This is a genomic window from Sphingomonas sp. dw_22 (genome assembly GCF_018449795.1).
In the GTDB taxonomy this organism is placed as follows: Bacteria; Pseudomonadota; Alphaproteobacteria; order Sphingomonadales; family Sphingomonadaceae; genus Sphingomonas.
This window is the reverse complement of sequence record NZ_JAAVVE010000009.1, coordinates 1-56514: the sequence shown is the minus strand read 5'-3', so window position 1 is coordinate 56514 and position 56514 is coordinate 1. Positions and strand designations below refer to the sequence as shown.

Below are 56514 nucleotides of genomic sequence, written 5' to 3'. Positions count from 1 at the left end.
GCGTGCATTATGCGATCGAGGCGGTGGGGCGGCCGAACACCGCCGAGCTGGCGTGGAACATCCTGCGGCGCGGCGGCACCGCCACGATCCTGGGGATGATCGCGCCGGGGAACAGCGTGAGCCTGCCCGGGCCGACCTTCCTGACCGGCAGGAAGATCCAGGGATCGCTGCTCGGCTCCACGCGCTTCCCGATCGATATGCCGCGGCTGGTGCGCATGTATCTCGACGGGCTGCTCGATCTCGATACGATGGTGGCCGAGCGGATCCGGCTGGGGGATGTCAACGATGCGCTGGAGAAGCTCCGTCAGGGGCATAGCGTGCGTTCGGTGATCGAATTCGCATGAGCGACCTGGACGAAGCGAAGCTGGGCGCGTGGCTGACGGCGCATGTCGCCGGGTTCGAGGGGCCGTTCGCGGTGGACAAATTCCCTGGCGGCCAGAGCAATCCCACCTATCGGATCGACGCAGCGAGCGGCGCCTATGTGCTGCGGCGCAAGCCGTTCGGGCCGATCCTGCCCTCGGCGCATGCGGTAGAGCGCGAATACCAGCTTATCGCGGCGCTGCATCCCACCGGCTTTCCGGTGGCGCGGCCCTATGGGCTTTGCGAGGATGCCGGGGTGCTCGGCGCGCCCTTCTACATCATGGAGATGGTCGAGGGGCGGACGCTGTGGGACGGATCGCTGCCGGCGATGACCGCGGCGCAGCGGACCGCGCATTACGAGGCGATCATCGATACGCTCGCAGCGCTGCATTCGATCGATTACGCGGCCGTGGGGCTGGGCGATTACGGCAAGCCCGGCAATTATTTCGAGCGGCAGGTGGCGCGCTGGTCGAAGCAATATCGGATGAGTCAGACCGACGACCTGCCCGAGATGGAGCGGCTGATCGAATGGCTGCCGCGCACCGTGCCCGAGCAGACGCGCACCAGTATCGTCCATGGCGATTTTCGCATCGACAACATGATCTTCGCGTCCTCCGAGCCGCGCATCCTGGCGGTGCTCGACTGGGAGCTGTCGACGCTCGGCGATCCGCTGGCCGACTTCTCCTATTTCCTGATGAGCTGGGTGACGCAGCCCGAGGGGCGATCGGGAGTGAAGGGGCTGACCGGGCAGCACACCGGCATTCCGACGATCGAGGACGTGGTGGTGCGCTATTGCGCGGCGACGAAGCGGGACGGGGTGCCCGATCTCAACTGGTATTTCGCCTACAACCTGTTCCGGCTGGCGGGGATCGTCCAGGGGATCAAGAAGCGGATGATCGATGGCAACGCATCGAGCGCGCAGGCGGCGGCGACGGTGGCGCGGATGCCGGGGCTGGTGGAATCGGCATGGCATTTCGCGCAGGAGGCAGGGGCGTGACGGGTCTGTTCGACCTGACCGGCAAGGTCGCCATCGTCACCGGATCGACGCGCGGGATCGGGCGTGCCGCCGCCGAGGCGCTGGCGGCGCAGGGCGCGAAGGTCGCGATCTCCAGCCGCAAGCAGGATGCCTGTGACGCAGTGGCGGGCGAGATCGACGCGCGGCACGGCGCGGGCACGGCGATCGCGGTGGCGGCGAGCATCTCCGACAAGGCGGCGCTCCGGCATCTGGTGGAGGAGACGCGACGCGCATTCGGACGGATCGACGTGCTGGTCTGCAACGCGGCGTCCAATCCCTATTACGGGCCGCTGGAGGACATCGCCGACGCGCAGTTCCGCAAGATCCTCGACAATAATATCCTCTCCAACCACTGGCTGATCCAGATGGTGGCGCCCGAGATGCGGGCGCGGCGCGAAGGTTCGATCGTCATCGTCTCGTCGATCGGCGGGCTGCGCGGATCGCCGGTGATCGGGGCGTACAACGTCTCCAAGGCGGCGGACTTCCAGCTCGCGCGCAACTATGCGGTGGAGTTCGGGCCGGACAATGTGCGGGTGAACTGCATCGCGCCGGGGCTCGTCAGGACCGATTTCGCCCGCGCCTTGTGGGAGGATCCCGATCGGATCAAGGCGAGCAATGCGATGACGCCCTTGCGCTGGATCGGCGAGCCGGAGGAGATTGCCGGCGCGGTCGTCTATCTGGCGAGCGGGGCGAGCGCGTTCATGACGGGGCAGGCGATGGTGATCGACGGGGGAGTGACGATCTGATGCGGTTTTTGGGAAAGGTCGCGATCGTCACCGGCGCGGGTTCGGGGATCGGCCGGGCGACGGCACGGGCATTCGCGGCGGAGGGCGCGATGGTGGTCGCGGCCGATCTGAGCGAGGCGGTGCGCGAGACGGTGGAGGATCTCGACAATGCCGTGGCGGTGCGAATGGACGCCGGCGACGAGAGCGAGGTCGAGCAACTGGTCGCGCTGGCGTGCGAGCGGTTCGGCGGGCTCGACATTTTCCATGCCAATGCGGGCATTTCGGGCGGGGCCGACGGCATCTTCGATTCCTCGGTGGAGCTTTGGACCGAAGTGCTGCGGGTGAACCTGATCGGGCCGTTCCTGGCGATCAAGCACGGCGCGCCGCGGATCGTGGAGCGCGGCGGCGGGGCGATCCTCTGCACGGCGAGCGTCGCGGGGCTGCGCTCGGGCGCGGGCGGGCCGGCCTATTCGGCGAGCAAGGCCGGCGTCATCAACCTGGTGCAGACCGCCGCGCAGCAGCTCTCGACCTCGAACGTGCGGGTCAACGCGATCTGCCCGGGGCTGATCGAGACCGGCATGACGCAGCGCGCGTTCGACTATGCGCGCGAGAAGGGGAAGGAGGACAAGCTGGGGCAGCTCAATCCGCTGCGGCGCGCGGGCGTGCCGGACGAGATCGCGCGGGTGGCGTTGTTCCTGGCCTCCGACGAGGCGAGCTATGTCAACGGGCAGGCATGGGTGGTGGATGGCGGGCTCTCGACCAGCCATCCGGTGACGCGGCAGGAGTTCGGCAAGACGGCCTTCTAGAGCGACTCGAGTCTCAGGTAATTTCCGAGTTCGTCCAAAGAACTGAGGTAGTTGAAAGCTGGTCTTGAACATGTCATCGAGCTGAGGCAGCTTGGACGGCATGAAGACACGCCTCGTTTTTTCTTGCGGCCGCATGTTGCTCCTTCGCTACCGCCGCCTGGGCGCAGGATCATGTGACCCAGCCGTCACCACCGGCCGTCGCGCAGATTCCGCCCGCGCCCACGCCGCCGGTCAGCCGGCTGTTCGAATATGTGCCGGGCAACATGGATTGCGCGGGCGTTACCGTGACAGCGCGGCAGGCGGAGCGCATCTTTCCAACGATCGGCTTTGCCGATGCGGGCGCGACTGCCGCGCCGATCAGCTTCACCTTCCGCATCGACGCGGAAGGCCGGCCGCTGGATATCGAGCGCGAGGTCGGGAAGTTCGCGCCGGGGACTTATGCCTATGTTCAGGGCGACGATGTTGCGCCTGCCTTCGCCACCTGGCGCTTTGCGCCTGGCGATCCGCGGGCGAAGTGCCGCATCACCTTCGAAGCACTGGGGAAGCCAGCGACCGAGGCACCGCTCTCGCTGCTTCGGCGATACATCGTGGCGCCGCACAACCGGTCGCCCCAGGAACGACAGCTCTTCAGGCGGATCCAGCCCGCCGATTCGGACTGTTTCGGCGCGAATAGCCCGGAGGTTCGCCTGCGCGCCTTTCCCGCATTCGAGGAAATCCCGCAGGCGCGGGGCACCTGGTCCTATGCGATGGCGGGCTTTGACATCGATGCGAGCGGCAAGCCGGTCAACGTGCGTATCGTGGATTCGGACGGAAACACGGCGCTCGATCGGGCGACCATCGATGCGGTCCAGCGCTCACGCTTCGCGCCGGCGGCGAAGCATGGCTGCACCTATCCCTATTATCGGCGGTCCAAGGAGCCGCTGGAGGCGCCTAAGGCGCCGGATGCAGCGGCATTCGCCCCTGCCGATGCGAAATGCCCCGCGGATCAGACGGCCTGGACGAGCATGCCGCCGCTCCGCTTTCCGCAGGGCTTTCAGCAGCGGTCCATCGAGGGCTGGGCTGTTATCGGCTATGACGTCGCGCCGTGGGGGGCGACCGGCAACGTCCGCGTGCTGGCGGCGGAGCCGGCCGCGATGTTCGGCGAGGAGGCGCGTTCGATCGTCAGCATGGCGCGGCAGGCGCCTTCGCAGGCCGGGCGCAGCGGATGCGTGGATATCGTCCGCTTCGTGATGCCGGACAAGGATCATCCCGAACCAACCGACGGCTTCTAGTCCTTCACCCGCACCAGCCCCTCCTGCGCGGCGCTGGCCACCAGCCGGCCGTCGCGCGTGTAGATGCGGCCGCGGTTGAAACCGCGCGCGTGGCCGGCCCAGGGGCTGTCGGTGGTGTAGAGCAGCCATTCGTCGAAGCGGAAGGGCTCGTGCAGCCACACGGCATGGTCGAGGCTCGCGGTCTGGGTGCCGGTCATCCAGCTTACGCCGTGCGGCAGCATGCAGGTGCCGAGCAGGGTCATGTCGGTGGCATAGGTGAGCATCGCGCGGTGGAGCGCCGGATCGTCGGGCAGGGGCGCGACGACCCGGAACCAGCTATGCTGGACGGGCTCGGCCGGCTCGGGGCGGAACCAGTTGCGCGGATTGACCGGGCGGACCTCGATCGGGCGGGCGCGCAGGAAGAAGCGGCGGAGCTTTTCCGGCACCTGCGCCTCGATCTCCTCGCGCAGATCGCGTTCGGAGCGCAGATCCTCCGGTGCAGGGACGTCGGGCATCGGCGCCTGGTGGTGCAGCCCCTCGGCGGGCAATTGGAACGAAGCCGCCATGTTGAGGATCGGCTGGCCCTTCTGCATCGCGATCACGCGCCGCGTGGCGAAGCTGCGCCCCTCGAAATCACGGACCACGCGATAGATGATGGGATGGTCCTCGTCGCCCGGCCGCATGAAATAGGCGTGGAGCGAATGAGCCGCCTTGCCGTCCTCCACCGAGCGCTGCGCGGCCTGGAGCGCCTGGGCGATCACCTGGCCGCCGAACACGCGGCCGACGCCGCCGGGATTGCGGGGGCCGCGATAGAGATCGGTGTCGAGCTCTTCCACGTCGAGCAGGGCGATGAGCTGGGCGACCAGGGCTTCGGCGGTGAGGGCGCGTTCGGAGGGGGTTTCAGACATGGGCATACTCCCGATCGTCATCCCGGCGAAGGCCGGGATCCAGGGCCACAAGCCGTGTTGCCCGCGACTCCTGGACCCCGGCCTTCGCCGGGGTGACGGGAAGGCGGGAAGGGCTGCTGCTTCCCATCAATAGCCCGCCGCCCGCGCCAGCGCGTCCGCATGAAAATTCGCGTCGCCGAACAGCTCGGCGAGGCCGCGGGCGCGCTTCATGAAGAAGCCGATGTCATATTCGTCGGTCATGCCGATGCCGCCGTGCATCTGGATGCCCTCCTGCACCGCGAGGGTGGTGGCGAGGCCGGTCATCGCCTTGGCGACCGACACCGCTTCCGTCGCGTCCTGGCCGGCGTCGAGCGACTGCTGGGCCTTGAGCACGGCGGCGCGGGCGACCTCCATTTCGGAATAGAGATGCGCGGCGCGGTGCTGGAGCGCCTGGAAGCTGCCGATCGCGACGCCGAACTGCTTGCGTTCGCGGAGATAGGAGACGGTCATGTCCATCGCGCCGCCGCCGACGCCGAGCAGTTCGGCCGAGGCACCGGCGCGGCCCGCGGCGAGCAGGCGGGCGAGGGGGGCGTCGCCGCGATCGACCTCGCCGATCACGGCATCGGCATCGACTTCGACGCCCTCGAATTGAAGGCGCGCGGCGATGCTGGCATCGGCGAGGCGCTCGGGCGTGGCAGTGAGGCCCTTTGCGTCGCGCGGGACGGCGAACAGGGTGGTGCCGGTTTCGGTTCGGGCGGCGACCAACAGCAGGTCGGCGACATGGCCGTGCGCCACGAACTGCTTGGCGCCGGTCAGGCGGAAGCCGTTGCCGGATCGTTCGGCCTGCATCGCGATCCGGCCGTCATGCTTGGGGCCTTCGTCGATGGCGAGCGCGGCGACGGTCTCGCCGGCAAGGATGCCAGGGAACCAGCGTGCGGCATGGGCGGTGCCCTTCAGCGCCTCGACCGCGGCGACGGCGGTAGCGAGGAAGGGGGAGGGCGAGAGGTTGCGGCCGATCTCCTCCAACACCACGCCCGCCTCGACATGGCCGAGGCCGAGGCCGCCGTCCCTCTCGGGGATCAGGATGCCGGTGAAGCCCATTTCGGCGAACTGCTTCCAGAGCGTGCGGGAGAAGCCGGCGGCGTCGTTCGCGTCGCGCAGGGAGCGCATGTGGCTGACGGGGGCGTGCTCGGCGACGAAGTCCTTCGCGGTGTCGCGGAGCATCGTCTGTTCGTCGGTGAGGTAAAGGGGCATTTCGTCTTTCCTTGTTCCCTCTACCTATCGGGGGAGAGGGCTGGGAGAGGGGCCTGTCGAGAGTGGGCTGCACTTGCCCCTCTCCCAACCTCTCCCCGGAGGGGAGAGGGCTTAAGAAGGGAGGTCGAGTATCCGCTTGGCGATGATGTTGAGCTGGATCTCGCTGGTGCCGCCTTCGATCGAATTGGCCTTGGTGCGGAGCCACGCGCGCGGGGCCGCGCCGCCCTGGGAACGCTCGCTTTCCCATTCGAGAGCATCGGAGCCGCCCGCGGCCATCAGCAGCTCGTGCCGGGCCTTGTTCAGCTCGGTGCCGTAGTACTTCATCATGCTCGGCTGGGCGGGGTGGGCGCGACCGGCCTTGAGTTTGTCGATGAAGCGCTCGGACATCGCCGCGAACGCCTTGGCGCGGACCTCGAACAGCGCGATCTGGCCGCGCAGGATTGGGTCGACGCCCTTGCGCGCCGCCTCGGCCAGCGGATCGGTGCCGCTGCTGCCCAGTCCCATGCCGGAGATCATCTCGCGCTCATGGCCGAGCAGATATTTGGCGACGTCCCAGCCCTTGTTCAGTTCGCCGAGCAGGTTCGCCTTGGGCACCTTCACATTGTCGAAGAATGTCTCGCAGAAGGGGGAATAGCCCGAGATCAGCAGGATCGGTTTCGTGCTCACGCCGGGCGAGGCCATGTCGAACAGGAGGAAGCTGATGCCGCCCTGCTTGGTGGCCCTGTCGGTGCGGACAAGGCAGAAGATCCAGTCGGCCTGGTCGGCGTAAGAGGTCCAGACCTTCTGGCCGTTGACGATGAAATGGTCGCCGGCATCCTCGGCGCTGGTCTGCAGGCCGGCGAGGTCGGAGCCGGCATTGGGCTCGGAATAGCCCTGGCACCAGCGGATCTCGCCGCGGGCGATCTTCGGGAGGTGCTCGAGCTTCTGCGCCTCGGTGCCGTATTTGAGCAGCGCCGGCCCGAGCATCGAGATGCCGAAGCTGTTGAGCGGATTGCGGCATTGGAGCCGCGCCATTTCCTCGCGCAGGATCTTGGTCTCGGCCGGGCTGAGGCCGCCGCCGCCATATGTCTTCGGCCAATCGGGCACCGTCCAGCCGCGCGCGCCCATGCGGTCCATCCAGAGCTTCTGGTCGGGATGGGCATAGACCGGGTTGCGGCCGCCCCAGGTGGCGTCCTTCTCGCCGCGTGCTGGGGTGCGCATGGTGGGCGGGCAGTTCTCCTCCAGCCAGGCGCGGGTTTCGACGCGGAATTGGGTGAGGTCTTGGGTCATTTCCTATCCCCAAAAAAGCTCTCTCCCCTTCGGGAGAGCGTTGGGAGAGGGGCAGGAGCCGCGAGTTCGCCGCACTTCCCCTCTCCCCGGCCCTCTCCCCGGTGGGGAGAGGGAGTTGGTCACTTGTTGAAACGTTCGCCCTTCTCGGCCTTTTCGCGGAGCAGGGGGGCGACTTCGAAGCCGTGCTTCTCCAGCCCCGCGACGATCTTCTTGAGACCCTCGGTATCGGCCCAGAACATCGGGCCGCCGCGATAGACCGGCCAGCCATAGCCGTAGATCCACACCACATCGATGTCCGACGCGCGCTGGGCCATGCCTTCCGCCAGGATCAGCGCGCCTTCGTTGACCATCGGATAGAGGGTGCGCTCGACGATCTCCTCGTCGGTGACTTCGTGCTGCGCCGCGCCGGTCTTCTTGCGGAAATCCTCGATGATCTCGGCGACGCGCGGGCTGTTCGAAGGAGTCCGCTTCTCGTCATAATCGTAGAAGCCCTTGCCGGTCTTCTGGCCCCAGCGGCCCTCGGCGGCGAGGGCGTCGCGAATATTCTCGATGCGGGTCGGATCGCGGTGCCAGCCGATGTCGACGCCGGCGAGGTCGCTCATCTGGAACGGCCCCATCGGCATGCCGAACGCGACATGGACGCGATCGATCTGCTCCGGCGTGGCGCCTTCCATGAGGAGCTTCATCGCCTCGACCTGGCGCGGCATCAGCATGCGATTGCCGATGAAGCCGTAACAGACGCCGGCGACCACCGCGACCTTCCGGATCTTCTTCGAGATCGCCATGGCGGTGGCGAGCACATCGTCGGCGGTCTTCGCGCCGCGGACGATCTCCAGCAGCTTCATCACGTTGGCCGGCGAGAAGAAATGCAGGCCGAGCACGTCCTGCGGGCGCGAGGTGCTGGCGGCGATCTCATCGATGTTGAGATAGCTGGTGTTCGAGGCGAGGATCGCGCCGGGCCTGGCGATCTTGTCGAGCCGGCCGAAGACCTCCTTCTTGACGTCCATGCTCTCATAGACCGCCTCGATGATGAGATCGCATTCGGCGAGATCGTCGAAATTGAGCGTGGGCTTGAGCAAGCCCATCGCGCCTTCGACCTGCTCGGCGGTCATGCGGCCCTTGGCGGCGGTGGCCTCGTAATTCCTGCGGATCGTGCCGGTGCCGCGGTCGAGCGCTTCCTGCGCCATCTCGACGATCGTCACGGGGACGCCGGCCGAGAGGAAGTTCATGCTGATGCCGCCGCCCATCGTGCCGGCGCCGATCACGCCGACGCGCCTGATGTCGCGCAGCTTGATGTCTTCGGGAATGCCGTCGATCTTCGACGCCTTGCGCTCGGCGAAGAAGATGTGGCGGAGCGCCGCCGATTGCGTGCCCATGATGAGCTTCATGAAGCCCATCCGCTCGGCCTGGACGCCCTCGGCATAGGGGGTGCCGGCGGTCTTCTCGATCAGGTCGATGATCGTCGCGGGCGCCTCGAAACCGCGGAAGCGCTTGGCGTTGGTCTTGCGGAAAGCCTCGAACACCGCCGGATCGACGGTGACGGGGCGCTCGCTGGAGCGCGAGATCGGCTTGCCGACGACTTCGTTGGCGAAGGCCACCGCGTCGGCGAGCAGGCTGTCCTCGCCTGCGAGGCGATCGACCAGCCCGGCTTCCCTGGCCTGGCCGGCGGAGACGGGATCGCCCTTGGCGGCCAGCTCGAGCGCGAACGCCACGCCGGCGACGCGCGGCATGCGCTGGGTGCCGCCGGCGCCGGGCAGGATGCCGAGCTTGACTTCGGGCAGGCCGAACTTCGCCGAGGGGACGGCGATGCGATAGTGCGAGGCGAGCGCGACTTCGCAGCCGCCGCCGAGCGCGGTGCCGTGGACCGCGGCGATCACCGGCTTGTCCAATGCCTCGATCTGGTCGACCAGCACCGGCAGCGACGGCTCCTGCATCGGCTTGCCGAACTCGGTGATGTCGGCGCCCGCGAAGAAGGTCTTGCCGGCGCAGATGATGACGACGGCCTTGATGGTCTCGTCGTTCTTCGCTTCCTCGATCCCGGCCTGGAGGCCCTGGCGCACCGCGGCGCCGAGCGCGTTCACCGGCGGATTGTCCGATGTGAGGATCAGGACGTCGCCCTGGCGGCTGGTGGTGATGACGGACATTGATTTCTCCAGTTTTCAGGCGAGCGCCGAATAGATGAGCGTCTTGAGCTCCCGGCGGATCGGGTAGGTGGTGGACGGCGAGAATTGCGTCATGAAGACCATCGTAATCCGTTCGACGGGATCGATGAAGAAGGCGGTCGAGAACATGCCGCCCCAATAATATTCGCCCGCCGAGCCCGGGATCAGCGACTTGGCGACGTCCATGCTGATCGCGAAGCCCAGGCCGAAGCCGGTGCCCGCGTTGGTCGCCTCGCTGAACAGCGAGCGTGACAGGGTGGCGAGATCGGAGCCGCCCGGCAGGTGGTTCATCGTCATCAGGTCGACGGTCTTGCGGCTGACGAGGCGCGTGCCGTCCAGCTCGCCCCGATTGAGGAAGAAGCTGTTGAGGCGGTGATAGTCGAGCGCCGAGGAGACGAGCCCGCCGCCGCCCGAGACCAGCCTGGGCGGGCGCGACCAAAAGCTCTCCGCGCCGCGATCGTACAGCACGCGCGCGCCGCCGGGGCCGAGCGTCCAGCAATCGGCGAGGCGATCGATCTTGTCGGCGGGCACATGGAAGAAGGTGTCGTGCATGCCGAGCGGCGCGAAGATGCGTTCCGCGAAGAACCGATCGAGCGTGAGGCCCGAGACGCGCTGCACGACCGCGCCGAGCACATCGGTCGACACCGAATAATTCCATTCGTCGCCCGGCGAGAATTCGAGCGGGAGCTTGCCCAGCGCCGCGACGAACTCGTCGAGCGTCAGATTGCCGTGCCAGCTCTCCATCTTCGAATCGCGATAGGCGGCATCGACATTGGTGCGGTTCTGGAAGCCATAGGTGAGGCCGGAGGTGTGGCGCAGCAGATCGACCATCCGCATCGGCTGCGCGGTGGGGCTGGTCTGGAAGGGGACGCTGCCGCCGCCGCCCGCATAGACGCCGATGCCCTTGAACTCGGGCAGGACGTGATGGACCGGCGTGTCGAGCGCGACCTTGCCCTCTTCCACCAGCATCATGAACGCCAGGCTGGTGACCGGCTTGGTCATCGAGGCGATGCGGAATAAGGTCGTCTCGTCCACCGGCGCGCTGCCTTCGCGGGCCGGGCCCTGGTGCGAGAAATGGACGACCTGCCCACCCCGGGCAATGAGGAGCTGGGCATGGGGCAGCTTGCCCGAATCGAGATAGCGTTCCTTCACGAATGCATCGATCCGCGCGAGCCGGGCGGAGTCGAAGCCTTCGCTCTCGGGGCTGGCGATCTTCATGCTGCGGGCATACCTCTTGTTCGAATCCACGGACTCGCGCCTTCTTGCGTGCGCGCCACTCCTATTGCCTTGAGCGCGGCGCGAATCAACACTAACGTTGCCGACGGTGCGGCATCCTTGCCAAACCCAACATTCAGATTCGACGGAGAGAGCTCGCTTGGCTTCAGAACCCATCGTGCCGCTGGACCCCGATTGGGCCAAGATGTCGCTCGAGGACGCAAAGGCCGCGCTGACCGCGCCGGGCGCGCGCTTCGAAATGGAGACGGTGACGATCCGCGGCGTGCCGACGCGGGTGTGGAAGAACGCGCCGCCTTCGCTCGCGGTTCTCCAGCGCTTGGTGCGGGCCTATGGCGCGCGCGTCTTCACCATCTATGAGGACGAGCGCGTCACTTACGAGGCGAACTATCGCGCCGTCTGCCATCTTGCCGCGAAGCTGCAGGCGATGGGCGTGGTCAAGGGCGATCGGGTGGCGCTGGCGATGCGCAACCTGCCCGAATGGCCGACGATCTTCTTCGCCGCGACCGCGATCGGCGCGATCCTGGTGCCGCTCAATGCGTGGTGGACCGGCGGCGAGCTCGAATATGGGCTGAAGGATTCGGGCGCGAAGCTGCTGTTCGTCGATGCCGAGCGGCACGAGCGGCTGAAGCAATGCTATGACGCGCTGCCCGATCTGGAGCGCGTGGTGGTGAGCCGGACCAAGGGCGCGCTGGGGGGCAAGGCGGAGAGCCTGGAGGGGCTGATCGGCACGACCGGCGAATGGGCCTCGCTGCCCGACATTCCCTTTCCCGAAATCGATATCGCGCCCGACGACGATGCGACGATCTTCTACACCAGCGGCACGACCGGCAGCCCCAAGGGCGCGCTCGGCACGCATCGCAATATCGTGACCAATATCCTGTCGGGCGGCTATTCGATGGCGCGGACGATGCTCCGCCGCGGCGAGATCCCGCCGGCGATGCCCGATCACAAGACCTGCCTGCTGGTGATCCCGCTGTTCCACGTCACCGCGTGCAGCGCGGGGCTGATGTCGATGATGGCGGCGGGGGCGACGATCGTCTTCATGCGCCGCTGGGATCCGGTGAAGGCGATGGAGGTGATCGCGCGCGAGAAGGTCAACCAGACCGGCGGCGTGCCGACGATCGCCTGGCAACTCCTCGAACATCCCGAGCGGGAGAATCACGATCTCTCCAGCCTGGAGAGCATCGCCTATGGCGGCGCGCCCTCGGCGCCCGAGCTGGTGCGGCGCATCTATGAGGAGTTCGGCGCGCTGCCCTCGAACGGCTGGGGCATGACCGAGACGATGGCGACGGTGACCAGCCACGGCGCGGAGGACTATCTTTCGCGGCCGACCAGCGCGGGGCCGCCGGTGGCGGTGGCCGATCTCCGGATCATGGACCTGGAGGGCGAGAAGGAGCTGCCGCTGGGCGAGGTGGGCGAGCTGTGGGCCAGGGGGCCGATGATCGTGAAGGGCTATTGGGCCAAGCCCGAGGCCACCGCCGAGACCTTCCGCGACGGCTGGGTGCGTACCGGCGACCTGGCGCGGCTCGACGAGGACGGGTTCGTCTATATCGTCGATCGGGCCAAGGACATCATCATCCGCGGCGGCGAGAACATCTATTCGTCCGAGGTGGAGGACGTGCTCTACGCCCATCCTGCGGTGACCGACGCGGCGCTGGTCGGCGTGCCCCACCGCACGCTGGGCGAGGAGCCGGTGGCGGTGGTCCATCTGGCGCCGGGCGCGAGCGCGAGCGAGGCCGAGCTGCAGGACTGGGTCCGCGAACGCCTGGCGGGGTTCAAGGTACCGGTGGCGGTGCGCTTCGTCGCGGAGGTGCTGCCGCGCAACGCCAATGGGAAGATCCTGAAGAAGGATCTGAAGGCGCTGTTCGTGGATGAGGCGGCCGCTTAGGTTGGATCGACATTCAGTGTCGGTGCAAGCCGGCAATCCTCCATTCCGTCACCCCGGCCGAAGTGCCGGGGTCCACCGGGATGCTGGGAGAGTCGCTTGAACTTATAGGGGCTCGTTCGCGGAGGAGTGGACCCCGGCACTTCGGCCGGGGTGACGATTGGGCTTGCCCATCCCCACTCGCGGGAATGTCGATCCGTCTTGGAGACTCAGTCTTCCCGCAGGTCGCTGGGGCTCGTGCCGATCGCCGATTCCATGTCTGCCGCGGTGCCGATCGGGGCGCTGGGCCGGGCGTCCGGGTGCGGAGGGAAGATCGCGTCGAGCCGGACCTTCAATGCCTGGTCGAACTCGGCGTGATTGCGGATGCGGGGTCGCGAGACCGAGATGTCCTGGCGGATCGCGTCTTTGATCCGGCCGATCGCATCGTCGCTCAGCACGCCGGCCGCGACCAGCTCGGTGCAGAGCTGCGACAGGCCGACCATGGTCGCCTGGGCGCGAAGGCCGATATATTCGAGGCTCTCGTGGCGGCGCAGTGCCTGTTCGCGCGCGTCGATATCCATCCCCCGTCTCCTTTTCAGTCCGACTCCGGTTATCGAGCCATCGCGCCGTGCGCCGGGCAAGTCAACGAATGAGGACATGGCGCGCCTGATTAATTCTCAGCGCAGCACGCCCTCCACCGCTTGCTTCCAGCCCTGGAGCCTGGCGAGGCGGGCATCTTCGCCCAGTTGCGGTTCGAAGGTCCGGCCGGCGCCGCGCATCGCGGCGGCTTCCTCCAGCCCGGAGAACATGCCGCATCCCACCCCCGCCAGCATCGCCGCGCCGAGCGCCGTCGTCTCCGCGAAATCGGGGCGATCGACGGGGAGGGCGAGCATGTCCGCCAGATCCTGGGCGATCCAGTCGTTGGTGACCATGCCGCCGTCGATGCGCAGGCTCGCCCAATCGGCACCGTCGGCGGCGAAGGCGGTCTTCAGGTCGTGGCTCTGGTGCGCCATTGCCTCCAGCGCGGCGCGGACGATATGCGCGCGGGTGGCGGAGAAGCTGAGGCCCGACATGGCGGCGCGTGCGTCCGGCTCCCACCAGGGCGCGCCCAGGCCGCTCAGCGCGGGGACCATATAGACGCCGCCATTGTCGGCAACCGAGCGGGCGAGGGCCTCGGTCTCCTGCGCGGTCTCGATCAGGCGGATCGAGTCGCGCAGCCACTGGATCAGGCTGCCGGCGACGAACACCGAGCCTTCGAGCGCATAGGTGCGGCGGCCGTTCAATTGCCAGAGCACCGTGGAGAGCAGGCGGTTCTTCGAATTGGGCGGCGTCGCGCCCGCATTGGTGAGGACGAAAGCGCCGGTGCCATAGGTCGCCTTGGTCTGGCCGCGGGCGAGGCAGGCTTGGCCGATCGTGGCGGATTGCTGGTCGCCGGCCAGCCCGCAGATCGGGATTTCGCCGCCGAACAGCTTGGTGGTGCCGAACTGCCCCGCGCAGTCGACGATCTCGGGCAGCGCCTCACGCGGGGCGTGGAACATGTCGAGCAGCCCGTCGCTCCAGGCGCCGCTACCCAGGCCCATGAGCAGCGTGCGCGAGGCATTGGTGGCATCGGTGATGTGGAGGCCGCCGGTGAGCTTCCACACCAGCCAGCTTTCGACGGTGCCGATCGCGAGCCGCTCGCCCGCTTCCTTCAACTGCGGCCAATACTCCATCGCCCAGGCGATCTTGGTGCCCGAGAAATAGGGATCGAGCAGCAGACCGGTCCGCGCCTGAACGCCGGGTTCCTCGCCGGCCTCCCGCAGGCTGCGGCAGAGCGGGGCGCTGCGCCGATCCTGCCAGACGATCGCGGGGGCGAGGGGCTCGCCGGTGGTCTTGTCCCAGAAGACGATCGTCTCGCGCTGGTTGGTGATGCCGATCGCGGCGATCCGGTCAGGGCCGCCGGCCTGGGCGACCATTGCCTGCGCGCATTCTAGGCTGCGGCGCCAGATCTCGGCGGCGTCGTGCTCAACCAGACCCGGAGCGGGATAATGCTGGGTGAGCTCGGCGGAATGGCTGCCCAGGCATTCGCCGTCCGCCGCGAACAGCATCGCGCGTGCCGAGGTGGTGCCTTCGTCGATGACGAGGATCTTGTCGCCCATGTGCCGAGGCTAGCGGGGATCGGCGGCGGGGGGAACCGGGGCGTTGCCCCGAGTCTCGCAGACTCGTAGGGTAAGGAGCAGCGGAAAGGGTGGAAGTGGACGATATTCGCGGAACGATCGGCGGCGAGGACATGAGTGACGGCGTGCCGACGGGGGGCGGGGGCGATCCGCTCGGCCCGTCCGAATTCCAGGAGAGCATCGGCAATGGGCTGAAACGCGACCGGCTGATGGCGGCGCTGGTGCTGATCGCCGGGATCGGGCTGCTGCTGGCGCTGCCCTTCGCGCTGCAGGCCGGATCGCCTTTCTTCCTGCCGCTCACCGCCGCACTGGTGATCGCGATCGCGCTGGTGCCCTTGCTCGAATGGCTGGAGCGGCACCGCATGCCCGCGCCGCTCGCCGCGCTCATCTGCGTCCTGCTGTTCCTGGTCGCGGCGAACGTCGCGCTCGCCTCGATCGTGGTGCCGGCCTGGCAATGGATAAGGCGGCTGCCCGAGAGCATCCCGCAGATCCAGCACAATCTGGAGCCCCTGATTCGCTTCTATGCGAATCTGGAGCGGTTCGTGAACAAGACGCTGACCAACTTCGCCACGGCGCCGGTGCGCCAGACGACCACGGTGCAGGCTGCGCCGCCGCATTCGATTCTCGACCTGTTCACCACCTCGGCGCCGTCCGCGCTGATCGAGATGTTCTTCGCGATCCTGGTGATCTATTTCTTCCTCTCGGGCTGGACCCGGCTGCGGCGCGGGGCGATCACCTCGCGATCGAGCTTCGGCGGCGCGATGGCGACCGCGCGGGTGATCCAGGACGTGGTGGACGACACCTCGGCCTATCTGGGCACGATCACGCTCATCAACTTCACCTTGGGGCTGATCGTGGCGGGCGCGCTGTGGATGCTGGGCATGCCGACGCCGCTGATGTGGGGCGGCATCGTCGCGCTGCTCAACTACATCCCGTATATCGGGCCGGTGATCGCGGCGTTCCTGCTGGCGATCGGCGGGTTGATGAGCTTCGGCGAGTTCGGCTGGGCGATGGTGCCCCCGGCCATCATGATCGGCGCGCACCTGATCGAGGCGAATTTCGTGACGCCGCTGATCGTCGGGCATCGCCTGACGATCAATCCGATCATGATTCTTATCTCGCTGAGCTTCTGGGGATGGGTGTGGGGCACCACCGGCGCGCTGCTCGCGGTGCCGCTGCTCATCATCATCCAGACCGTGCTGAACGCGGCCGGCAAACCCGATATCGCCGGATTCCTGTTCGAGCACGGTACGCTGGTGAGCGATCCTGAGGAGGCGCGGCCCCATCGTCGCGCAAACCGCGACCAATCCGGTTGACACCCCCGAATCCGGCGGCTAGTGGCCGCCTCCTCGCTTGAGCAAGCGGGTGTAGCTCAGTTGGTTAGAGCGCCGGCCTGTCACGCCGGAGGTCGCGGGTTCGAGCCCCGTCACTCGCGCCACGCGCCGAGTATTGTACTTGGGCGCGGGCGGGAATATCCTCCATACCACAGCCGGAAAACCGAAGGCGCGGTCGCACGAACTTTGCTCCCAGGGAGGAAGCGATGCGACGACTTGTCCTGTTGCCCGTGCTCGCGCTGGCGTTGCTCTCCGGATGCAATGCGGCGAACGAAGCGGCCACCGAAAACGCCAGCGCCGAATATGCAGATGAATATGCAGACAATGCCGAATCGGTGGCGGTGGACGAGAACGTCGCCATAGCCGGCAACGTGATAGCGAAGGCGGCGGAAGAGGACGCCTATTGCCCCGCCGTCGATTACACGACGAGCGCGGCGCAATGCCGGCGCTTCACGCAGGAGAAGGCGACGCTCGACGCGGGGCTCGGCGTGTTCAATCCGCCGAGGGAGATGGTGGTCGGCGAAAGTCGCGACCTGGTGCTCGCCGTGGGCAAGAAGGCCGATGCGGCGGAGGTTCACGAATCGGTGGGCGGCAACGAATCGCAGCATGTCGAGGTGCGGACGCCCGTGGGGCATTTCATGACGGCGACGCTCACCGGCGGCGGATTCGACATCGCGCCGCAGGGACCGCAGCAGAAGACGCTGGCGGCCGATCGCAGTGAAGCCTGGCAATGGCGGATCACGGCGAAGGCGGCGGGGCCGCAGAAGCTGCTGCTCACCATTTCCGTGGACGCGACGGCGCCCGACGGCTCGCGCTCGCGCTACGACCTGGCGCGCAAGCCGATCGACATCGATGTCGCCGTGACCGAGGCCCAGCGGCGCGAGAACCGGACCAAGGCGCTGGAGGAGAAGATCGACCATGGTGCGCGGGTGCTGAGCGCGCTGGAGAAATGGCTGATCGCGCTGGCCGCGGTGGTCGTCGCGGCGGGCGGCGTGTGGATCGCGATCCGGACCTTCGGGAAGGGCAAGGCCAAGGACGACGGAGCCGGCAAGCAAGGCTGATCTCGTCCGAGGACTGCTTCGCTTCGCCGTAATGCCGGGAATATTTACCGGGCGCCGCGCGTTTCAGGAGATGTGGCGGCGAGGGCGAGACCGCGCCGCGATCCGAAGCAAAGCCAAGGAGAGAGCCGATGAACACCGACACGCGCGAGACCGATCGCCTGATCGCATCCGACAAGGTCGAGGGCACTGCGGTCTACAACAATCAGGACGAGCGGCTGGGGACCGTGGAGCGCTTCATGGTCGACAAGGCGACGGGGCAGGTCGAATATGCCGTGCTGTCGTTCGGCGGCCTGTTCGGCGTCGGGCAGAAGCATTATCCGCTGCCGTGGCGGGCGCTCACCTATGATACCGACAAGGGCGGCTATGTCGTGAACCTGACCCGGGATCAGATCGAAGGCGCCCCAAGCTATGACAACGAGGCGGACCGTCCGGTCTATGATCGCGATTACGGCACGCGGATCTATGACTATTACGGCCTGACCTATATATGAGCGCGATGCGGGGCCGGAGCTTCTCCGGCCTCGCTCACGCGCGCCAGCGGCCGGTTTCCATCCAGCGCAGCAGCGGCTTGAGCGGCGCGATCCAGAGGATGCCGAGCACGATATAGAGCGGAAGCTGGACGAGGATCGGCAGCGCGCCGATCTCCGCCGAGAAGGTCGCCACCGCGACCACCCAGACCAGCACGAGGACGATGATGCCCAGCGCGCCCGCGGGCTTGCGCCAGCTCGGTTCTACGCTTCCTCGTGACACAGCATGGCCTCCTCGGTGATGATCGCGTGCAGCGGCACGTCCCAGATATCGGCGGGTATGGCCGGAACTTCCTGCACCGACCAGGCAATGCCGACTCGCCACGCCCTTTCATAGCGGGCGAAGGCGCGGTCGTAATGGCCGGCGCCCTGGCCCAGGCGATTGAGCCGGCGGTCGAAGCCCAGCAATGGCGTCAGGATCACGTCGGGCGCGACTTCGGGGCTGCCGGCTTCGGGCTGGCGCAGGTTGAAGGGGCCGGCGGCCAGCGGCGTGCCGGGCTCCCAGGCGAGGAAGCGGATCGGCGCGGCGCGATCGACGACATGGGGCAGGGCGAGGCGGCATCCTCGTTCGGCCGCCGCGGCGGCGAGCTGGGCGGGATCCGCCTCGCTGCCGACCGGATGATAGGTCGCGACGACCATGCCGGGCTTCAGATGCGCGACGAATGCCTCCGGCGCGGTGATCGCGCTGGACGATTCGGCGGCGAACTGGTCGCGATCGGCGCGCAGGCGCGCCCGCAGGGCGGGTTTGTCCAGGATCATGCGTTGCGGGCGGGGTGGCGGGACCGCCATGGCCGTTTGCCAGAATATCCTCTGACGCGCGGTACGTCAGGTGGGAACCATATGCAGCAGACCAGGATCTGCACAGGGACAGCTCCCATGGATGATGAATAGCCTCAGGGATAATGCCAAGGCTCGTACCGGGCAGTGCCCGCCACCTGCCTATCTAGGCGTCCTGCGCGCTTTCCTCAAGGGCCGCCGCGACGGCTTCCAATCGATCGGCGACGCGATCGAGCAGGACGGGGGAGACGCCGGAGGGCGGATTGCGCTCCGCCTCGTCGAGCAGGTCGGCGAGGATGAGGGCGAGATAGACGAGCGTCCGCTCCGAATTGAGCCCGCCCGAGGCGCGCTGGGCGGTATCGGCGTGGCGAGCGATCAGCGCTTCGAGATCGCGCAGGTGCGGCTCCTCGCCGTCGCGTGCGGCGATCGAATAGCTGCGGCCGGCGATGGTGAGCGTGATATCCGCCATTACGCCTGCTCCGGTGCGGCTTCGGCGGCGATCAGCGCGTCGATCGCGGCGACGGCTTCCTCCATCCGCTCGCGCAGCAGCGCGTGGCGGCGGGCGAGCCGGGCATTGGCATAGGCGCGCGCGGTCGCCGCTGCCTCGATCCGGGCAAGCGCCTGCTCGATACGATCTGCTGCGCTTATGACCATGATGTTGCAGGCGATACCATGCGGGGGCCGCGCGGCAACCCCCTGATGGCCCCTGATGGCCGCCGCGAGCCGGTTGACGCGCGGGCGCTTGCCGCCCAAAGGCGTCCCGCACGAAAAACTGACGATTTGGGGAGTCCCGGTGACCGCTACCTTCACGCAATGCGCCAATGCGATCCGCGCGCTGGCGATGGACGCAGTGGAGGCTGCGAATTCGGGGCATCCCGGCATGCCGATGGGCATGGCCGATGTCGCGACCGTGCTGTTCCAGAAATATCTGAAGTTCGATCCCGCCGATCCCTATTGGCCGGACCGCGACCGGTTCGTCCTGTCCGCCGGGCACGGATCGATGCTGCTCTACGCGGCGCTGCACCTGACCGGCTATGCGCGACCGACGCTGGAGGACATCAAGACCTTCCGCCAGATCGGCAGCCCCTGCGCCGGGCATCCCGAGAATTTCGAGCTGCCCGGAGTCGAGGCGACCACCGGCCCGCTGGGCCAGGGGCTCGCCATGGCGGTGGGCATGGCGGCGGCCGAGCGGCACCTGAATGCGGTGTTCGGCGATCGGCTGGTCGATCACAATACCTGGGTGATCGCCGGCGACGGCTGCCTGATGGAAGGGATCAACCACGAGGCGGTGGGCCTGGCCGGGCATCTGAAGCTCGGCCGGCTGATCGTGCTGTGGGACGACAACAAGATCACGATCGACGGCGCGGTCTCGCTTTCGTCGAGCGAGGACATTCCGGCGCGCTACCGCGCATCGGGCTGGCATGTCGCCGAGTGCGACGGGCATGACGAAGCCGATATCGTCCGCGCGTTCGAGGAAGCGCTGGCGAGCGATCAGCCCACGCTGGTCCGCTGCCGCACGATCATCGGCAAGGGCGCGCCCAACAAGCAGGGCACGTCCAAGGTCCATGGCTCGGCGCTCGGGGCCGAGGAAGTCGCGGCCGCGCGTGTCGCGCTGGGCTGGGACTATCCGCCGTTCGTGGTGCCCGACGAGATCCGCACGGCGTGGCTCGAAGCCGGCAGGCGCGGCGCGGCGCCCCATGCCGAGTGGAAGGAACGGCTCGCGGCCGATCCCGACCGGCTGGGCTATGAGCGGCGCGGCGACGTGCAGGAAACCGTCCTCGAAGCCTATATCGCCGATCTGATCGCCAATCCGCAGAAGGTCGCGACCCGCAAGGCATCGGAGATGGCGCTGGAGGCGATCAACGCGATCCTGCCCGAGACGATCGGCGGCTCGGCCGACCTCACCGGCTCGAACAACACGCTGACCAAGGGCCTCAAGCCCTTCACGGCCCAGGATTATGCCGGCCGCTACGTCTATTACGGCATCCGCGAGTTCGGCATGTCGGCGGCGATGAACGGCATGGCGCTGCACGGCGGCGTGATCCCCTATGGCGGCACCTTCCTGGTCTTTTCCGACTATGCGCGCGGGGCGATCCGCCTGTCGGCGCTCCAGCAGGCGCGCGTCGTCTATGTGATGACGCATGATTCGATCGGTCTCGGCGAGGACGGCCCGACCCACCAGCCGATCGAGCATCTGATGAGCCTGCGCCTGATCCCCAATCTCGACGTCTATCGCCCGTGCGACACGGTGGAGACCGCCGAGGCATGGGCGCTGGCGCTGGCCAGGACCGACGGGCCGTCGCTGCTGGCGCTTTCCCGCCAGAACCTGCCGCAGCTTCGCACCAGCGCGCCGGAGAACCTCACCGGCCGCGGCGCCTATTGCCTGGTCGAGGCCGAGGCGCCCCGCCAGGTGGTGCTGATCGCGACCGGCTCGGAAGTCGAGATCGCCGTCGCGGTGCGCGACGAACTGGAAGCGCAAGGAATCGGCGCCGACGTCGTCTCCATGCCCTGCTGGGAGCGGTTCGAGGCGCAGGACGCGCAGTACAGGAAGGACGTGCTGCCGGCCCATGCCCTCAAGGTCTCGATCGAGGCGGGTGCGACGCTGGGCTGGGAACGCTATACCGGCGACGGGCTGCGCTTCGGCGTGGATGTATTCGGCGCGTCGGGGCCCTATCTGAGGCTCTACGAGCATTACGGGCTCACCGCGGGAGCCATCGTGCCGCGGATCATCGAAAAGCTGAACGGAGAACAGGCATGACGAAGGTTGCGATCAACGGTTTCGGGCGTATCGGCCGGCTGGTGGCGCGCGCGATCCTCGAGCGTCCCGATTGCGGGCTCGAGCTGGTCACGATCAACGACCTCGCCGATGCCAAGTCCAACGCCTGGCTGTTCTCGCGCGACAGCGTCCATGGGAAGTATCCGGGCACGGTCGCGGCCGACGGCAATGATCTGGTGATCGACGGCAAGCGCATCCACGTCACCGCCGAGCGCGATCCGGCGAACCTGCCGCACGCCGCCAACGGCGTCGAGCTGGTGCTAGAATGCACCGGCTTCTTCACCAAGCGCGAGGATGCGCAGAAGCATATCGATGCCGGCGCCAAAAAGGTGCTGATCTCGGCTCCGGGCAAGAATGTCGACCTGACCGTTGTCTACGGCGTCAACCACGACAAGCTGGAGGCGGGCCATGCGATCGTCTCGAACGCGTCATGCACCACCAATTGCCTGGCACCGGTCGCCAAGGTGCTGAACGACAGCGTCGGCATCGAGCGCGGCCTGATGACCACGGTCCACGCCTATACCAACGACCAGAAGATCCTCGACCAGATCCACCCGGACCTGCGCCGCGCCCGCGCCGCCGCGATGAGCATCATCCCGACCACCACCGGCGCCGCGCGCGCGGTGGGCGAGGTGCTGCCCGAGCTGAAGGGCAAGCTCGACGGTTCGGCGATCCGCGTGCCGGTGCCGGACGGCAGCCTGGTCGACCTGACCTTCACGCCGAAGCGCGACACCACCAGGGAAGAGGTCAACGCGATCCTCAAGGCCGCGTCGGAAGCGGGGCCGCTCAAGGGCATCCTGTTCTATTCGGACGAGCCGCTGGTTTCGGTCGATATCGTCCACACGCCGGCGAGCTCGACCGTCGACAGCCTCGAGACCGCGGTGATCGACGGCAAGCTGGTGCGCGTCGTGAGCTGGTACGACAATGAATGGGGCTTCTCGAACCGCATGGTCGATACGGCGACCGCGATGGCGAAGCTGGGCTGAGCCCTTTCCTTCGTCATCCCGGCGCAGGCCGGGATCCAGAGCCCCGAGGGCATCGCTTGTGACCCTGGACCCCGGCCTGCGCCGGGGTGACGGGTGGGAGAATGGGAAATGGCGCGCAACTTCAAGACGCTTGACGACATGGGCGAGATCGCCGGCAAGCGGGTGCTCGTCCGCGAGGATCTGAACGTGCCGATGGCGGACGGCGCGGTGACCGACGATACCCGGCTGCGCGCCGCGGTGCAGACGGTGGCCGAGCTTTCCGACCGGGGCGCCAAGGTGATCGTGCTCGCGCATTTCGGGCGTCCCAAGGGTCAGCGCAATCCCGAGATGAGCCTGGCGCTGGTGACGAAGCCGTTCGAGCAGGTGCTGGGACGGCCGGTGCGCTTCATCGACGACCAGCAGGCCGGCGACGTCATCGCCACCATGGCGGACGGCGAGATCGGCATCCTGGAGAATACCCGCTTCGATCCGGGCGAGGAGAAGAACGCGCCCGAGACGGTCGAGCGCTTCGCCGCGCTGGGCGATCTCTATGTCAACGATGCCTTCTCCGCCGCGCACCGCGCACATGCCTCCACCGAGGGGCTGGCGCACCGGCTGCCGGCATTTGCGGGCCGCCAGATGGAAGCCGAGCTCGACGCGCTCGACAAGGCGCTCGGCAATCCCGAGCATCCGGTCGCGGCAGTGGTCGGCGGGGCCAAGGTCTCGACCAAGCTCGACGTGCTCAAGCATCTGGTGGCGAAGGTCGATCACCTCATCATCGGCGGCGGCATGGCCAATACCTTCCTCGCGGCGCGCGGCGTCGATGTTGGCAAGTCGCTGTGCGAGCACGACCTGACCGGCACCGCCGAGGAGATCCTCGACGCGGCCGACAAGGCGAACTGCATCGTCCACCTGCCCTATGACGTGGTGGTGGCGAAGGAGTTCAAGCCGAACCCGGTGACGCGCACCGTCAACGTCCATGAAGTCGCGGCCGACGAGATGATCCTCGATATCGGCCCGGCGGCGACCGAGGCGCTGGCGGACGTGCTCAAGACCTGCCGCACGCTCGTCTGGAACGGCCCGCTCGGCGCGTTCGAGACGCCGCCCTTCGACACAGCGACCGTCGCGCTGGCGAAGACGGCGGCGGCGCTGACCCGCGAGGGATCGCTGGTCTCGGTGGCGGGGGGCGGGGACACCGTCGCCGCGCTCAACCAGGCGGGCGTGGCGGACGACTTCACCTTCGTCTCGACTGCCGGCGGCGCGTTTCTCGAATGGATGGAAGGCAAGGAGCTGCCCGGCGTCGCCGCATTGCACGGCTGACCGAAACGGGGCGGGCCGGGGCGGATCGATTCCCAAAACGGCACTCGCGCGACGGAAACAATTTGGCAAATCTTCACGTCGGCAGATATTTGGGCTTGTGCCTCTGCCAGCGGGCATGGGATAACATGGCCAACGATCCTGGGGGAGAATCGGTTGATTTGCAGGCGCGGCGGGCGGCCATTACAGGCCGCTTTCGTAGCTGCGGTATGCGCAGGTCTTCCTGAGGATGGCTTTGCAAATGCTTGATCCGAGCGGCCTGAAGGCAGCCGGCAGAGAGGTACTCCCGGGACGCTGGTCCGGAACTCCAGCGCCCCAAAGAGCGGGGAGGGTGGAGAAATCCACCCTCCTTTTTTTGTGCGTCCATCTCTGGCCGCAAAGGCGGAGCGTTCCGGCGCGGAGCCGGATTTCTTGGCCATGGTCAGCGTTGTCAGTGGTTTCTCGCCCCAAATTGCTGGGTTAGAGGCCCTGTCAAGTTCACGAATCAGGGAAAAGCCATGCAGATCACGCCCGCCGTCAAAGCCATTCTCGACAAATATGAGTCCGACAATCCGGGCGTGAAGGCGAACCTGGCCCGCATCCTGATGCAGGGCCGGCTGGGCGGCACGGGCAAGCTGATTATCCTCCCGGTCGATCAGGGCTTCGAGCATGGCCCGGCGCGCAGCTTCGCGGTGAACCCGGACGCCTATGACCCGCACTATCATTTCCAGCTCGCGATCGATGCGGGCCTGAGCGCCTATGCCGCGCCGCTCGGCATGATCGAGGCGGGTGCGGGCACCTTCGCCGGGCAGATCCCGACGATCCTCAAGGTCAATTCCTCCAACAGCTGGGCGACCGGCGCCAACCAGGCGGTGACAGGCGGCGTGGACGACGCGCTGCGGCTCGGCTGCTCGGCGATCGGCTTCACCATCTATCCGGGCAGCGACGACCTGTTCGACATGATGGAGGAGATCAAGGAGCTCTCCGCCGAGGCCAAGGCCGTCGGCATCGCCACGGTGATCTGGTCCTATCCGCGCGGCGGCAAGCTGCCCAAGTCGGGAGAGCTGGCGCTCGACGTCGGCGCCTATGCCGCGCACATGGCGGCGTTGCTCGGCGCGCATATCATCAAGGTGAAGCTGCCGAACGACCATATCGAGCAGAAGGAAGCGCTCCCGGCCTATGAGGGCAAGGACTGGTCGAACCAGGCGGACCGGGTGCGCCATGTCGTGCAGTCGAGCTTCGCCGGGCGGCGGATCGTCGTCTTCTCGGGCGGCGCGGCCAAGGGCGAGGACGCCGTCTACCAGGACGCGCGCGATATTCGCGACGGCGGCGGCAACGGCTCGATCATCGGCCGCAACACCTTCCAGCGCAAGCGCGAGGACGCGATGGCGATGCTCGACAAGCTGGTGCGGATCTACAAGAACGAGGAATGATCCGCGCATGATCCCCGGCGGACACCCCTATCATCGCAGCCTTGCGCCGATGATGTGGGTGTTCGCGGGGCTTGCGGGCATCGAGCTGATCGTCGTCCATTTCCTGGTGGCATTGTGGGACTGGCGCGTGGCGCTCGTCCTCTCGCTGGTCAGCCTGACGGGCGTGGTCTGGCTCGTGCGGGCGATCCTTTCGTTCCGGCGCCTGCCGGTGCTGATCGGGCAGGATCGCGTACTGCGGCTCAGGGCCGGGCACCTGTCCGGCATCGACGTGCCGCTGGACGAGATCGCCGCCATCCGCAGCCAATGGGAGAGCGACGCCGTGAAGGGGCGCGGCGTGCTCAACCTCGCGCTCATCGCCTATCCCAATCTGCTGATCGACCTGCGCAGCCCGGTGCAGCGCAGGCGACGCGTGATTCGAAGCGTTGCGCATCGCTTCGACGATCCCGCCGCGTTTCGCGTGGCGCTCGAATCCGCTATGGATTCGGGCGGTCAGGCGGAGCGAACGGCATGAGCATGGCATTCCCGCGGCGCCCGGTGCTCGCCGGACTGGCGATGGCGATGTTGGGCGGACGGGCGCCGGCTCAGGGGACGGCCATGGACGAAGTCGAGCTCTACGGCATGATCGGCAAGATGAAGGCGCAGCCCGGCAAGCGCGCCGAACTGATCGCACTGCTGGCCAAGGGCACGGCCGATATGCCGGGATGCCTGGCCTATATCGTCGCCGAGGATCTGAAGGACGTCGATGGCATCTGGATCACCGAAGTCTGGAAGACCCGGCAATATCAGGATGATTCGCTCAAGCTGCCGGCGGTGCGCGAGGCGATCACCAAGGGGCGGCCGATGATTGCGGGATTCGAGACGAGCGTCGAGACGCGGCCGGTGGGCGGCGTGGGGTTTCCGGAATGACGGAGGCTGGCTGGTCGGCAGTCGATTCCTATATCGAAGGGCGGTTGCTCGGGGCCGATCCCGTGCTGGCGGCGGCGCTTGCTGCGAACCGGGCCGGCGGGTTGCCCGCGATCGACGTCTCCGCCGCGCAGGGCAAGATGCTCCATCTGTTCGCGCGGATGGCGGGCGCGCGGCGCATCCTCGAACTGGGCACGCTGGGCGGCTATTCGACGATCTGGCTGGCACGGGCGCTGCCTGAGGACGGGCGGCTGGTGACGCTGGAGCGCGATCGACATCATGCCGAAGTGGCGCAGGCGAACATCGCGCGCGCCGGACTGGCGGAGCGGGTGGAGATCCGCGTCGGGCCGGCCATGGACAGCCTGAACGCGATGATCGCGGTGGGCGAGCCGCCGTTCGACCTGGTGTTCATCGATGCCGACAAACCTTCCAACACCGCCTATCTGAAGGCGGCGCTGGCGCTTACCCGGCCTGGCAGTGTGATCGTGGTCGACAATGTCGTGCGCGGCGGCGGCGTGCTGGACGCCGACAGCGACGATCCCGGGATCGCGGGCACGCGCGCGCTGTTCGAGGTGGTCGCCGCCGAACCGCGGCTGAGCGCAACGGCGGTGCAGACCGTCGGGGCGAAGAATTGGGACGGATTCCTGCTGGCAGTGGTGAACGGCTGAGGCTTTCGCTAAAGCGCGTGCGATGACCGATTTCGATGACGATGCCCTGCCGCCGCTTGCGGCCGATTTCGCCGAGCAATTCCGCCGCGACGACCGGCGGCCGCCGTGCCAGCTCTACCTGATCTCGCCCCTCGACGTGGACGGCGCGTTTCCCGATCGGCTGAAGCGCGCGCTGGCGGCGGGGCCGGTGGCGGCGTTCCAGTTCCGCGTGAAGGATGTCGACCAGCATGAGGCGGCGCGGCTCGCCGAGCCGCTCCAGCGGATCTGCGCCGATGCCGAGGTGGCGTTCATCGTCAACGACAGCATCAGCCTGGCCAAGCGGCTGGGCGCAGACGGCGTGCATCTGGGGCAGGACGACGGGGATCCGCGCGAGGCGCGCTCGGTGCTCGGCCCCAATGCCCAGATCGGCGTGACTTGCCATGACAGCCGGCACCTGGCGATGGAAGCGGGCGAGGCGGGGGCCGACTATGTCGCGTTCGGCGCCTTCTATCCCACCTCGACCAAGGAGACGCGGCACCGGCCGGAGCCGGTGATCCTCTCCTGGTGGGCGACCCTGTTCGAGATACCCTGCGTCGCGATCGGCGGGATCACGCCGGCCAATGCCGCGCCGCTGGTGGCGGCGGGCGCGGACTTCCTCGCCGTCTCCAATGCGGTGTGGGGGGGCGACGAAGCGGCGGTCGTGAAGGCGTTCACGGACCTGTTGGCGCGCTGAGCCGTTCTCCCGGCGGACTATTGTTCGTCAGGAGATTGAATCGGTGCGGAAAAAGCTCGTAATCGCCGCTTGCCTTGCCTGCGCCTCGGCCGGTCCTGCTCTGGCGCAGGGAAGCGGAACAAAGGCGCCCCCGCCGATCGACTATTCGATCCTGCACGCGCAGGTGATTCTCGATCATCTCGGTTTCTCGCCGGGGATCCTCGACGGGCGCGACGGGCAGTCGCTGGTGGCGGCGCTGAAGGGATTCCAGACCTCGCGCGGGCTGCCGGTGACGGGCAGGCTCGATACGCGGACGCTGGGGGCGCTCCATCCCTATCGCTCGCTTCGGCCGCTCAAGCAGCTTCGGCTGACCGCGGACACGCTGGCGGGCCCCTATTTCAGGCCGATCCCCAAGGATCCCGAGCTCCAGGCCAAGCTGCCGACGCTCGCCTATACCCGGCCGCTGGAGAAGCTGGCGGAGATGTTCCACACCACGCCCGAGGTGCTGGTGGAGCTCAATCCCGGCGGCCGGACGATCGAGCCGGGCGCCGAGTTCGTCTTCCCCAACGCGCTGCCGGCCTCACGCGACTATCCCGGCGACATCAAGCCCGAGTGGCGCCAGACGCTCAACGATCTCAATGTCGAGGCGCATCAGCCCGAGGCCGACCATATTGTGGTCGATAAGTCGGAAAGGGTGCTCAAGGTCTTCGATCGCCGGGATCGGCTGGTGGCGCAGTTCAGCGCGACGATGGGCAGCAGCCACGATCCGCTGCCGATCGGCAAATGGAAGATCAACGGCGCCGACACCAATCCGAAGTTCCATTACAATCCGGACCTGTTCTGGGATGCGAGGAAGGATTCCGATCCGGCGATGCTGCCGCCGGGGCCGAACGGGCCGGTGGGGGTGGTGTGGCTCGACCTGTCGAAGGAGCATTACGGCATCCACGGCACGCCCGAGCCGCAGAATATCGGGCGGACCGAGAGCCATGGCTGCATCCGGCTGACCAATTGGGACGCGGCACGGCTGGCGCTGATGGTGAAGCCGGGGATGTCTGCGATCTTCCAGGAGTGACGCCATGACGCTGCCCAAGCGGATCGGATGGGGGCTGGGACTGTTCATGCTGCTGATCGCGGCGGCCTTTGCCTCGATGGTGCGGGTTCGCTTCGATCCGCCAGTCCAGGCGGTGAACGAGCCGCTTGCGTCATCCGTGGCGGGGGAGGCGTCATTGATGATCCCCGTGCGGGGCGTGCGCGCGGACCAGCTCACCGATACCTGGGGCCAGAGCCGCGCCAGCGGCCAGCGCGAGCATCATGCGATCGACATATTGGCGCCCAAAGGTACGCCGGTGCTCGCGGCGGCGGGCGGGACGATCGAGAAGATCTTCGAAAGCGCCGATGGCGGGCATACGATCTACGTCCGCACGGCCGATGGCGGCACGATCCACTATTACGCCCATCTCGACAGCTATGGCGTGGGGGAGGGGCAGCAAGTGCGGCAGGGGCAGCGGATCGCGACGGTCGGCGATACCGGCAATGCCGCGGGCGGGGCACCGCATCTCCATTTCGAGATTAAGCTTATGCAGCCCGGCCAGGGCTGGTGGGAGGGGACGAACGTCAATCCCTATCCCCTGCTTGCGGGAGTCGGCAACGGCGGCTAAAGCGCGCGCTCGCTCTTTCTCAGGTACAGGTCTCGATCATGAAGATCAGTGGCGTGGACATCCGTCCCGGCAACATCATCGAATATGAAGGCGGCATCTGGCGCGCCGTCAAGATTCAGCACACCCAGCCCGGCAAGGGCGGCGCATACATGCAGGTCGAGATGAAGAACCTCATCGACGGCCGCAAGAACAACGTCCGCTTCCGCTCGGCGGAGACGGTCGAGCGCGTGCGGCTCGACACCACCGACTTTCAGTTCCTGTTCCGCGACGGCGATGCGCTGACGTTCATGGACAAGGTCAACTATGAGCAGATCACGCTCGACGCCGGCATCCTAGGCGATGCCGCAGCCTTCCTGCAGGACGGCATGGACGTGGTGATGGAGCTCTATGACGAACGTCCGATCAGCGTGCAGCTGCCCGACACGATCGAGGCGACCATCGTCGAGGCCGATGCGGTGGTGAAGGGCCAGACGGCGTCCTCCAGCTACAAGCCGGCCGTGCTCGACAACGGCGTGCGCATCATGGTGCCGCCGCATATCGCCGCCGGTACGCGGATCGTGGTCGACGTGTACGAGCAGACCTATGTGAAGCGCGCCGACTGATTTAGAATAGCCCCTCCCTTTCAAGGGAGGGGTTTGGGGGTGGGTCGCGAGCGCAGCGAGCGTCCCGTACTCACCTCGAGTGTCATCAGGGGCATCGAGCCCCTGCTGCCGCTGCCCCACCCCCAACCCCTCCCCTGAAGGGGAGGGGCTGGAGATATTATGGTTTCCCATTCCGGCCTTCTCACCGTCATGGAGCGCGCCGCCCGCAAGGCGGCGCCGCGGCTTCGGCGCGATTTCAACGAGGTCCAGCACCTCCAGGTGAGTCGCAAGGGGCCTGCCGACTTCGTCTCGATGGCCGACAAGCGCGCCGAGGAGACGATCGTCGAGGAACTGCGCAAGGCGCGGCCCGACTGGAGCATCCTCGCCGAGGAAGGCGGGGAGATCAAAGGCGATCCGGACAAGCCGCGCTGGATCGTCGATCCGCTCGACGGCACCAGCAACTTCCTGCACGGCATTCCGCATTTCGCGATCTCGATCGCGGTCGAGGATCCGCATGGGAGCCAGGGCAAGCCCGAGATCACCCACGGCCTGATCTATCAGCCGCTGACCGACGAGAGCTTCTGGGCCGAGAAGGGCCGGGGCGCCTGGCTGACCGACCAGCGGCTGCGAGTCTCGGCGCGGCGCGACCTGGCCGACTCGCTGATCGCGACCGGCATTCCCTTCCTCGGCCATGGAAATTTCGCCCAGTGGAGCCGGATCTTCGGCGCGGTGGCGCCCGAAGTGGCGGGCATCCGCCGGCTCGGCGCGGCATCGCTCGACCTGGCATGGGTCGCCGCGGGGCGCTTCGACGGCTTCTGGGAATCGGATCTCCAGCCCTGGGACGTCGCGGCGGGCTATATCCTCATCAAGGAGGCCGGCGGATTCGTCACCGATTTCCGCGGGCAGGACATGGCGATGCAGCGCAACCAGTTCCTCGCTGCCAACGACGCGCTCCATTCGAAGCTGCACAAGCTCGTCGCCAACGCGCTGCGCTGAAACGCCGTCGATAGTCCGTTTTCGGGTGCGTGAAAGCCGGGGTTGATCCATGCGATCCCGGCGCGGGGATCGCTGCGCCGCATCTCCGCTAATTGCGAATGATTCTCAGGGGTTCAGGCCCTTGCCGCACCCCCTTCACCGTCCTAGAAGCCCCTCAAATTCCGCATCTGCGAGAAGGCACTTTGGTCGATCTATCGCAATATCTGCCGATCCTGTTGTTCCTCGGCGTGGCCCTGGCGCTTTCGAGCGCCTTCGTCATCCTGCCGATGATCGTGGCCCGGCTCACCGGCGCGCATCAGCCGACGCCCGAAAAGCTCACCGAATATGAATGCGGCTTCCCCGCGTTCGAGGATTCGCGCAGCCAGTTCGACGTTCGGTTCTATCTGGTCGCGATCCTGTTCATCATTTTCGATCTCGAGGCCGCGTTCCTCTATCCCTGGGCCGTTTCGGTGTTCCATCTGGGTTGGACCGCGTGGTTCTCGATGATGATCTTCATCGTCGAGCTGGCGCTCGGCCTTGTCTATGCTTGGAAGAAGGGAGCGCTGGAATGGGAGTAGAGCTTTCCGTGCCGCCGCCCCCGGGCACGCTGCCGAACGTCGGCTTCCTCAACGACATCAATGCCGAGATCGGCGACAAGGGCTTCCTGGTCACCTCCACCGAGGAGCTGTTCCAGTGGGCGCGCACCGGCTCGCTGTGGTGGATGACCTTTGGCCTGGCGTGCTGCGCGGTGGAAATGATCCACGTCAACATGCCGCGCTACGACATGGAGCGTTTCGGCGCCGCGCCGCGCGCCTCGCCGCGCCAGTCGGACGTGATGATCGTGGCGGGGACGCTGTGCAACAAGATGGCTCCGGCGCTGCGCCGGGTCTATGACCAGATGTCCGAGCCGAAATACGTCATCTCGATGGGCTCGTGCGCCAATGGCGGCGGTTATTACCACTATAGCTACAGCGTCGTGCGCGGCTGCGACCGGATCGTGCCCGTGGACATCTATGTCCCCGGCTGCCCGCCGACCGCCGAGGCGCTGCTCTATGGCGTGATGCAGCTCCAGCGGAAGATCCGCCGCAGCGGGACGCTCGAACGGTGAGGGCGCCTGCTCCGAAATATGCCGTGAACGACGGCGTGATCGAGGCGGCCCAGGCCGCGCTCGGCGACATGCTTGTCGAGAGCAAGGATGCCGTGGGTGAGGTTTCGCTGACGGTCGTGCGCGATCGGCTGGTCGAGGCGATGCTGGCGCTGCGCGACACGCCGGGCCTCGAATATCAGCAGCTCAGCGAGATCGCGGGCGCCGATTATCCCGATCGGGCCGAGCGATTCGACGTGGTCTATCAGCTCCTGTCGTTCACGCGGAACCACCGTATCCGCGTGCGCGTGACCACCGATGAGGTGGAGCCGGTGCCGTCGGTGACGGGCATCTGGCCGGTGGCGGGCTGGCTCGAGCGCGAAGTGTACGACATGTACGGCGTGCTGTTCGAGAACAACACCGACCTGCGCCGTATCCTGACCGACTATGGTTTCGTCGGCCATCCGCTGCGCAAGGACTTTCCGCAGACCGGCTATGTCGAGCTGCGTTATTCGGAAGAGGCGAAGCGCGTCGTGTACGAGCCGGTGCGGCTCGCGCAGGATTTCCGCAACTTCGACTTCATGAGCCCCTGGGAAGGCGCGAAATACGTGCTGCCGGGCGACGAGAAGGCGGCGACCCCGCCGCCTCCGCCCCCCGCGCCGGCACCTGCTCCAAGTCCCGCACCGGCTCCGGCGCCTGCCGCCGCGCAGCCCGAGGCGAAGGGTGCGCCGACACCGGTGGCAGCCGGCGAGATCGCCAAGGCCGATGCACCTGCGGCGAAGATCGCCAAGCCCCGCGTGCGCAAGCCCAAGACCACCGACAGCACGGCCGAGAGCGGCGCGGGCAAGCCCGGACCCGAGGCGGGTCCGGCGCCCGCCGATCCCGATGTCGTGAAGAAGCCGCGAGCATCGCGCGCGAAGAAGGCAAACCCGGATGGCTGAGTATCTCGACGAGATCGAAGGGCGCACCGACGGCGGCAAGCCGGAGCCGGGCGACACCGCGATCGCCAATTACACGATCAATTTCGGCCCGCAGCATCCGGCGGCGCACGGCGTGCTGCGCCTCGTCACCGAGCTGGACGGCGAGATTATCGAGCGCATCGATCCGCATATCGGGCTGCTGCATCGCGGTACCGAGAAGCTGATCGAGTACAAGACCTACACCCAGGCGCTGCCCTATTTCGACCGGTTCGACTATTGCTCGCCGCTCGGCATGGAGCACAGCTTCGTGTTGGCGGTGGAGAAGCTGCTCGATCTCGAAGTGCCGCTGCGTGGCCAGTATCTCCGCGTGTTCTTCGCCGAGCTGACCCGCATCTGCAATCACATGCTGAACCTCGGTTCGCACGTGATGGACGTGGGCGCGATGACGCCGAACCTGTGGCTGTTCGAGATCCGCGAGGACTGCCTCAACTTCTTCGAGCGTGCTTCGGGCGCGCGCATGCACTCGAACTATTTCCGCGTCGGCGGCGTGCGGCAGGACGTGCCGCTCAAGCTGCTGACCGATATCGCCGACTGGCTCGACACGCGCCTGCCGCGGCTGTTCGAGGATGCGATCAGCCTGGTCGCGGAGAACCGCATCTTCAAGCAGCGCAACGTCGACATCGCGGTGGTGAACCGCGACGACGCGATCAAATGGGGCTTCTCGGGTCCGATGATCCGCGCCGCCGGCATCCCGTGGGATCTGCGCCGCTCGCAGCCTTATGACGTGTACGACCGGATGGAGTTCGACATTCCGGTGGGCACGCGCGGCGATTGCTACGATCGGTTCATGGTGCGCGTGGAGGAGGTCCGCCAGTCGGCGCGGATCATGAAGCAGTGCCTGCGCGACATGCCCGAAGGCCCGGTGCTGACGCTCGACCGCAAGGTCGCGCCGCCGAAGCGCGGCGAGATGAAGCAGTCGATGGAAGCGCTGATCCACCACTTCAAGCTCTTCACCGAAGGCTATCACGTGCCGGCGGGCGAAGTGTACGTGGCGACCGAGAGCCCGAAGGGCGAGTTCGGCGTCTATCTGGTGAGCGACGGCACCAACAAGCCGTATCGCTGCAAGGTCCGCCCGACGGCCTTCAGCCATCTCCAGGCAATGGATTTCATGTCCAGGGGCCACATGCTGGCGGACATCACCGCCATCCTGGGCGCGATGGATATCGTTTTTGGTGAATGTGACCGCTGATGGCTGACGCACCCCAACTCCCCGACGAAGCCGAGACCCGCGCGCTCTGGGGCAATTTCGCCTGGTCGCCCGCGAACGCCGAGAAGGCCAAGGAAATCCTGGGCCGCTATCCGGCGGGCCGGCAGCAGAGCTGCACGATTCCCTTCCTCGATCTCGCCCAGCGCCAGGTCGGCGCGGAGACCAGCACCCAGGGCTGGCTGCCCGTGCCGGTGATCGAGTTCGTCGCGCGCGAGCTCGGCCTACCCTATATCCGCGTGTTCGAGGTCGCGACCTTCTACACCATGTTCAACCTGGTGCCGGTCGGCCGCTATCATGTGCAGGTCTGCGGCACGACGCCGTGCATGCTGCGCGGATCGGACGATGTGATGGCGGCGTGCAAGAGCCGCGGGCTCAAGAAGGGCCATACCACCGAGGACGGGCTGTTCACGCTCACCGAGGTCGAGTGCATGGGCAATTGCTCCTCGGCGCCGATGGTCCAGATCAACGACGACAATTACGAGGATCTGGATTTCGATCGCACGCTCACGATCCTCGATGCGCTGGCCAAGGGCGAGCAGCCGAAGACCGGCACGCAGGAGCCCGGCCGCCACACGGTGGAGCCGGTCGGCGGGCCGACGTCGCTCACCGCGATGGTGTCCGAGAACCATGATTATCGCGGGGAATGGGCGTGAAGAACGACAATGTCCTCTTCGTGATCCTGGCGATCATCGGCGGCATCATCGTGCTCGGTTTCGTATTGAAGGTCGCGTTCAAGCTGATCGGGCTGGCGATCGTGATCGGCCTCGCCGTGGTGGGGTATATGTTGTTGCAGAAGATGGTGGGGAAGGGACGCTAAATGCTGGCCGACAAGGACCGCATCTTCACCAATCTCTACGGCTATCAGCCGTGGAACCTCGATGCTGCGCGCAAGCGCGGCACCTGGGACAATACCAAGGCGCTGCTGGAGCTGGGCGCGGACACGATCATCGACAAGATGAAGGCGTCCGGCCTGCGTGGCCGCGGCGGTGCAGGCTTCCCGACCGGCATGAAGTGGAGCTTCATGCCCAAGGAGCCGCGTCCGGATCGTCCCAATTTCCTGGTCATCAACGCCGACGAATCCGAGCCTGGCTCGTGCAAGGACCGCGAGATCATCCGCCACGATCCGCATGTGCTGATCGAGGGCGCGCTGGTCGCGGGCTTCGCGATGCGCGCGCGGGCTGCGTATATCTATATCCGCGGCGAATATATCCGCGAGGCGGAGACGCTGTTCGCGGCGGTGGCCGAGGCCTATTCGGCCGGGCTGATCGGCAAGAATGCCTGTGGCTCGGGCTATGATTTCGACGTCTTCGTCCATCGCGGCGCGGGCGCCTATATCTGCGGCGAAGAGACCGCGATGCTCGAAAGCCTGGAGGGCAAGAAGGGCCAGCCGCGCCTGAAGCCTCCGTTCCCGGCGGGCGCTGGCCTTTATGGCTGCCCGACCACGGTGAACAACGTCGAGTCGATCGCGGTCGCGCCGACGATCCTGCGGCGCGGCCCCGAATGGTTCTCCAGCTTCGGCAACGAGAATAATCGCGGTACCAAGCTTTTCCAGATTTCGGGCCATGTGAACAAGCCGTGCGTGGTCGAGGAAGCGATGAGCATCCCGTTCCGCGAGCTGATCGAGAAGCATTGCGGCGGCATCCGGGGCGGCTGGGACAATCTGCTCGCGGTGATCCCGGGCGGCTCCTCGGTGCCGCTGGTGCCGGCGGCGCAGATCATGGACGCGCCGATGGACTTTGACGGCCTGCGTGCTTTGGGCTCGGGCCTGGGGACGGCGGCGGTGATCGTCATGGACAAGTCCACCGACATCGTCCGCGCGATTTCGCGGCTCAGCTATTTCTACAAGCATGAGAGCTGCGGCCAGTGCACGCCCTGTCGGGAAGGCACCGGCTGGATGTGGCGCGTGATGGAGCGGCTGCGCACCGGCGATGCCGACATCAGCGAGATCGATACGCTCCAGCAGGTGACCAAGCAGGTCGAAGGCCACACCATCTGCGCGCTCGGCGACGCGGCGGCCTGGCCGATCCAGGGTCTGATCCGGCACTTCCGCCCCGAGATCGAGCGGCGGATCAACGAGCGCAACGGCACCGGCGAGGCGCCGATGATGGAAGCAGCAGAATAATGCCGAAACTCAAAGTAGACGGAATCGAAGTCGAGGTGCCCGCGGGCGCCACCGTGCTCCAGGCCTGTGAGGCCGCGGGGAAGGAGATTCCGCGTTTCTGCTATCACGAGCGGCTGTCGATCGCCGGCAATTGCCGCATGTGCCTGGTCGAGGTGAAGCCCGGGCCGCCCAAGCCGCAGGCGAGCTGCGCGCTGCCGGCCGCCGAGGGCCAGGAGATCCGCACCGACAGCCCGATGGTGAAAGCCGCGCGTGAAGGCGTGATGGAATTCCTGCTCATCAATCACCCGCTCGATTGCCCGATCTGCGATCAGGGCGGCGAGTGCGACCTGCAGGACCAGAGCCTCGCTTATGGTCGCGGGCAGAGCCGCTACACCGAGAACAAGCGGGCGGTGACCGAGAAATACATGGGGCCCATCATCAAGACGGTGATGACCCGCTGCATCCAGTGCACCCGCTGCGTCCGCTTCGGCGAGGAAGTGGCCGGCGTGGAGGAGATCGGCGCGATCTATCGCGGCGAGGACATGCAGATCACCACCTATCTGGAGCACGCCTTCAAGAGCGAGCTTTCGGGCAACACGGTCGATCTCTGCCCGGTGGGCGCGCTGACGCACAAGCCGGTGGCGTTCGAATATCGCCCCTGGGAGCTCAAGCGGAACCTATCGATCGACGTGATGGACGCGGTGGGCACCAATATCCGCCTCGACGCGCGCGGCCGTCAGGTGATGCGCGTGCTTCCGCGCATCAACGAGGACGTCAACGAGGAATGGGCGCACGACAAGACGCGCTACCATGTCGACGGCCTGGTGCGCCGCCGGCTCGACAAGCCGTTCGTCCGCAAGGGCGGCAAGCTGGTCGAGGCGAGCTGGGACGAGGCGTTCGAGGCGATCGCGGCGGTGGACGCCGGATCGAGCGTCGCGGCGATCGCGGGCGACCTGCTCGATTGCGAGACGATGTATGCCGCCAAGGCGCTGGTGAAGGCGCTCGGCTCGAACCTGCTCGAAGGCCGCCAGACCGGCATGGCCTATGACGTGACCAATCTGGGTGCGGTGGCGTTCAACACCACGATCGCCGAGATCGAGAATGCCGACGCAATCCTGCTGGTGGGCAGCAACCTGCGCTGGGAAGCGCCGCTGGTGAACACCCGCGTGCGCAAGGCGATCAAGAAGGGCGCAAAGGTCTTCGGCATCGGCCCCGAGGTCGACCTGACCTACAAGCTCGAATGGCTGGGCAACGACCTGGCGCTGCTCGACAAGCTGCCGGAAGGCGCCGCCGAGGCGTTCGCCAAGGCGGAGCGGCCGGTGCTGATCGTCGGCCCGGGCGCGCTCAAGGACGGGCACGGCCCGGCTCTGGCCTTCGCCAAGTCGGCGGGCTTCATCAAGGACGGCTGGAACGGTTTCAACGTCGTCCACACCGCCGCCGCGCGGATGGGCGGGCTGATGCTCGGCTATGCGCAGGCGGGCGGCATCGCGGACATCGTTGCGGCGGCGCCGAAGCTGGCCTTTTTCCTGGGCGCCGACGAAGTGGATTTCGCGAAGTTCGACAAGAGCTTCAAGGTCTATATCGGCCATCATGGCGACAAGGGCGCGCATCATGCGGACGTCGTCCTGCCGGGCGCGACCTATGCCGAGAAGCCGGGCACCTATGTGAACCTGGAAGGCCGCGTGCAGCGCGCCGATCGCGCCGTGTTCGCCCCCGGCGACGCGCGCGAGGACTGGACGATCCTGCGCGCGCTTTCGGAGAAGCTAGGCCACACGCTGCCGTTCGACACTTTCGACGAGCTGCGTGCGGCGATGGCGTCCGATGTGCCGGCGCTGGGCGAGGAAGGTCTGGTCCGCTACGAATGGGCGCCGCCCGCGCTTGCGGCTTCGGCCAGGGGGCCGGTCGGCCATCCGATCGCCGATTTCTACCTCACCAACGCCATCTGCCGCGCGTCGCCGACGATGCAGCGCTGCTCGGCCGAGCTGATCCACGGCGAAGATTTCGCGGAGGCGGCGGAGTGATGCGTGCAACCACCCTCGTCATCCCGGCGAAAGCCGGGATCCAGAGCCACAACGGATATCGCCCGCGATCCTGGACCCCGGCCTTCGCCGGGGTGACGGGTGGGGCAAGGACCATCGCATGACCTCCTGGTTCACCTATCTCGGCCTGCCGTTCGGCTGGGCGTGGTTCATCGCCACGATCATCGATATCCTGGTGATCGCGCTGCCGCTGATGCTGGCGGTGGCGATGATCATCTATGCCGACCGCAAGATCTGGGCGGCGATGGCGCTGCGTCGCGGCCCCAACGTCGTCGGCCCGCTCGGCCTGCTCCAGAGCTTCGCGGACGGCCTGAAGGTCTTCCTGCAAGAGACGATCATTCCGTCGAGCGCGAATAGAGTCCTGTTCCTGATCGCGCCGATCATCACCTTCACGGTCGCGCAGATCGTGTGGGCGGTGGTGCCGTTCCAGTTCGGCGTGGCGCTGGCGAACATCAACGTCGGGCTGCTCTACGTGCTCGCTGCGTCGTCGCTCGGCGTCTACGGCATCATCCTGGCCGGCTGGTCGTCCAACTCGAAATATCCGTTCTACTCCGCGATCCGCGCCGCCGCGCAGATGGTGAGCTATGAAGTCTCGATCGGCTTCGTGCTGATCTCGGTCGTGCTGTGGGCCGGCACCTTCAACCTAGGCGGCATCGTCGAGGGGCAGAAGGGGCTGTATGGCTTCATCAACGGCTATGGCTTCAATCCGCTGCTGTTCCCGATGGCGGTGGTGTTCTTCATCTCGTCGCTCGCCGAGACGCAGCGCGCGCCGTTCGACCTGACCGAGGCGGAGAGCGAGCTCGTCGCGGGCTACCAGACCGAATATTCGTCGATGGCGTTCGCGCTCTACTGGCTGGGCGAATATGCGAACGTGCTGCTGATGTGCACGCTCAACGCGACGCTCTTCTGGGGCGGATATCTGCCGCCGTTCGACTGGGCGCCGCTCTACTACGTGCCGGGCATTATCTGGCTGTTCGCCAAGATCCTGTTCTTCTTCTTCGTGTTCAGCTGGGTGAAGGCGACCGTCCCGCGCTATCGCTACGACCAGCTGATGCGCCTGGGCTGGAAGATCTTCCTGCCGCTCTCGCTGTTCTTCGTCTTCCTCGTTTCCGGGTTCCTGATGCTGACCCGGGTGGGATTGCCCGCATGACCGTCGCCCAGATCATCCGTTCCTACACTTTGTGGGAGTTCCTCAAGGCGCACTGGCTGACCTTGCGGTATTTCTTCAAGCCCAAGGCGACGATCAACTACCCTTACGAGAAGAACCCGATCTCGCCCCGCTTCCGCGGCGAGCATGCGCTGCGCCGCTACCCGAACGGCGAGGAACGCTGCATCGCGTGCAAGCTGTGCGAGGCGGTGTGCCCGGCGCTGGCGATCACGATCGAGGCCGAGCCGCGCGAGGACGGCAGCCGCCGCACCACGCGCTACGACATCGACATGACCAAGTGCATCTATTGCGGCCTGTGCCAGGAGGCATGCCCGGTGGATGCGATCGTCGAGGGGCCGAACTTCGAATTCGCGACCGAAAGCCGTGAGGAGCTGATCTACCAGAAGGAAAAGCTGCTCGCGAACGGCGACCGCTGGGAGCGCGCGATCGCCGCGAACCTTGCCGCCGATGCACCGTACCGTTAAGCGCACCGCAATCTACAGGGGCCATCCGATTCCGTGATCCAGCTCATCGCCTTTTATCTCTTCGCGCTGGTCGTGATCGCCTCCGGGGCGTTGACGATCCTGTCGCGCAATCCGGTGCATTCGGTGCTCTGGCTGATCCTCGCGTTCTTCAACGCCGCGGGACTGATGGTGCTCGTCGGCGCCGAGTTCATCGCGATGCTGCTGGTGATCGTCTATGTCGGCGCGGTCGCGGTGCTCTTCCTGTTCGTCGTGATGATGCTCAACATCGACTTCACCGAGCTGCGCGCCGGTGTCGCCCGCTATGCGGCGGTCGGCGTGCTGCTCGCGGTGGCGCTGGTCGCCGAGATCATCGTCGCGGTGGGCGCCTGGCAGGCGGGCGCGCTGTCGCTCGGCCGCCGCGTGGCGCCGATCGATGCGGCGGTGCCCAATATCGAGGCGATCGGGCGGCTGCTCTACACGCGCTACCTGTTCGTGTTCGAAGGCGCGGGCCTGGTGCTGCTGGTGGCGATGATCGGCGCGATCGTGCTGACTTATCGCAAGCGCAGCGACGTGCGCCCGCAGAATGTCTCCCGTCAGATCAACCGCCGTTCGAAGGACGCGACCCGCAACATGAATCCGCCAGTCGGGCAGGGGGTGGAGCTGTGATCTCCCTCACCCATTATCTCGTCGTTTCGGCGATCCTGTTCACGCTCGGCGTGCTGGGCATCTTCATGAACCGCAAGAATCTGATCGTCATCCTGATGGCGATCGAGCTGATCCTGCTCGCGGTGAATATCAACCTGGTGGCCTTCTCGGCATTCCTCGGCGATCTGGTGGGCCAGGTCTTCGCGATGTTCGTGCTGACCGTCGCCGCCGGCGAGGCCGCGATCGGGCTTGCCATTCTCGTCATCTACTTCCGTAGCCGGGGCACGATCTCGGTCGACGACGTCAATCGGATGAAGGGCTGATGTCGGCGATTCATTTCATCGTATTCCTGCCGCTGCTCGCGGCAGCTGTTGCAGGCTTCTCGAACAAGACGTTCGGGGCCGTGCTACCCAAGGCGGTGACGACGCTGTCGCTGTTCGCGGCGTGCGCGCTTTCCTGGCCGATCTTCCTGTCGTTCATGGCCGGCACCGCCGAGCCGAGCGTCGTGCCGGTGCTCAACTGGATCACCAGCGGCGACATGCACGTCGCCTGGGAACTGCGCGTCGATGCGCTGACCGCGGTGATGCTGGTCGTCGTCACCAGCGTCTCGTCGCTCGTCCACCTCTATAGCTGGGGCTATATGGACGAGGATCCGGACCAGCCGCGCTTCTTCGCCTATCTCTCGCTGTTCACCTTCGCGATGCTGATGCTCGTGACGGCGAACAACCTGGTCCAGATGTTCTTCGGCTGGGAAGGCGTGGGTCTCGCGTCCTACCTGCTGATCGGCTTCTGGTTCCGGAAGCCCTCGGCCAACGCCGCGGCGATCAAGGCGTTCGTCGTGAACCGCGTCGGCGACCTCGGCTTCATGCTCGGCATCTTCGGCACCTTCTTGGTGTTCGGCACGATCTCGATCCCCGAGATCCTGGCGGCCGCACCGCATATGGGTGGATCGACGATCGGCTTCCTCGGCCACCGCTTCGATACGATGACGGTGCTCTGCCTGCTGCTGTTCGTCGGGGCGATGGGCAAGTCGGCGCAGCTCGGCCTGCACACCTGGCTGCCGGACGCGATGGAAGGCCCGACCCCGGTCTCCGCGCTGATCCACGCGGCGACGATGGTCACCGCGGGCGTGTTCATGGTCTGCCGCCTCTCGCCGATGTTCAACATGAGCCCGGTGGCGATGGGGGTGATTACCTTTGTCGGCGCCGCGACCTGCCTGTTCGCCGCGACCGTCGGCACGGTGCAGACCGACATCAAGCGCGTGATCGCCTATTCCACCTGCTCGCAGCTCGGCTACATGTTCTTCGCCGCCGGCGTGGGCGCTTACGGCGCGGCGATGTTCCACCTGTTCACGCATGCCTTCTTCAAGGCGCTGCTGTTCCTCGGTGCCGGCTCGGTGATCCATGCGATGCACCACGAGCAGGACATGCGCTTCTATGGCGGCCTGCGTAAGCATATCCCGGTCACCTTCTGGACGATGATGGCGGGCACGCTCGCGATCACCGGCGTCGGCCTGCCGGCGGTGTTCGGCAATCCGCTGGCGTTCGGCTTCGCGGGTTTCCACTCGAAGGACGCGATCATCGAGGCGAGCTGGGCCGCGGGCGTGCCGAGCGCCTTCTGGGTCGGCGTGTTCGTCGCGCTGCTGACGAGCTTCTATTCGTGGCGCCTGGTGTTCCTGACCTTCTACGGCAAGCCGCGCTGGGCCGCTTCGGAGCATATCCAGCACGCACTGCACGATCATGGCCATCATGACGACCATCCGGCGGATGAGGATGCCGGCCATGATCCGCATGCGCATGATGCGCACGGCCATGACCATGCTCCCGCGACCGGCACCGGCGGCTATCATCCGCACGAGAGCCCCTGGCCGATGCTGGTGCCGCTGGTGCTGCTGACGCTGGGCGCGGTCTTCGCGGGCTTCGTCTTCCACGGCTTCTTCATCGAGCCGGAGGCGGGCGAGAAATTCTGGAAGGGCAGCGTCGCCTTCAACGAGCATCTGATGCATTCGATGCACGAGGTGCCGCTATGGGTGAAGCTGTCGGCGACGGTGGCGATGCTCAGCGGGTTGCTGATCGGCTGGCTGGCCTATGTCCGCCATCCGGAGTTCCCGGCGAAGTTCGCCCAGGCCTTCCGTCCGCTCTACGTCTTCCTGCTCAACAAATGGTATTTCGACGAGCTCTACAACTTCCTGTTCGTGCGGCCGGCGTTCGCCATCGGCCGCTTCCTCTGGAAGCGCGGAGACGAGAAGACCATCGACCGCTTCGGCCCCAACGGCATGTCCCGGCTTGTCCAGATCGGCAGCGCGGGGGCGGTCAAACTGCAATCGGGATATCTTTATACCTATGCCTTCGTCATGCTGATCGGGCTCACCGCCGCGCTCACCTGGGTCTTCACGAGGTAATGGCGCGATGACCGGATTCCCGATCCTTTCCGTCATGCTCGCCGTGCCTGCGGTCGCCGCGGTGCTGTGCCTGTTCGCGAGTGCGCAGAACGCCCGCTGGATCGCGCTCGTCGCGACGCTGGTGGATTTCGCGCTCGGCATCTGGCTGTGGGGCAATTTCCAGACCGGCCCCGATGCGCCGCAATGGCAGTTCGTCGAGAGCGTGCTCGTCTTCGGCAAGCCCGGCGGGGTGACCCTTTCCTGGGCGTTCGGCATCGACGGCTTCGCGCTGATGCTCATCATGCTGTCGGTCTTCCTGATGCCGATCTGCATCGGCGCGAGCTGGAAGGCCGTGCAGACGCGCGTGCCCGAATATATGGCGGCGTTCCTCGCCACCGAGCTGCTGATGATCGGCACCTTCGCGGCGCAGGATCTGTTCCTGTTCTACATCTTCTTCGAAGGTGGCCTGATCCCGATGTTCCTCATCATCGGCATCTGGGGCGGCGCGAACCGCATCTACGCATCGTACAAGTTCTTCCTGTACACGCTGCTGGGCAGCCTCGTGATGCTGATCGCGATGCTCTATATGGCGCTGACCGCCGGCACCTCGAACATCCCGGCGCTGATGGCCTATGACTTCCCGGCGCATGTGCAGACGTGGCTGTGGCTGGCATTCTTCTGCTCCTTCGCGGTGAAGATGCCGATGTGGCCGTTCCACACCTGGCTTCCCGATGCGCACGTGCAGGCGCCGACCGCGGGTTCGGTGGTCCTGGCGGGCGTGCTGCTGAAGCTGGGCAGCTACGGCTTCCTGCGCTTCTCGCTGCCGATGTTCCCGGAAGCCTCGGCCCAGTTCATCTGGCTGGTGTTCGGTCTTTCGGCGATCGCGGTGATCTACACCTCGCTGGTGGCGCTCGTGCAGAGCGACATGAAGAAGGTGATCGCCTATTCGTCGGTCGCGCATATGGCGATCGTCACCTTCGGCCTGTTCGCCTTCAACCAGCAGGGCATCGAAGGCGCGATGATCGTGATGCTCAGCCACGGCCTGGTCTCGGCGGCGCTCTTCCTGTGCGTCGGCGTGATCTATGATCGCCTGCATACCCGCGAGATCGATCGGTACGGCGGCCTGGCGATCAACATGCCGCGCTATGCCGTGCTGTTCCTGTTCTTCACCATGGCCTCGATCGGCCTGCCGGGGACGAGCGGCTTCGTCGGCGAGTTCCTCTCGCTGGCCGGCACCTACAAAGTCTCGACGCTCTATGCGCTGCTCGGCACGACCGGCATCATCCTGGGCGCGGCCTATATGCTCTACCTCTATCGCCGCGTGGCGTTCGGGGATCTGACCAAGGACGACGTCAAAGCGATGCCCGATCTCGAAACGCGCGAGATCTGGCTGCTGGCGCCGATCGCGGCGGTGACGCTGTGGATGGGCGTCTATCCGGAGAGTTTCCTGAAGCCGATGCGCGCGGACGTCGTGCGGCTGGTCGAGCGCGTGAACCGCGCCGCGCCCGCCGGTGACTCGCTGCCGACGCCCGGCAAGCCCGCTGCTTCCGAGGGCGCTTCGGCTACCGCCTCCGCGCACGGGGAGGCGCGCTGATGAACTATTCTCTGCAATTGCTGATGACGCTGCCCGAGCTTGTGCTGGGCGTGGGCGCCATCGTGCTGATGCTCGTCGCCGCATGGGGCGGGCAGCAATCGACTAAGCTGGTGAGCTGGGTCTCGATCGCGGTGCTGGCCGGCGCGGGGATCGCGCTCGCCGGGCCGTCCTCCTCGGGCGGCGAGGCGTTCGGCGGGCTTTATCGCGCGGACATGTTCTCGGCGTTCGCCAAGGTGCTGATCTTCCTCGCTGCGGCGGTCGCGATCCTGGTCGCGCCGAAATTCTTCGAGCGGACCTCCGGCGACGACCTCCGCCCCGAATATCCGGTGCTGATCCTGCTTTCCGCGGCGGGCATGGGCATGATGGTTTCGGCGGGCGACTTGCTGAGCCTCTATGTCGGCCTCGAGCTCCAGAGCCTTGCGGCTTATGTGCTCGCCAGCTTCATGCGGCGCGATGCACGCTCGGCCGAAGCGGGCCTGAAATATTTCGTCCTGGGCGCGCTGGCGTCGGGCATCCTGCTCTACGGCATCAGCCTGGTATATGGCTTCAGCGGCACGACCCTGTTCGACGGCATCGCCGATGCCTATGCGACCGGCGGCCATAGCTGGGGTCTGTTGTTCGGCCTGGTGTTCGTCTTCGCGGGGCTCGCCTTCAAGATGAGCGCGGTGCCGTTCCATATGTGGACGCCCGACGTTTACGAGGGTGCGCCGACGCCGGTGACGGCCTTCTTCGCCTCGGCACCCAAGGTGGCAGCGGTCGGGCTGGCGGTGCGGGTCGCGATCGAGGCGATGGGGCCGGCGATCCATGACTGGCGCCAGATCGTGATCTTCGCGGCGCTTGCCTCGATCCTGTTCGGCGCGGTGGCGGCGATCGGGCAGACCAACATCAAGCGGCTGCTCGCCTATTCCTCGATCAACAATGTCGGCTTCGCGTTGATCGGTCTCGCGGCCGGCGGCCCGGACGGCGTGGCGAGCGTGATGTATTACATGGCGGTCTATATCGTCATGACGCTGGGCAGCTTCCTGGTCGTGCTCCAGATGCGTGGCGAGGACGGCGAGCAGATCGAGACCATCGCGAGCCTGTCCGGGATGTCGCGCACGCGGCCCGGCCTGGCGCTAGCGCTGGCGATCTTCATGTTCAGCCTTGCCGGCGTTCCGCCGCTGCTCGGCTTCTTCGCCAAGCTGCAGGTGTTCGTGGCGGCGGTGCATTCGGGCCTGTTCGCCTTCGCGGTGGTGGGCGCCGCGGCATCGACGATCGGCGCCTATTATTACCTCAAGATCGTCAAGACGATGTACTTCGACGAGCCGGCGCCCGCCTTTGCGGGCAAGACCGACTTGATCGAGGGCGGGCTGATTACCGTGGCGGCGCTGGTGATCTCGCCGGTGGGCTGGCTGCTGCTCGGCACGCTCGAGCTCTGGACGACGCACGCAGCGCAGGCGCTGTTCTGACCGCTGTCATCCGGACCGTCGCCGAGACGGGTTCGACCAACGCCGACATGGCCGCGCTCGCGCGCAGCGGCACTCCCGAGGGAGTGTGGCTGCGCGCCGAGCGGCAGAATGCGGGCAAGGGCCGCCAGGGGCGGGCGTGGGAATCGCCCGTCGGCAACCTCTATATCTCGACGCTGATCCGGCTGCGGCCGAGCGACCCGCCGGCAGCGACGTTGGCGCTGGTCGCGGCGGTGGCGCTGGAGGAGACGGTGCGCACCTTCGGCGTCTCCGCGATGCTCAAATGGCCGAACGACCTGCTGGTCGATGGCGCCAAGCTCTCCGGCATCCTGCTGGAGCGCGTGGAGGACGCCGTGATACTGGGCATCGGCGTCAACCTTGCGCATCATCCGGAGGGGCTCGACCGCGCGACCACCAGTCTGGCCGCGCATGGTCCGGCGCCCGATCCGCAGGTCTTCGCCGAGACGCTGGGCGAGAGCTTCGAGCGCTGGCTGGCGCGGTGGCGGGGCGAGGGGCTGGTCTCGGTGCGCGAGCGCTGGCTCGCCCGCGCGCATCCCCCCGGCACCGCGCTCACCGCGCGGCTGGCCGATGGCAGCGCGGTCGACGGGCTGTTCGACGGACTGACCGGCGAAGGCGCGCTCATCCTGCGCTTGGCCGATGGCGGCCGGCGTGCCATTCACGCGGGCGACGTGTTCCTGCTTTAGAATAGGGGAAGCCCGATGCTGCTCGCGGTCGATGCCGGCAACACCAATGTCGTCTTCGCGCTGGTCGAACCCGGATCCGAAGGGGGCGGCCAGATCCGCACGCGCTGGCGCATTGCCACTGATCCCCGCCGCACCGCCGACGAATATGCCGTGTGGCTCAGCCAGTTGCTGACCCTCGAAGGCTATGACCGCAAGGACGTGACCGGCGTCATCATCGGCACCGTCGTTCCGCGCGCGCTCCACAATCTCCAGGTGCTCAGCAGCAAATATTTCGGCACCGAGGCGGTGGTGGCCGGGCAGGGGGCGGCCGAATGGGGTTTCCCGCTCGATGTCGAGGAGCCGGGCAATCTCGGCGCCGATCGCGCGCTCAACGTGATCGCCGGCCATGCCCGCCACGCCGGCGACCTGATCGTCATCGATTTCGGCACCGCGACCACCTTCGACGTCGTGGACTATCGCGGCGCCTATAAGGGCGGCATCATCGCGCCGGGCATCAACCTGTCTCTCGACGCGCTCGTCACCGCCGCCGCCAAGCTCCCCCGGATCGCGATCGAGGCGCCGCGCAGCAAGAGCGTGATCGGCCTCAACACGATCGATCAGATGCATATCGGCATCTATTGGGGCTATATCGCGATGATCGAGGGGCTGGTCGCGCGGCTGAAGGCAGAGGTGGGCCGCCCGCTCAAGGTGATCGCCACCGGCGGCCTGGCCGTGCTGTTCGAGAAGCAGACCGACGCTTTCGACGTGATCGAGCCCGATCTCACCATCCAGGGACTGGCGATGCTGTGGAGCCGTACCCATATCGCGTCGTGACATGGCGCGCGCTTCGGCGCAGGAATGACGAGATCATTCCATAGCCGCAATTTTCTTCTTTGACCCGCTGCCGCTTGGCCCATCGTGCCGGCGGCGCCTTCCATATTCGATAGGATCTACGTGAAACCTGGCAACGAACTCCTCTTCCTCGCGCTTGGCGGCTCGGGTGAGATCGGCATGAACGTCAATCTCTATGGCACCAAGGGCAAGTGGCTGATGGTCGATTGCGGTATCACCTTCGGCGATGCCAATTATCCGGGCATCGACGTGATCCTGCCCGATCTCCAGTTCATCGAGGAGCGGCTGGACGATCTGCTCGGCATCGTGCTGACGCATGGGCATGAGGACCATATCGGCGCACTGCCCTATCTTGCGGCGGATCTGGGCGTGCCGCTCTATGCCACACCGTTCACCGCCGGCCTGATCCGCGGCAAGCTCGAGGAAGAGGGCATCGAGGACCGCGTCGAGCTCAACGTGGTCGAGGAAGAGGGGCCGTTCGGCATCGGCCCGTTCACGATCACCTATGCGCCGCTGGCGCACTCGATCCCCGAGGGCAATGCGCTGCTGATCGAGACGCCCTATGGCAAGATCTTCCACACCGGCGACTGGAAGCTCGACGAAGCGCCGTCGCTGGGCGGGGCGTCGACCGCCGCCGAGCTGACCGCGATCGGCGATCAGGGCATCCTGGCGCTGGTCTGCGATTCCACCAATGTCTTCAATCCCGAGGCTTCGGGTTCCGAGGCCGATGTCCGCACCGGTCTGGACGAAGTGATCGGCGCCGCCAAGGGGCGCGTGCTCGTCACCACCTTCGCGTCCAACGCCGCGCGGCTCCAGACGCTGGGTGAGGTCGCCCAGGATACCGGGCGCGAGCTGTGCGTCGCCGGCCGCTCGCTCGATCGCATCATCCGCGTCGCCAAGGCGACCGGCTATCTGCGCGATTTCCCCGAGACGATCGATTTCGACACCGCGATGACGCTGCCGCCTTCGCGCGTGCTGATCGTCGCCACCGGCGGCCAGGGCGAGCCGCGCGCCGCGCTCAACCGCATCGCCGAGGGTTCGCACGTGCTGAAGGTGCATGAGGGCGACACCGTCGTCTTCTCCTCGCGCCAGATCCCCGGCAACGAGATCGCGATCGGCAGGATCATGAACCTGCTGGCGGGGCAGGGCGTCGAGCTCATCACCGATCGCCAGGCGTTCATCCATGTCTCCGGCCATCCGGGCCGCCCCGAGCTGGCCGAGATGTATCGCTGGATCCGGCCCGAGATCATCGTGCCGGTGCATGGCGAGGTCCGCCACATGCACGAGCAGGCGCGCTTCGCCTTGTCGCAGGGCGTGCCGAAGGCGGTGAACCAGGTGAATGGCGATATCGTGCGGCTGGCGCCGGACGGTCCCAGGAAGATCGGCCTGGCGCCGGTGGGTCGCCTCGTGCTCGACGGTGACGTGATCCTGCCGGCCGACGGCACGACGATCAACGAGCGGCGCAAGCTGGCGCTCTATGGCCAGATATCGGTGGCGGTGGCGATCAGCTCTAAGGGCAATCTGATCGGGCGCCCGGTGGTCCGCGTCGAGGGCGTGCCGGTGGAGGAGGATCGCGACGATTTCCTCGACGAAGCCGCCGATGCCGCGGCCGAAGCGGTCAAGAAGGACAGCCGTGACCGCGAGAAGCTGCGTGAGAGCCTGCGCCTCGCGGTGCGCCGCGTCGCGACGCGCTATACGGGCAAGAAGCCGGTGGTCGACGTGCTGCTGATCGAGGCGTAAGGCGCCTTCCATGCAGTGGAAGTCGGCGCTGGCGATCTACGTGTTGTTCTGGGCCTTCTCGGTCTTCCTGGTGCTGCCCTTCGGGGTGCGCACCAGCGAGGAGGCGGGCGTGCCGCTGGTTCCTGGCCAGGCGCCCAGCGCGCCGCATGATTTCAGTCTGAAGCGCGTGGCGATCCGCACGACGATCGTCGCCACGGCGCTGTTCGGCATCTTCGCGCTGAACTATATCTATGGCTGGGTGACGCCCGACATGCTGGATTGGGTGCATCCGAGCGCTCGATAAGATACTTGCGGGACCATATTCCCATCGCCTGTCTCTGCTGCGAGAAGCACTCCAGCACCGTTTCGGCGAAAGGGAGGCTCATGATCCGCAGTCTGGCGATTTTGCTGTCGATGGCCGGTACCGCGAGCGCGCAGACCGCCAAACCACCGGCGACCGTGCCGGACGCAGGCGACCGGACGATCACGATCCGCTTTCCGCAGGACGGAACCTGGACGCCGGTGCCGTACGAGCAATTTCGAGATGAGATATTGTTCCAGGCGACGATCAACGGACAGCCCGCGATGGTATTGCTCGACAATGATTCCCAACCCACGCTGATCGACCAGGGTTTCGCGCTGAAGGCCGGCATCCGGCTGGGTGCGGAGACCGGGCACATCCTCACTGGAGCGAGCGCGCTTTCCAGCCGCCGTACGGAAACCGTGCGATTGGACGTGCCGCATATGGTGACGGTCGAGGGGCAATTGATCTCCACCGATCTGGAACCCATGTCGATGGCGCTGGGGCGCCCGATCGCAGCGGTGCTCGGCAAGGACGTGCTCGATCGCGTCGCCATGATGGTGCGCCCGGACGAGCATCGCCTGTCCATCATCGGTAGCGGCGGCATCACCGCTGGCGCCGGCGCGATCGTCGTTCCCCTGATGCAGGGCAACCGTGTCGATGCGCTGGTGAACGGCCAGACGGTCGCGCTGGAGGTCGATTTCGGCTTCAACGGCGCCGTGAGGCTGTCCGATGTCGCCTGGCGGCGTGTCTTCCCGGCGGGCACCCCCATCGAAGCCGGCACCAGGACGACCGCGGACGGCATCGTGCAGGCGACGCAAAAGGCCAGGGCCGGGCTCCGGATCGGCGGCGCTTCGGCCCGCGCAGTGCCGATCGACAGCGGCTATGCGGAATCCACCGGCGCGGACGGACTGCTCGGCAACGGCTTCTTCTCGCGCGGGATCACGATACTCGACGTGCAGAAGAAGCAGTTGGTCCTGATACCGTTGGGGAGGGGCGCCGGTCCGCGACCCAGGCCCTAGATCAGGTCCGCAGCCGCTCGATCGCCTGGGCCAGCGCCACATACAGCTTGCCCATATCGGACGAGAGCAAGGTCACGCCCAGCGGCGAGCCGTCGCGCAGGGCCAGGATCTGGCGCAGCATCCCCTCGAAATCATGGATGTAGCGATTGACGTTCTCGCGGAAATCGTCGTCGTTATCATAGAGCCGCGCGATCTCGCGGGTCTCGCCCGGCTCCAGCAGCCGTACCGCGCGCCGCGTGAAGACGCCGCGGTCGCCCTTCAGATAGGCGGCCCAGGCGCTGTCGGTCACTTCGGTCGAGAAGGCCTTGGCGATGTCGATCGATGCGGAATTGAGCGCTTCGATCAGCAGCGAGACGCGGCGGGCGAAGGATTCGCTGTCGCCCTTTTCGCGCTCGTCGCGTGCCTCGTCGATCCGTGCCTCTACCTTGGCCGTGGTCTCGGCGATCAGGTGCATCTGCTGCGAGAGCCGCTCGGAGGCATGGGTGGCCGCCGTGACGGCCGCTTCGGTGGTGTCGGCCAGATCGGCGAGCTGGCGGCGCACCGACGTATCCATTGCGCGCCGAAGCGCGGTCCCGCTCGCTTCCTCGATCGCCTGGGCGGCGACGGGGACGATCATGCCGAGCGTCTCGCGGGCGTGATCGGCCGCGGCGGCCGAGGTCTCGCGCACGCGCACCAGCGCCTCGACCAGTTGCGGCGCGGCGGTTTCGGCGAAGCGCTGCGTGGTTGCGATCGTCTCGTCGACGATGCGGCCGAGCGACTGCGCCTGGTCGCCGCCGGTCGCCAGCGTTTCGAGCAGCGACGCCTGGGTCTTGGCGAGTGTATCGCGCTGTTGCGCGACGACGCCGGCAATCGCCTCGATCGCTTCGTGCGTACTTTCGGCGGCGGTGACCAGCGCGAGCAGCTCCGGCTTCGCGCCGGCCACGACCTGGCGGCTGGCCGCGATGCGCGCATCCAGGCGGTTGAGCGCTTCGGGCAGGGTCTCGTCGATCTCGCGCGCCGAGGCGTCGAGCGCGGTGAGCAGGTCTTCCGATGTGCCGATCACGGTGCGCGCGGTGCTCTCGCCGGTCCGCATCGCCTCGGTCATCGCATCCATCGACTGGTGGAGCACGCTGATCGACGCGGAGAGCGCCTGGGTGCGGTCCATGCCGGCGGCGTGGAGCACCTGGAGCTCGCGATCGAGCCGATCGACGCCGCCCGAAAGCCCGGCGAACAGCGCGTCGCCGCGGCCCTGTTCCTCTTCCAGCCGCATCGATACGCGCATGATCGCATCCTCGATCATGCCCATGCGTTCGCTGAGCGCCTCGGCGCTGTCGCGGCCGGCGCGGTCGAGTGCGGCCTGGTTGGCGCCGAGCATCGCCAGGATCGCCTCGCCCTGCGCGGCGATGCCCTTGCGGGCCTCGTCCACCGCCTGGGCGGCGCGATCGAGCACGGCGTCGACCGCAGTCGACATCTCGCCGGTGACCTGTTCGAGCCGCGAGCTCGCCGTCTCGCTGGTGGCTTCCATGCGCGCGATATGCGCCGCGAGCCGCTCGGCGGCGCCGCTGGCGATCTGATCGGCCTCGCGGCCGCGTTCGGTGAGCGCCGAAAGCTGGGTGTCGAGCGAAGCGGCGCGCTGGCTGGCGAGCAGGCCGGCGGCGTCGACGCGCGCAGCCATGCCGCGCATCTCCTCATGCGCCTTGGGCAGCGAGGAAAGGACGATCGAGACGCGCCGCTCGGCCTCGGAGGTCGCGTCGTGCAGCGTGCGGGTGCTCGTATCGATAGCGCGCGATTGTTCGCTCACGTCCTGCGCGACGCGGCCGATCCGCTCGGCGGCGCGGTCGCCCATCGCGATCATCACCGTGGTCTGCTCGGCGAGCGCGCTGCGATTCGCCTCGATCTTGGCGGCCAGGGTAGCGACGGCGCGCTCCAGGCTGGCGGCCTCGGCCCGCATCGCGCGCGCGGTGGCGCCGAAGCGGCGCGCCTCCGCCGTGCTGGTGCGCAGCGAGACGAGATAGAGGATGCCCAGCAGTGCCGGCGGGATGCACAGGGCCGCGATCAGCTCGATCAGCGCGACCGGTTCGAGCCCGGCACGGATCGAGGGCAAGACGAGCCACAGCATGCCGCCGAGCCAAGCGGCCGATACGAGCAGGGCCAGGGCAGGCAGAAGCCAGCCGAATCGACGCCGGGGCGCCTCCTCCGCTTCATCCTCGAATTCGAAGGCATCGACCGGCTCGGCCATGTCGACCTCCACCAGCTCGTCTTCGATTGCCGCATTCGGCGCGGGTGCGGCTTCGGCCGAGTTTCCCCCAATCATTGTCCATGTTTAGCACATTTGGCGGTGGGACCAATACTCGCGGGTGAAACGAAAGGTTAACGCTGTCGGGGCTATTCCGTCGCCATGGCGTATGATCCCGGTGCAATCGATGCGACTCTGGCGGCGGCGGTAGGCGACGAGCCCGCGCTGATCGCGGAGCTGCGCGAGGCTTTCCTCGAAAGCGTAAAGCGCGGCATCGACGGCCTTCGCGCCTCGAAGGGGCCGCAGGAATGGTCTGCGGCCGCGCTGCGGCTGAAGGGCCTGGCGGCGAGCTTCGGGGCGGTGCGGCTGATGGCGCTGGCATCCGAGGCAGCCAGCGCGGCGGCCGGGGACAGCGCGGTGCTGCGCCGGCTGGAGCGGGCGGTCGAGCGGCTCTGAGCCGCTTTCGGGTTGCGGCAAGCCGTTGGTGTATTGTATGCGCCACTCACCTGATGGGAGTGGCTTGATGCGTGCGCGTTTGTTCGGCCTGAGCCTTGTTCTGGCGGCTCTGGCTCCCATGGCAGCCGCCGCGCAGGAGGCGCCCGCTGCCAAATCGCAGGACGACGGCATCGTCGTCACCGGGCAGCGCGAAGTCACTCCGAAGGTCGCGCATCATTATGTCCGCCAGATCATGTCGAGCGTCGACGGGCAGCTCATCCGATTCAAGGATCCGGTGTGCCCGGCAGTCATCGGCTTCGCCGATCCCTATAATGCAATGATCGCCAAGCGGATCCGCAAGATCGCGGCGAAGGCGGGCGTGCGGGTTGCGGGCGAGAAATGCCGCGGCAACCTCATCCTCGTGCTCACCCCCGATGCCGACGCGCTTGTGAAGGATATGCGCAAGAACAACCCCGAGATATTCGAGGGCGTCAACACCGTCGATCTGCAGCGCGCGTTCCAGGACGGGCCGGTGCATGTCTGGAATACTACCGAGATTCTGAACGAGGATGGCCAGCGCGCGACGGGCGGTACGCTGACGGTGAAATCGGCATCGATCCTCGAACTACCCACGCAGCAGGCGATTGTCGGCTCGATGGTCGTGATCGACAACGACGCCGCGCTCGGCAAGACGCTGACCCAGATCGCCGACTATACTGCGATGCGAGCCCTGGCCGGGGCGCGGCCGCCCAAGGCGGGCATCGAGGCGGAGACCATTCTGACCCTGTTCGATCCGCAGGTGGTGGCGCCGCCGCGCGCCACGTCGATCGATCAGTCCTATCTCCAAGGGCTGTACGAAACCCGGCCGACCTCGCGCGCGACGACGGCGATGGGACGGATTTCGCGCCGGATTCGGAAGAATTCCAAGGAGCCGGCGGCCGGCGAGAACTAACGCTTTCGGCTGAGCTCGCGCATCGCGTCGTCCAGCCCGGCCAGCGTCAGCGGATACATGCGGTCGTTCATCAGATCGCGGATGAGCCGCACCGACTGGGTATAGCCCCATTGTGCCTCAGGCAGCACGTTGAGCCAGACGGCGGCCGGATAGGTGCTCACCATCCGCTGCATCCACACCGCGCCGGCTTCCTCGTTGAAATGCTCGACCGAGCCGCCGGGATGGCTGATCTCATAGGCGCTCATCGATGCGTCGCCGACGAAGATCAGCTTATAGTCATGGCCATATTTGTGGAGGATGTCCCAGGTCGGCGTCCGCTCGGTGAAGCGGCGGCGATTGTCCTTCCACACGCCTTCGTAGAGGCAGTTGTGGAAATAGAAGAATTCCAGGTTCTTGAACTCGGAGGTCGCGGCTGAGAACAGCTCCTCGCAGAGCTTGACGAACGGGTCCATCGATCCGCCGACGTCGAGGAACAGCAGCAGCTTGACCGCATTGTGGCGTTCGGGGCGCATATGGACGTCGAGCCAGCCCTGGCGCGCGGTGCCGTCGATCGTCGCGTCTATGTCGAGCTCGTCGGCGGCGCCTTCGCGGGCGAAGCGGCGGAGACGCCGTAGCGCGACCTTGATGTTGCGGGTGCCCAGCTCGCGCGTGCTGTCGAGATTCCTGAACTCGCGGCCTTCCCACACCTTGAGCGCGCGCTTGTGCTGGCTCTCGCCGCCGATGCGGACGCCTTCGGGATTATAGCCCGAATTGCCATAGGGAGAGGTGCCGCCGGTGCCGATCCATTTGCTGCCGCCCTCGTGCCGGCCCTGCTGCTCTTCCAGGCGCTTCTTCAGCGTCTCCATGATCTCGTCCCACGAACCGAGCGATTTGATCGCCTCCATCTCCTCGGGCGTCAGATATTTCTCGGCGACTGCCCGCAGCCAGTCTTCGGGGATTTCGGCGGGGGTGACGCCATAGGAGGAGGCGATCCCCTTGAACACCTTGGCGAAGACCTGGTCGAAGCGGTCGAGCAGCCCCTCGTCCTTCACGAAGGTCGCGCGGGCTAGATAGTAGAAGGCTTCGGGCGTGCGCTCGATCACTTCACGGTCGAGCGCTTCCAGCAGGACGAGGTGCTCCTTCAGGCTGGCCGGGATACCCGCGGCGCGCAGCTCGTCGAGGAAGGAGAAGAACATGCCTCCTTCTACGGCTGTCGTTCGTACAGTGTCCAGTTGGTGCCGGAGAGGCCATGCGCGCGTCCCTGGGCGATCGGCGCGTAGCGCTTGCCGCAGCGGATGCTGGCGGCGGGCAGCGCCTCGCCCTGGAAGCGATCGAGGAACAGGAAACGGGCGGGGCCGCAGGGGTGGTTCTCGAGGATGTCGAGCTTGTAGCGGGCCTCCGCGGCGGCGACCTGGAGTATCGCCAGGCCCGTCCCGCGATCGAGGATGACGCTGGTGCCGCCCGGTGCGTGTGCCCGAAGCGCGCGGATCGCGGCACCGGGATCGCCGCGCTGGTTGCGGATCAGGCCGATGTCCTGGATCAGGCTGCCCGCTGTGAAGATGCCGAGCGTGGCCGCGGCGAGCCATCGCTTCCAGCCGCCTGCGCGCCAGCCGAGCCACAGCAGCTCGGAGACGAGCAGCAGCAGGGCGAGTCCGGTGAGAAGATAGTAGCGTGGATGGCCGACATTGCCCGATTGCAGCACCGCCAGCGCAACGGGAAAGCCGATGATCGCGAGCCAGTGAAAGGCGGAGCGCGCCACGCCCGCGCCGGCGGCCAGCACCATGAGGATCGGCACAAGGGCCAGCCACCAGGCCGACACCGGCGGAATGCCGAGCGTGTATCCCAGCATCTCGACGATTGCCTGAAGATAGTGCGGCCAGTCGAACGGATCGTAGCGACCGAACTGGAAGCCGGTCCCGCCCGCCGCGGCGGCGCCCAGGACGATGCCGGCCACTGCCGCCAATGCCAATGCGCTGGGCAGGAGCAGGTGGAACGTGCCAGTCAGCGCCTCACCGAATGTAGAACGCTTCCACAACGCGAGGAACACCCAGCCGCCCAGCGCGCAGAAGCCGAAGACCATCGTGAGCTGCGACAGGGCGCCGAGGAAGAAGCACAGCGCCAGCGCCGTGGCCGGGCTGTGCTTCGTATCACCCGCCAGCCAGCGATCGGTGAGCAGGATCGCCGTCAGCAGGGCGAGCGTCATCGGCGCATAGCCCCGTGCCTCGGAGCCCAGCGTGACCAGGATCGGCGAGAGCGCGAACAGGGCGCCGGTAACGAGGCCGAGCGCCGGGCTCCGGCGTCGGCCGATCAGCCCGGCGATGACGATCGCCGCGGTCCCGGTAGCGATCGACAGCGCGCGCGCCAGCGGGGGAGGGGCGCTCAACCCCACGAATTGCAGCCACAGCGAGTTCAGATGGTGGTTGTTGTCGTGATTGATGTTGAGGAAGACGCCGAGCGGCGTACCCGCGTCATGCGCCAGCACTGCGGACCAGGCTTCGTCCAGCCATAGCCCGCCCTGCGCGCTTGCAAGCCGGAGCCCGAAGCCGAGCAGGGTCAGCGCGCCGAGCAGCCACCACCAATGCCGATCGCCGCCGCGTGTCCCCATGGCCGACTGATGCGTCAGCGCGGCTTCCGGCACAAG

56 protein-coding genes, 1 tRNA gene and 1 pseudogene (1 of these 58 only partly in view) are annotated in these 56514 nt (G+C 66.7%); 44 read left to right on the top strand and 14 right to left on the bottom strand.

What is annotated here, in order from left to right; genetic code table 11:
* The 5 genes from HB724_RS06355 to HB724_RS20705 form a co-directional block, all read left to right on the top strand.
* Window positions 1-344, top strand: the 3' end of a protein-coding gene (locus HB724_RS06355; protein ID WP_213980068.1) for a Zn-dependent alcohol dehydrogenase. 742 nt of this gene lie to the left of the window's left edge; the window shows 344 of its 1086 coding nt (coding positions 743-1086); its start codon lies off the left edge, out of view; it ends in the stop codon at window positions 342-344.
* Window positions 341-1357: a phosphotransferase family protein gene (locus HB724_RS06350; RefSeq protein WP_213980067.1), complete on the top strand. Its 1017-nt coding sequence runs from the start codon at window positions 341-343 to the stop codon at window positions 1355-1357. Before HB724_RS06355 ends, HB724_RS06350 begins: the two co-directional genes overlap by 4 nt.
* A complete protein-coding gene (locus HB724_RS06345) occupies window positions 1354-2121 on the top strand; it encodes an SDR family oxidoreductase (protein ID WP_346344676.1) in 768 nt (255 codons plus the stop codon). Before HB724_RS06350 ends, HB724_RS06345 begins: the two co-directional genes overlap by 4 nt.
* Window positions 2121-2906, top strand: coding sequence for an SDR family oxidoreductase (locus HB724_RS06340; protein WP_213980065.1), 786 nt, complete (start codon window positions 2121-2123; stop codon window positions 2904-2906). The genes HB724_RS06345 and HB724_RS06340 overlap by 1 nt, the downstream gene beginning before the upstream one ends.
* Before the next feature lie 173 nt (window positions 2907-3079).
* Complete coding sequence (locus HB724_RS20705; protein WP_213980064.1) at window positions 3080-4177, top strand: TonB family protein; 1098 nt, start codon at window positions 3080-3082, stop codon at window positions 4175-4177.
* Here HB724_RS20705 and HB724_RS06330 read toward each other — a convergent pair.
* From HB724_RS06330 to HB724_RS06310, 5 genes are all read right to left on the bottom strand, one after another.
* Entirely contained in the window at window positions 4174-5064 is an 891-nt protein-coding gene (locus tag HB724_RS06330; RefSeq protein ID WP_213980063.1) for an acyl-CoA thioesterase II, read from the bottom strand. The two genes, HB724_RS20705 and HB724_RS06330, sit on opposite strands and share 4 nt — an antisense overlap.
* Window positions 5065-5190: 126 nt before the next feature.
* Window positions 5191-6297 carry an acyl-CoA dehydrogenase family protein gene (locus tag HB724_RS06325; protein WP_213980062.1) on the bottom strand — a complete coding sequence of 369 codons (1107 nt, stop codon included), beginning with the start codon at window positions 6295-6297 and terminating at the stop codon, window positions 5191-5193.
* A 111-nt stretch (window positions 6298-6408) separates the two neighbouring features.
* Window positions 6409-7566, bottom strand: coding sequence for an acyl-CoA dehydrogenase family protein (locus tag HB724_RS06320; RefSeq protein WP_213980061.1), 1158 nt, complete (start codon window positions 7564-7566; stop codon window positions 6409-6411).
* A gap of 119 nt (window positions 7567-7685) precedes the next feature.
* A complete protein-coding gene (locus HB724_RS06315; RefSeq protein WP_213980060.1) occupies window positions 7686-9710 on the bottom strand; it encodes a 3-hydroxyacyl-CoA dehydrogenase NAD-binding domain-containing protein in 2025 nt (674 codons plus the stop codon).
* Window positions 9711-9725: 15 nt separating this feature from the next.
* Window positions 9726-10946: a serine hydrolase domain-containing protein gene (locus HB724_RS06310; RefSeq protein ID WP_213980059.1), complete on the bottom strand. Its 1221-nt coding sequence runs from the start codon at window positions 10944-10946 to the stop codon at window positions 9726-9728.
* Between the two features lie 202 nt (window positions 10947-11148).
* On the opposite strand from HB724_RS06310, the gene HB724_RS06305 reads away from it, so the two are divergent.
* Window positions 11149-12852 (top strand): class I adenylate-forming enzyme family protein, encoded by a 1704-nt coding sequence (locus tag HB724_RS06305; protein WP_213980119.1) that lies wholly within the window; start codon window positions 11149-11151, stop codon window positions 12850-12852.
* Between the two features lie 206 nt (window positions 12853-13058).
* Here the strand turns inward: HB724_RS06305 and HB724_RS06300 are convergent, their stop codons facing one another.
* Together HB724_RS06300 and HB724_RS06295 are read right to left on the bottom strand one after the other, a co-directional pair.
* The gene (locus HB724_RS06300) at window positions 13059-13409 is read right to left on the bottom strand and encodes a hypothetical protein (RefSeq protein WP_213980058.1); all 351 of its coding nucleotides are present in this window, start codon (window positions 13407-13409) and stop codon (window positions 13059-13061) included.
* A gap of 96 nt (window positions 13410-13505) precedes the next feature.
* Window positions 13506-14966: a glycerol kinase gene (locus HB724_RS06295; RefSeq protein ID WP_213980057.1), complete on the bottom strand. Its 1461-nt coding sequence runs from the start codon at window positions 14964-14966 to the stop codon at window positions 13506-13508.
* Between the two features lie 227 nt (window positions 14967-15193).
* On the opposite strand from HB724_RS06295, the gene HB724_RS06290 reads away from it, so the two are divergent.
* From HB724_RS06290 to HB724_RS06275, 4 genes are all read left to right on the top strand, one after another.
* Window positions 15194-16300: an AI-2E family transporter gene (locus HB724_RS06290; protein ID WP_256731354.1), complete on the top strand. Its 1107-nt coding sequence runs from the start codon at window positions 15194-15196 to the stop codon at window positions 16298-16300.
* A 45-nt stretch (window positions 16301-16345) separates the two neighbouring features.
* A tRNA-Asp gene (locus HB724_RS06285) sits at window positions 16346-16422 on the top strand.
* Window positions 16423-16524: 102 nt separating this feature from the next.
* Entirely contained in the window at window positions 16525-17379 is an 855-nt protein-coding gene (locus HB724_RS06280) for a hypothetical protein (RefSeq protein WP_213980056.1), read from the top strand.
* A 128-nt stretch (window positions 17380-17507) separates the two neighbouring features.
* Window positions 17508-17870, top strand: a complete 363-nt coding sequence (locus tag HB724_RS06275; RefSeq protein WP_213980055.1) for a PRC-barrel domain-containing protein — start codon at window positions 17508-17510, stop codon at window positions 17868-17870.
* 34 nt (window positions 17871-17904) lie between these two features.
* Here the strand turns inward: HB724_RS06275 and HB724_RS06270 are convergent, their stop codons facing one another.
* The 4 genes from HB724_RS06270 to HB724_RS06255 form a co-directional block, all read right to left on the bottom strand.
* A complete protein-coding gene (locus tag HB724_RS06270; RefSeq protein WP_213980054.1) occupies window positions 17905-18129 on the bottom strand; it encodes a DUF2842 domain-containing protein in 225 nt (74 codons plus the stop codon).
* Window positions 18111-18665 (bottom strand): 5-formyltetrahydrofolate cyclo-ligase, encoded by a 555-nt coding sequence (locus tag HB724_RS06265; protein ID WP_213980053.1) that lies wholly within the window; start codon window positions 18663-18665, stop codon window positions 18111-18113. The genes HB724_RS06270 and HB724_RS06265 overlap by 19 nt, the downstream gene beginning before the upstream one ends.
* 184 nt (window positions 18666-18849) lie before the next feature.
* Entirely contained in the window at window positions 18850-19152 is a 303-nt protein-coding gene (locus tag HB724_RS06260) for a cell division protein ZapA (RefSeq protein ID WP_213980052.1), read from the bottom strand.
* Window positions 19152-19337, bottom strand: coding sequence for a hypothetical protein (locus HB724_RS06255; RefSeq protein ID WP_213980051.1), 186 nt, complete (start codon window positions 19335-19337; stop codon window positions 19152-19154). The genes HB724_RS06260 and HB724_RS06255 overlap by 1 nt, the downstream gene beginning before the upstream one ends.
* Window positions 19338-19476: 139 nt before the next feature.
* On the opposite strand from HB724_RS06255, the gene tkt reads away from it, so the two are divergent.
* The 32 genes from tkt (at window position 19477) to HB724_RS06095 (ending at window position 50292) form a co-directional block, all read left to right on the top strand.
* The gene (tkt, locus tag HB724_RS06250) at window positions 19477-21441 is read left to right on the top strand and encodes a transketolase (protein WP_346344675.1); all 1965 of its coding nucleotides are present in this window, start codon (window positions 19477-19479) and stop codon (window positions 21439-21441) included.
* Complete coding sequence (gap, locus tag HB724_RS06245) at window positions 21438-22445, top strand: type I glyceraldehyde-3-phosphate dehydrogenase (RefSeq protein WP_213980049.1); 1008 nt, start codon at window positions 21438-21440, stop codon at window positions 22443-22445. Before tkt ends, gap begins: the two co-directional genes overlap by 4 nt.
* Before the next feature lie 108 nt (window positions 22446-22553).
* Complete coding sequence (locus HB724_RS06240) at window positions 22554-23744, top strand: phosphoglycerate kinase (RefSeq protein WP_213980048.1); 1191 nt, start codon at window positions 22554-22556, stop codon at window positions 23742-23744.
* A 494-nt stretch (window positions 23745-24238) separates the two neighbouring features.
* Window positions 24239-25153, top strand: a complete 915-nt coding sequence (locus HB724_RS06235) for a class I fructose-bisphosphate aldolase (protein WP_213980047.1) — start codon at window positions 24239-24241, stop codon at window positions 25151-25153.
* A 7-nt stretch (window positions 25154-25160) separates the two neighbouring features.
* Complete coding sequence (locus HB724_RS06230) at window positions 25161-25664, top strand: hypothetical protein (protein ID WP_213980046.1); 504 nt, start codon at window positions 25161-25163, stop codon at window positions 25662-25664.
* A complete protein-coding gene (locus HB724_RS06225) occupies window positions 25661-26059 on the top strand; it encodes a putative quinol monooxygenase (protein ID WP_256731351.1) in 399 nt (132 codons plus the stop codon). The genes HB724_RS06230 and HB724_RS06225 overlap by 4 nt, the downstream gene beginning before the upstream one ends.
* Window positions 26056-26724 (top strand): O-methyltransferase, encoded by a 669-nt coding sequence (locus HB724_RS06220; RefSeq protein WP_213980045.1) that lies wholly within the window; start codon window positions 26056-26058, stop codon window positions 26722-26724. Before HB724_RS06225 ends, HB724_RS06220 begins: the two co-directional genes overlap by 4 nt.
* A gap of 22 nt (window positions 26725-26746) precedes the next feature.
* Complete coding sequence (gene thiE / locus HB724_RS06215) at window positions 26747-27436, top strand: thiamine phosphate synthase (protein ID WP_213980044.1); 690 nt, start codon at window positions 26747-26749, stop codon at window positions 27434-27436.
* Window positions 27437-27479: 43 nt separating this feature from the next.
* Window positions 27480-28487, top strand: a complete 1008-nt coding sequence (locus HB724_RS06210; RefSeq protein WP_346344674.1) for a L,D-transpeptidase — start codon at window positions 27480-27482, stop codon at window positions 28485-28487.
* 10 nt (window positions 28488-28497) lie between these two features.
* On the top strand, window positions 28498-29073 hold the full coding sequence (locus HB724_RS06205) for a M23 family metallopeptidase (protein ID WP_256731353.1): 576 nt from the start codon (window positions 28498-28500) through the stop codon (window positions 29071-29073).
* 38 nt (window positions 29074-29111) lie between these two features.
* Window positions 29112-29675, top strand: coding sequence for an elongation factor P (efp, locus tag HB724_RS06200; RefSeq protein ID WP_213980042.1), 564 nt, complete (start codon window positions 29112-29114; stop codon window positions 29673-29675).
* Window positions 29676-29834: 159 nt separating this feature from the next.
* The gene (locus tag HB724_RS06195; RefSeq protein WP_213980041.1) at window positions 29835-30650 is read left to right on the top strand and encodes an inositol monophosphatase family protein; all 816 of its coding nucleotides are present in this window, start codon (window positions 29835-29837) and stop codon (window positions 30648-30650) included.
* A 182-nt stretch (window positions 30651-30832) separates the two neighbouring features.
* The gene (locus HB724_RS06190) at window positions 30833-31207 is read left to right on the top strand and encodes an NADH-quinone oxidoreductase subunit A (protein WP_213980040.1); all 375 of its coding nucleotides are present in this window, start codon (window positions 30833-30835) and stop codon (window positions 31205-31207) included.
* Entirely contained in the window at window positions 31198-31737 is a 540-nt protein-coding gene (locus HB724_RS06185; protein ID WP_213980039.1) for an NADH-quinone oxidoreductase subunit B, read from the top strand. Before HB724_RS06190 ends, HB724_RS06185 begins: the two co-directional genes overlap by 10 nt.
* Window positions 31734-32654, top strand: coding sequence for an NADH-quinone oxidoreductase subunit C (locus HB724_RS06180; RefSeq protein ID WP_213980038.1), 921 nt, complete (start codon window positions 31734-31736; stop codon window positions 32652-32654). Before HB724_RS06185 ends, HB724_RS06180 begins: the two co-directional genes overlap by 4 nt.
* The gene (locus HB724_RS06175) at window positions 32647-33882 is read left to right on the top strand and encodes an NADH-quinone oxidoreductase subunit D (protein WP_213980037.1); all 1236 of its coding nucleotides are present in this window, start codon (window positions 32647-32649) and stop codon (window positions 33880-33882) included. The genes HB724_RS06180 and HB724_RS06175 overlap by 8 nt, the downstream gene beginning before the upstream one ends.
* Window positions 33882-34553, top strand: coding sequence for an NAD(P)H-dependent oxidoreductase subunit E (locus tag HB724_RS06170; protein ID WP_213980036.1), 672 nt, complete (start codon window positions 33882-33884; stop codon window positions 34551-34553). Before HB724_RS06175 ends, HB724_RS06170 begins: the two co-directional genes overlap by 1 nt.
* A complete protein-coding gene (locus HB724_RS06165; RefSeq protein WP_213980035.1) occupies window positions 34550-34717 on the top strand; it encodes a hypothetical protein in 168 nt (55 codons plus the stop codon). The genes HB724_RS06170 and HB724_RS06165 overlap by 4 nt, the downstream gene beginning before the upstream one ends.
* Entirely contained in the window at window positions 34718-36022 is a 1305-nt protein-coding gene (gene nuoF, locus HB724_RS06160) for an NADH-quinone oxidoreductase subunit NuoF (protein ID WP_213980034.1), read from the top strand.
* Window positions 36022-38022: an NADH-quinone oxidoreductase subunit NuoG gene (gene nuoG / locus HB724_RS06155; RefSeq protein WP_213980033.1), complete on the top strand. Its 2001-nt coding sequence runs from the start codon at window positions 36022-36024 to the stop codon at window positions 38020-38022. The genes nuoF and nuoG overlap by 1 nt, the downstream gene beginning before the upstream one ends.
* A gap of 118 nt (window positions 38023-38140) precedes the next feature.
* Window positions 38141-39190, top strand: coding sequence for an NADH-quinone oxidoreductase subunit NuoH (nuoH, locus tag HB724_RS06150; RefSeq protein ID WP_213980032.1), 1050 nt, complete (start codon window positions 38141-38143; stop codon window positions 39188-39190).
* Entirely contained in the window at window positions 39187-39672 is a 486-nt protein-coding gene (gene nuoI / locus HB724_RS06145; protein WP_213980031.1) for an NADH-quinone oxidoreductase subunit NuoI, read from the top strand. The genes nuoH and nuoI overlap by 4 nt, the downstream gene beginning before the upstream one ends.
* 33 nt (window positions 39673-39705) lie before the next feature.
* Entirely contained in the window at window positions 39706-40317 is a 612-nt protein-coding gene (locus HB724_RS06140) for an NADH-quinone oxidoreductase subunit J (protein WP_213980030.1), read from the top strand.
* Window positions 40314-40619 (top strand): NADH-quinone oxidoreductase subunit NuoK, encoded by a 306-nt coding sequence (gene nuoK / locus HB724_RS06135; protein WP_213980029.1) that lies wholly within the window; start codon window positions 40314-40316, stop codon window positions 40617-40619. Before HB724_RS06140 ends, nuoK begins: the two co-directional genes overlap by 4 nt.
* A complete protein-coding gene (gene nuoL, locus HB724_RS06130; RefSeq protein ID WP_213980028.1) occupies window positions 40619-42697 on the top strand; it encodes an NADH-quinone oxidoreductase subunit L in 2079 nt (692 codons plus the stop codon). The genes nuoK and nuoL overlap by 1 nt, the downstream gene beginning before the upstream one ends.
* Window positions 42698-42704: 7 nt before the next feature.
* A complete protein-coding gene (locus HB724_RS06125) occupies window positions 42705-44270 on the top strand; it encodes an NADH-quinone oxidoreductase subunit M (RefSeq protein WP_213980027.1) in 1566 nt (521 codons plus the stop codon).
* The gene (gene nuoN / locus HB724_RS06120; protein WP_213980026.1) at window positions 44270-45718 is read left to right on the top strand and encodes an NADH-quinone oxidoreductase subunit NuoN; all 1449 of its coding nucleotides are present in this window, start codon (window positions 44270-44272) and stop codon (window positions 45716-45718) included. Before HB724_RS06125 ends, nuoN begins: the two co-directional genes overlap by 1 nt.
* Window positions 45715-46419: a biotin--[acetyl-CoA-carboxylase] ligase gene (locus HB724_RS06115; RefSeq protein WP_213980115.1), complete on the top strand. Its 705-nt coding sequence runs from the start codon at window positions 45715-45717 to the stop codon at window positions 46417-46419. The genes nuoN and HB724_RS06115 overlap by 4 nt, the downstream gene beginning before the upstream one ends.
* Window positions 46420-46434: 15 nt before the next feature.
* Window positions 46435-47232 carry a type III pantothenate kinase gene (locus tag HB724_RS06110; protein WP_213980025.1) on the top strand — a complete coding sequence of 266 codons (798 nt, stop codon included), beginning with the start codon at window positions 46435-46437 and terminating at the stop codon, window positions 47230-47232.
* A gap of 120 nt (window positions 47233-47352) precedes the next feature.
* Window positions 47353-48990, top strand: coding sequence for an MBL fold metallo-hydrolase (locus tag HB724_RS06105; RefSeq protein ID WP_213980024.1), 1638 nt, complete (start codon window positions 47353-47355; stop codon window positions 48988-48990).
* Between the two features lie 10 nt (window positions 48991-49000).
* Window positions 49001-49273 (top strand): DUF1467 family protein, encoded by a 273-nt coding sequence (locus HB724_RS06100; protein ID WP_213980023.1) that lies wholly within the window; start codon window positions 49001-49003, stop codon window positions 49271-49273.
* An 80-nt stretch (window positions 49274-49353) separates the two neighbouring features.
* A complete protein-coding gene (locus tag HB724_RS06095) occupies window positions 49354-50292 on the top strand; it encodes an aspartyl protease family protein (protein ID WP_213980022.1) in 939 nt (312 codons plus the stop codon).
* A gap of 1 nt (window position 50293) precedes the next feature.
* On the opposite strand, the gene HB724_RS06090 is transcribed toward HB724_RS06095, so the two are convergent.
* On the bottom strand, window positions 50294-52585 hold the full coding sequence (locus HB724_RS06090; protein WP_213980021.1) for a hypothetical protein: 2292 nt from the start codon (window positions 52583-52585) through the stop codon (window positions 50294-50296).
* A gap of 84 nt (window positions 52586-52669) precedes the next feature.
* On the opposite strand from HB724_RS06090, the gene HB724_RS06085 reads away from it, so the two are divergent.
* Window positions 52670-52963 carry an Hpt domain-containing protein gene (locus HB724_RS06085; protein WP_213980020.1) on the top strand — a complete coding sequence of 98 codons (294 nt, stop codon included), beginning with the start codon at window positions 52670-52672 and terminating at the stop codon, window positions 52961-52963.
* 67 nt (window positions 52964-53030) lie between these two features.
* Window positions 53031-53894, top strand: a complete 864-nt coding sequence (locus tag HB724_RS06080; RefSeq protein ID WP_213980019.1) for a hypothetical protein — start codon at window positions 53031-53033, stop codon at window positions 53892-53894.
* Here HB724_RS06080 and HB724_RS06075 read toward each other — a convergent pair.
* Together HB724_RS06075 and HB724_RS06070 are read right to left on the bottom strand one after the other, a co-directional pair.
* Window positions 53891-55069, bottom strand: coding sequence for a VWA domain-containing protein (locus HB724_RS06075; protein WP_213980018.1), 1179 nt, complete (start codon window positions 55067-55069; stop codon window positions 53891-53893). The two genes, HB724_RS06080 and HB724_RS06075, sit on opposite strands and share 4 nt — an antisense overlap.
* Window positions 55070-55077: 8 nt before the next feature.
* Window positions 55078-56514 (bottom strand): annotated as a pseudogene (locus tag HB724_RS06070) (hypothetical protein); the annotation flags it as partial.

What these genes read in the sequence shown, in the direction of transcription:
- HB724_RS06325 (WP_213980062.1), bottom strand. Translation starts at nt 6,297, where the DNA reads ATGCCCCTTTACCTCACCGACGAACAGACGATGCTCCGCGACACCGCG.
- HB724_RS06255 (WP_213980051.1), bottom strand. Translation starts at nt 19,337, where the DNA reads ATGGTCATAAGCGCAGCAGATCGTATCGAGCAGGCGCTTGCCCGGATC.
- nuoF (WP_213980034.1), top strand. Translation starts at nt 34,718, where the DNA reads ATGCTGGCCGACAAGGACCGCATCTTCACCAATCTCTACGGCTATCAG.
- HB724_RS06125 (WP_213980027.1), top strand. Translation starts at nt 42,705, where the DNA reads ATGACCGGATTCCCGATCCTTTCCGTCATGCTCGCCGTGCCTGCGGTC.
- nuoI (WP_213980031.1), top strand. Translation starts at nt 39,187, where the DNA reads ATGACCGTCGCCCAGATCATCCGTTCCTACACTTTGTGGGAGTTCCTC.
- HB724_RS06315 (WP_213980060.1), bottom strand. Translation starts at nt 9,710, where the DNA reads ATGTCCGTCATCACCACCAGCCGCCAGGGCGACGTCCTGATCCTCACA.
- HB724_RS06075 (WP_213980018.1), bottom strand. Translation starts at nt 55,069, where the DNA reads ATGTTCTTCTCCTTCCTCGACGAGCTGCGCGCCGCGGGTATCCCGGCC.
- HB724_RS06300 (WP_213980058.1), bottom strand. Translation starts at nt 13,409, where the DNA reads ATGGATATCGACGCGCGCGAACAGGCACTGCGCCGCCACGAGAGCCTC.
- HB724_RS06080 (WP_213980019.1), top strand. Translation starts at nt 53,031, where the DNA reads ATGCGTGCGCGTTTGTTCGGCCTGAGCCTTGTTCTGGCGGCTCTGGCT.
- HB724_RS06090 (WP_213980021.1), bottom strand. Translation starts at nt 52,585, where the DNA reads ATGATTGGGGGAAACTCGGCCGAAGCCGCACCCGCGCCGAATGCGGCA.
- gap (WP_213980049.1), top strand. Translation starts at nt 21,438, where the DNA reads ATGACGAAGGTTGCGATCAACGGTTTCGGGCGTATCGGCCGGCTGGTG.
- HB724_RS06350 (WP_213980067.1), top strand. Translation starts at nt 341, where the DNA reads ATGAGCGACCTGGACGAAGCGAAGCTGGGCGCGTGGCTGACGGCGCAT.
- HB724_RS06340 (WP_213980065.1), top strand. Translation starts at nt 2,121, where the DNA reads ATGCGGTTTTTGGGAAAGGTCGCGATCGTCACCGGCGCGGGTTCGGGG.
- nuoG (WP_213980033.1), top strand. Translation starts at nt 36,022, where the DNA reads ATGCCGAAACTCAAAGTAGACGGAATCGAAGTCGAGGTGCCCGCGGGC.
- efp (WP_213980042.1), top strand. Translation starts at nt 29,112, where the DNA reads ATGAAGATCAGTGGCGTGGACATCCGTCCCGGCAACATCATCGAATAT.
- HB724_RS06305 (WP_213980119.1), top strand. Translation starts at nt 11,149, where the DNA reads ATGTCGCTCGAGGACGCAAAGGCCGCGCTGACCGCGCCGGGCGCGCGC.
- HB724_RS06220 (WP_213980045.1), top strand. Translation starts at nt 26,056, where the DNA reads ATGACGGAGGCTGGCTGGTCGGCAGTCGATTCCTATATCGAAGGGCGG.
- HB724_RS06240 (WP_213980048.1), top strand. Translation starts at nt 22,554, where the DNA reads ATGGCGCGCAACTTCAAGACGCTTGACGACATGGGCGAGATCGCCGGC.
- HB724_RS06175 (WP_213980037.1), top strand. Translation starts at nt 32,647, where the DNA reads ATGGCTGAGTATCTCGACGAGATCGAAGGGCGCACCGACGGCGGCAAG.
- HB724_RS06310 (WP_213980059.1), bottom strand. Translation starts at nt 10,946, where the DNA reads ATGAAGATCGCCAGCCCCGAGAGCGAAGGCTTCGACTCCGCCCGGCTC.
- HB724_RS06280 (WP_213980056.1), top strand. Translation starts at nt 16,525, where the DNA reads ATGCGACGACTTGTCCTGTTGCCCGTGCTCGCGCTGGCGTTGCTCTCC.
- HB724_RS06195 (WP_213980041.1), top strand. Translation starts at nt 29,835, where the DNA reads ATGGTTTCCCATTCCGGCCTTCTCACCGTCATGGAGCGCGCCGCCCGC.
- nuoN (WP_213980026.1), top strand. Translation starts at nt 44,270, where the DNA reads ATGAACTATTCTCTGCAATTGCTGATGACGCTGCCCGAGCTTGTGCTG.
- HB724_RS06185 (WP_213980039.1), top strand. Translation starts at nt 31,198, where the DNA reads ATGGGAGTAGAGCTTTCCGTGCCGCCGCCCCCGGGCACGCTGCCGAAC.
- HB724_RS06095 (WP_213980022.1), top strand. Translation starts at nt 49,354, where the DNA reads ATGATCCGCAGTCTGGCGATTTTGCTGTCGATGGCCGGTACCGCGAGC.
- HB724_RS06320 (WP_213980061.1), bottom strand. Translation starts at nt 7,566, where the DNA reads ATGACCCAAGACCTCACCCAATTCCGCGTCGAAACCCGCGCCTGGCTG.
- thiE (WP_213980044.1), top strand. Translation starts at nt 26,747, where the DNA reads ATGACCGATTTCGATGACGATGCCCTGCCGCCGCTTGCGGCCGATTTC.
- HB724_RS06235 (WP_213980047.1), top strand. Translation starts at nt 24,239, where the DNA reads ATGCAGATCACGCCCGCCGTCAAAGCCATTCTCGACAAATATGAGTCC.
- nuoH (WP_213980032.1), top strand. Translation starts at nt 38,141, where the DNA reads ATGACCTCCTGGTTCACCTATCTCGGCCTGCCGTTCGGCTGGGCGTGG.
- HB724_RS06225 (WP_256731351.1), top strand. Translation starts at nt 25,661, where the DNA reads ATGAGCATGGCATTCCCGCGGCGCCCGGTGCTCGCCGGACTGGCGATG.
- HB724_RS06085 (WP_213980020.1), top strand. Translation starts at nt 52,670, where the DNA reads ATGGCGTATGATCCCGGTGCAATCGATGCGACTCTGGCGGCGGCGGTA.
- HB724_RS06295 (WP_213980057.1), bottom strand. Translation starts at nt 14,966, where the DNA reads ATGGGCGACAAGATCCTCGTCATCGACGAAGGCACCACCTCGGCACGC.
- nuoL (WP_213980028.1), top strand. Translation starts at nt 40,619, where the DNA reads ATGTCGGCGATTCATTTCATCGTATTCCTGCCGCTGCTCGCGGCAGCT.
- HB724_RS06110 (WP_213980025.1), top strand. Translation starts at nt 46,435, where the DNA reads ATGCTGCTCGCGGTCGATGCCGGCAACACCAATGTCGTCTTCGCGCTG.
- HB724_RS06230 (WP_213980046.1), top strand. Translation starts at nt 25,161, where the DNA reads ATGATCCCCGGCGGACACCCCTATCATCGCAGCCTTGCGCCGATGATG.
- HB724_RS06275 (WP_213980055.1), top strand. Translation starts at nt 17,508, where the DNA reads ATGAACACCGACACGCGCGAGACCGATCGCCTGATCGCATCCGACAAG.
- HB724_RS06100 (WP_213980023.1), top strand. Translation starts at nt 49,001, where the DNA reads ATGCAGTGGAAGTCGGCGCTGGCGATCTACGTGTTGTTCTGGGCCTTC.
- HB724_RS06290 (WP_256731354.1), top strand. Translation starts at nt 15,194, where the DNA reads ATGGCGGCGCTGGTGCTGATCGCCGGGATCGGGCTGCTGCTGGCGCTG.
- HB724_RS06170 (WP_213980036.1), top strand. Translation starts at nt 33,882, where the DNA reads ATGGCTGACGCACCCCAACTCCCCGACGAAGCCGAGACCCGCGCGCTC.
- HB724_RS06260 (WP_213980052.1), bottom strand. Translation starts at nt 19,152, where the DNA reads ATGGCGGATATCACGCTCACCATCGCCGGCCGCAGCTATTCGATCGCC.
- HB724_RS06330 (WP_213980063.1), bottom strand. Translation starts at nt 5,064, where the DNA reads ATGTCTGAAACCCCCTCCGAACGCGCCCTCACCGCCGAAGCCCTGGTC.
- HB724_RS06265 (WP_213980053.1), bottom strand. Translation starts at nt 18,665, where the DNA reads ATGATCCTGGACAAACCCGCCCTGCGGGCGCGCCTGCGCGCCGATCGC.